69 protein-coding genes, 1 tRNA gene and 1 other RNA gene (2 of these 71 running past the window's edge) are annotated in these 54,537 nt (G+C 44.9%); 49 read left to right on the top strand and 22 right to left on the bottom strand.

All coding sequences use genetic code 11. The features are described from left to right. From B151_RS0111475 to B151_RS0111405, 15 genes are all read left to right on the top strand, one after another. Nucleotides 1-30, top strand: the 3' portion of a protein-coding gene (locus B151_RS0111475) for a DUF7352 domain-containing protein (RefSeq protein ID WP_020403778.1). The gene continues 243 nt to the left of window position 1, outside the view; 30 of the gene's 273 nt are visible here — the last part of the coding sequence; its start codon lies beyond the left edge, outside the window; it ends in the stop codon at nucleotides 28-30. Next, nucleotides 24-380: a hypothetical protein gene (locus B151_RS0111470; protein ID WP_020403777.1), complete on the top strand. Its 357-nt coding sequence runs from the start codon at nucleotides 24-26 to the stop codon at nucleotides 378-380. The genes B151_RS0111475 and B151_RS0111470 overlap by 7 nt, the downstream gene beginning before the upstream one ends. Then, the gene (locus B151_RS0111465; protein ID WP_020403776.1) at nucleotides 370-600 is read left to right on the top strand and encodes a hypothetical protein; all 231 of its coding nucleotides are present in this window, start codon (nucleotides 370-372) and stop codon (nucleotides 598-600) included. Before B151_RS0111470 ends, B151_RS0111465 begins: the two co-directional genes overlap by 11 nt. After that, on the top strand, nucleotides 597-1,532 hold the full coding sequence (locus B151_RS0111460; protein ID WP_020403775.1) for a ParB/Srx family N-terminal domain-containing protein: 936 nt from the start codon (nucleotides 597-599) through the stop codon (nucleotides 1,530-1,532). The genes B151_RS0111465 and B151_RS0111460 overlap by 4 nt, the downstream gene beginning before the upstream one ends. Before the next feature lie 17 nt (nucleotides 1,533-1,549). After that, the gene (locus B151_RS0111455) at nucleotides 1,550-2,080 is read left to right on the top strand and encodes a host-nuclease inhibitor Gam family protein (protein ID WP_020403774.1); all 531 of its coding nucleotides are present in this window, start codon (nucleotides 1,550-1,552) and stop codon (nucleotides 2,078-2,080) included. Nucleotides 2,081-2,161: 81 nt separating this feature from the next. Further along, a complete protein-coding gene (locus B151_RS0111450) occupies nucleotides 2,162-2,647 on the top strand; it encodes a hypothetical protein (RefSeq protein ID WP_157470945.1) in 486 nt (161 codons plus the stop codon). Then, nucleotides 2,640-3,095 (top strand): regulatory protein GemA, encoded by a 456-nt coding sequence (locus B151_RS0111445; RefSeq protein ID WP_020403772.1) that lies wholly within the window; start codon nucleotides 2,640-2,642, stop codon nucleotides 3,093-3,095. Before B151_RS0111450 ends, B151_RS0111445 begins: the two co-directional genes overlap by 8 nt. Nucleotide 3,096: 1 nt before the next feature. Further along, entirely contained in the window at nucleotides 3,097-3,414 is a 318-nt protein-coding gene (locus tag B151_RS0111440) for a hypothetical protein (protein ID WP_020403771.1), read from the top strand. A 2-nt stretch (nucleotides 3,415-3,416) separates the two neighbouring features. Next, the gene (locus B151_RS0111435; protein WP_020403770.1) at nucleotides 3,417-3,680 is read left to right on the top strand and encodes a hypothetical protein; all 264 of its coding nucleotides are present in this window, start codon (nucleotides 3,417-3,419) and stop codon (nucleotides 3,678-3,680) included. Beyond that, nucleotides 3,677-4,051, top strand: a complete 375-nt coding sequence (locus tag B151_RS0111430; protein ID WP_020403769.1) for a hypothetical protein — start codon at nucleotides 3,677-3,679, stop codon at nucleotides 4,049-4,051. The genes B151_RS0111435 and B151_RS0111430 overlap by 4 nt, the downstream gene beginning before the upstream one ends. A 41-nt stretch (nucleotides 4,052-4,092) precedes the next feature. Next, nucleotides 4,093-4,599, top strand: a complete 507-nt coding sequence (locus tag B151_RS0111425) for a putative metallopeptidase (RefSeq protein WP_020403768.1) — start codon at nucleotides 4,093-4,095, stop codon at nucleotides 4,597-4,599. Nucleotides 4,600-4,644: 45 nt separating this feature from the next. After that, nucleotides 4,645-4,977 carry a hypothetical protein gene (locus B151_RS0111420; RefSeq protein WP_020403767.1) on the top strand — a complete coding sequence of 111 codons (333 nt, stop codon included), beginning with the start codon at nucleotides 4,645-4,647 and terminating at the stop codon, nucleotides 4,975-4,977. Beyond that, nucleotides 4,974-5,240, top strand: coding sequence for a hypothetical protein (locus tag B151_RS0111415; protein WP_020403766.1), 267 nt, complete (start codon nucleotides 4,974-4,976; stop codon nucleotides 5,238-5,240). The genes B151_RS0111420 and B151_RS0111415 overlap by 4 nt, the downstream gene beginning before the upstream one ends. A 3-nt stretch (nucleotides 5,241-5,243) precedes the next feature. Continuing rightward, a complete protein-coding gene (locus tag B151_RS0111410; protein ID WP_020403765.1) occupies nucleotides 5,244-5,555 on the top strand; it encodes a hypothetical protein in 312 nt (103 codons plus the stop codon). Continuing rightward, the gene (locus B151_RS0111405) at nucleotides 5,555-6,232 is read left to right on the top strand and encodes a hypothetical protein (protein WP_020403764.1); all 678 of its coding nucleotides are present in this window, start codon (nucleotides 5,555-5,557) and stop codon (nucleotides 6,230-6,232) included. Before B151_RS0111410 ends, B151_RS0111405 begins: the two co-directional genes overlap by 1 nt. Before the next feature lie 2 nt (nucleotides 6,233-6,234). Here the strand turns inward: B151_RS0111405 and B151_RS0111400 are convergent, their stop codons facing one another. After that, nucleotides 6,235-6,669, bottom strand: coding sequence for a hypothetical protein (locus tag B151_RS0111400; RefSeq protein ID WP_020403763.1), 435 nt, complete (start codon nucleotides 6,667-6,669; stop codon nucleotides 6,235-6,237). Between the two features lie 60 nt (nucleotides 6,670-6,729). Between B151_RS0111400 and B151_RS0111395 the strand changes: the two genes are divergently transcribed. The 3 genes from B151_RS0111395 to B151_RS0111385 all read left to right on the top strand — a co-directional run bounded on the left by B151_RS0111395 (nucleotide 6,730) and on the right by B151_RS0111385 (nucleotide 8,534). Next, on the top strand, nucleotides 6,730-7,437 hold the full coding sequence (locus tag B151_RS0111395) for a nucleotidyltransferase family protein (protein WP_157470943.1): 708 nt from the start codon (nucleotides 6,730-6,732) through the stop codon (nucleotides 7,435-7,437). An 8-nt stretch (nucleotides 7,438-7,445) separates the two neighbouring features. Further along, entirely contained in the window at nucleotides 7,446-7,736 is a 291-nt protein-coding gene (locus B151_RS0111390; protein WP_020403761.1) for a hypothetical protein, read from the top strand. A gap of 69 nt (nucleotides 7,737-7,805) precedes the next feature. After that, nucleotides 7,806-8,534, top strand: coding sequence for a hypothetical protein (locus B151_RS0111385; protein WP_020403760.1), 729 nt, complete (start codon nucleotides 7,806-7,808; stop codon nucleotides 8,532-8,534). Between the two features lie 49 nt (nucleotides 8,535-8,583). Here the strand turns inward: B151_RS0111385 and B151_RS19600 are convergent, their stop codons facing one another. The 11 genes from B151_RS19600 to B151_RS0111330 form a co-directional block, all read right to left on the bottom strand. Further along, the gene (locus B151_RS19600; RefSeq protein WP_020403759.1) at nucleotides 8,584-9,057 is read right to left on the bottom strand and encodes a phage virion morphogenesis protein; all 474 of its coding nucleotides are present in this window, start codon (nucleotides 9,055-9,057) and stop codon (nucleotides 8,584-8,586) included. Nucleotides 9,058-9,083: 26 nt separating this feature from the next. Further along, a complete protein-coding gene (locus B151_RS19595; protein WP_020403758.1) occupies nucleotides 9,084-10,274 on the bottom strand; it encodes a phage minor head protein in 1,191 nt (396 codons plus the stop codon). A gap of 13 nt (nucleotides 10,275-10,287) precedes the next feature. Beyond that, entirely contained in the window at nucleotides 10,288-10,452 is a 165-nt protein-coding gene (locus tag B151_RS20105; RefSeq protein ID WP_020403757.1) for a hypothetical protein, read from the bottom strand. Between the two features lie 3 nt (nucleotides 10,453-10,455). After that, nucleotides 10,456-11,283 (bottom strand): DNA adenine methylase, encoded by an 828-nt coding sequence (locus B151_RS0111365; protein ID WP_020403756.1) that lies wholly within the window; start codon nucleotides 11,281-11,283, stop codon nucleotides 10,456-10,458. A gap of 10 nt (nucleotides 11,284-11,293) precedes the next feature. Next, nucleotides 11,294-11,629 (bottom strand): ubiquitination-like system serine protease family protein, encoded by a 336-nt coding sequence (locus tag B151_RS18590; RefSeq protein ID WP_020403755.1) that lies wholly within the window; start codon nucleotides 11,627-11,629, stop codon nucleotides 11,294-11,296. Nucleotides 11,630-11,636: 7 nt separating this feature from the next. Continuing rightward, nucleotides 11,637-11,906, bottom strand: coding sequence for a hypothetical protein (locus B151_RS0111355; protein WP_020403754.1), 270 nt, complete (start codon nucleotides 11,904-11,906; stop codon nucleotides 11,637-11,639). Next, a complete protein-coding gene (locus B151_RS0111350; protein WP_020403753.1) occupies nucleotides 11,903-13,615 on the bottom strand; it encodes a phage portal protein family protein in 1,713 nt (570 codons plus the stop codon). The genes B151_RS0111355 and B151_RS0111350 overlap by 4 nt, the downstream gene beginning before the upstream one ends. Nucleotides 13,616-13,722: 107 nt before the next feature. Continuing rightward, complete coding sequence (locus tag B151_RS0111345; RefSeq protein ID WP_020403752.1) at nucleotides 13,723-15,090, bottom strand: phage terminase large subunit family protein; 1,368 nt, start codon at nucleotides 15,088-15,090, stop codon at nucleotides 13,723-13,725. Further along, on the bottom strand, nucleotides 15,090-15,494 hold the full coding sequence (locus B151_RS0111340; protein ID WP_020403751.1) for a hypothetical protein: 405 nt from the start codon (nucleotides 15,492-15,494) through the stop codon (nucleotides 15,090-15,092). Before B151_RS0111340 ends, B151_RS0111345 begins: the two co-directional genes overlap by 1 nt. After that, nucleotides 15,487-15,735, bottom strand: a complete 249-nt coding sequence (locus B151_RS0111335; RefSeq protein WP_020403750.1) for a hypothetical protein — start codon at nucleotides 15,733-15,735, stop codon at nucleotides 15,487-15,489. The genes B151_RS0111340 and B151_RS0111335 overlap by 8 nt, the downstream gene beginning before the upstream one ends. Then, nucleotides 15,736-16,098 carry a hypothetical protein gene (locus B151_RS0111330; protein WP_020403749.1) on the bottom strand — a complete coding sequence of 121 codons (363 nt, stop codon included), beginning with the start codon at nucleotides 16,096-16,098 and terminating at the stop codon, nucleotides 15,736-15,738. It abuts the gene before it with no gap. Nucleotides 16,099-16,274: 176 nt separating this feature from the next. Between B151_RS0111330 and B151_RS0111325 the strand changes: the two genes are divergently transcribed. The 18 genes from B151_RS0111325 (at nucleotide 16,275) to B151_RS0111240 (ending at nucleotide 34,594) form a co-directional block, all read left to right on the top strand. After that, the gene (locus tag B151_RS0111325; RefSeq protein ID WP_020403748.1) at nucleotides 16,275-17,183 is read left to right on the top strand and encodes a hypothetical protein; all 909 of its coding nucleotides are present in this window, start codon (nucleotides 16,275-16,277) and stop codon (nucleotides 17,181-17,183) included. Further along, complete coding sequence (locus B151_RS0111320; protein ID WP_020403747.1) at nucleotides 17,180-17,557, top strand: capsid cement protein; 378 nt, start codon at nucleotides 17,180-17,182, stop codon at nucleotides 17,555-17,557. Before B151_RS0111325 ends, B151_RS0111320 begins: the two co-directional genes overlap by 4 nt. A 30-nt stretch (nucleotides 17,558-17,587) precedes the next feature. Beyond that, nucleotides 17,588-18,523 carry a major capsid protein gene (locus B151_RS0111315; RefSeq protein WP_020403746.1) on the top strand — a complete coding sequence of 312 codons (936 nt, stop codon included), beginning with the start codon at nucleotides 17,588-17,590 and terminating at the stop codon, nucleotides 18,521-18,523. A 142-nt stretch (nucleotides 18,524-18,665) separates the two neighbouring features. Beyond that, on the top strand, nucleotides 18,666-19,022 hold the full coding sequence (locus B151_RS0111310; protein WP_020403745.1) for a hypothetical protein: 357 nt from the start codon (nucleotides 18,666-18,668) through the stop codon (nucleotides 19,020-19,022). An 89-nt stretch (nucleotides 19,023-19,111) separates the two neighbouring features. Continuing rightward, nucleotides 19,112-19,609: a gp436 family protein gene (locus tag B151_RS0111305; RefSeq protein WP_020403744.1), complete on the top strand. Its 498-nt coding sequence runs from the start codon at nucleotides 19,112-19,114 to the stop codon at nucleotides 19,607-19,609. 84 nt (nucleotides 19,610-19,693) lie between these two features. Then, complete coding sequence (locus B151_RS18585; protein ID WP_020403743.1) at nucleotides 19,694-20,230, top strand: glycoside hydrolase family 108 protein; 537 nt, start codon at nucleotides 19,694-19,696, stop codon at nucleotides 20,228-20,230. Then, nucleotides 20,214-20,588, top strand: coding sequence for a hypothetical protein (locus tag B151_RS0111295; RefSeq protein ID WP_020403742.1), 375 nt, complete (start codon nucleotides 20,214-20,216; stop codon nucleotides 20,586-20,588). The genes B151_RS18585 and B151_RS0111295 overlap by 17 nt, the downstream gene beginning before the upstream one ends. Before the next feature lie 23 nt (nucleotides 20,589-20,611). Next, nucleotides 20,612-21,007, top strand: a complete 396-nt coding sequence (locus B151_RS0111290; RefSeq protein ID WP_020403741.1) for a Gp37 family protein — start codon at nucleotides 20,612-20,614, stop codon at nucleotides 21,005-21,007. Between the two features lie 11 nt (nucleotides 21,008-21,018). After that, nucleotides 21,019-21,336: a hypothetical protein gene (locus B151_RS0111285; protein ID WP_020403740.1), complete on the top strand. Its 318-nt coding sequence runs from the start codon at nucleotides 21,019-21,021 to the stop codon at nucleotides 21,334-21,336. Continuing rightward, nucleotides 21,337-21,504 carry a hypothetical protein gene (locus B151_RS20100; RefSeq protein WP_020403739.1) on the top strand — a complete coding sequence of 56 codons (168 nt, stop codon included), beginning with the start codon at nucleotides 21,337-21,339 and terminating at the stop codon, nucleotides 21,502-21,504. Nucleotides 21,505-21,534: 30 nt separating this feature from the next. Next, entirely contained in the window at nucleotides 21,535-21,939 is a 405-nt protein-coding gene (locus B151_RS0111275) for a hypothetical protein (protein WP_020403738.1), read from the top strand. Nucleotides 21,940-21,973: 34 nt separating this feature from the next. Then, nucleotides 21,974-22,681: a hypothetical protein gene (locus tag B151_RS0111270; protein ID WP_020403737.1), complete on the top strand. Its 708-nt coding sequence runs from the start codon at nucleotides 21,974-21,976 to the stop codon at nucleotides 22,679-22,681. Between the two features lie 4 nt (nucleotides 22,682-22,685). Further along, nucleotides 22,686-23,150 (top strand): hypothetical protein, encoded by a 465-nt coding sequence (locus tag B151_RS0111265; RefSeq protein ID WP_020403736.1) that lies wholly within the window; start codon nucleotides 22,686-22,688, stop codon nucleotides 23,148-23,150. Nucleotides 23,151-23,152: 2 nt separating this feature from the next. Beyond that, nucleotides 23,153-23,719, top strand: a complete 567-nt coding sequence (locus B151_RS0111260; protein ID WP_020403735.1) for a hypothetical protein — start codon at nucleotides 23,153-23,155, stop codon at nucleotides 23,717-23,719. A gap of 102 nt (nucleotides 23,720-23,821) precedes the next feature. Further along, a complete protein-coding gene (locus tag B151_RS0111255) occupies nucleotides 23,822-26,548 on the top strand; it encodes a coiled-coil domain-containing protein (RefSeq protein WP_020403734.1) in 2,727 nt (908 codons plus the stop codon). 5 nt (nucleotides 26,549-26,553) lie between these two features. Then, nucleotides 26,554-33,516, top strand: coding sequence for a beta strand repeat-containing protein (locus tag B151_RS0111250; RefSeq protein ID WP_020403733.1), 6,963 nt, complete (start codon nucleotides 26,554-26,556; stop codon nucleotides 33,514-33,516). After that, entirely contained in the window at nucleotides 33,504-33,998 is a 495-nt protein-coding gene (locus B151_RS0111245) for a hypothetical protein (RefSeq protein ID WP_020403732.1), read from the top strand. Before B151_RS0111250 ends, B151_RS0111245 begins: the two co-directional genes overlap by 13 nt. A gap of 2 nt (nucleotides 33,999-34,000) precedes the next feature. Then, nucleotides 34,001-34,594, top strand: a complete 594-nt coding sequence (locus tag B151_RS0111240) for a hypothetical protein (protein ID WP_020403731.1) — start codon at nucleotides 34,001-34,003, stop codon at nucleotides 34,592-34,594. A 120-nt stretch (nucleotides 34,595-34,714) separates the two neighbouring features. On the opposite strand, the gene B151_RS0111235 is transcribed toward B151_RS0111240, so the two are convergent. From B151_RS0111235 to B151_RS0111225, 3 genes are all read right to left on the bottom strand, one after another. Continuing rightward, nucleotides 34,715-35,071: a transposase gene (locus tag B151_RS0111235; RefSeq protein WP_020403730.1), complete on the bottom strand. Its 357-nt coding sequence runs from the start codon at nucleotides 35,069-35,071 to the stop codon at nucleotides 34,715-34,717. A gap of 271 nt (nucleotides 35,072-35,342) precedes the next feature. Then, nucleotides 35,343-35,805, bottom strand: an RNA gene (gene rnpB / locus B151_RS19920) — RNase P RNA component class A. Between the two features lie 433 nt (nucleotides 35,806-36,238). Next, nucleotides 36,239-36,997 carry an enoyl-CoA hydratase/isomerase family protein gene (locus tag B151_RS0111225; protein ID WP_020403729.1) on the bottom strand — a complete coding sequence of 253 codons (759 nt, stop codon included), beginning with the start codon at nucleotides 36,995-36,997 and terminating at the stop codon, nucleotides 36,239-36,241. Nucleotides 36,998-37,169: 172 nt separating this feature from the next. On the opposite strand from B151_RS0111225, the gene B151_RS0111220 reads away from it, so the two are divergent. Beyond that, the gene (locus B151_RS0111220) at nucleotides 37,170-37,829 is read left to right on the top strand and encodes a phosphoadenylyl-sulfate reductase (protein ID WP_020403728.1); all 660 of its coding nucleotides are present in this window, start codon (nucleotides 37,170-37,172) and stop codon (nucleotides 37,827-37,829) included. Between the two features lie 5 nt (nucleotides 37,830-37,834). On the opposite strand, the gene cutA is transcribed toward B151_RS0111220, so the two are convergent. After that, nucleotides 37,835-38,176, bottom strand: coding sequence for a divalent-cation tolerance protein CutA (gene cutA, locus B151_RS0111215; protein ID WP_026166630.1), 342 nt, complete (start codon nucleotides 38,174-38,176; stop codon nucleotides 37,835-37,837). 155 nt (nucleotides 38,177-38,331) lie between these two features. Here cutA and B151_RS0111210 point away from each other — a divergent pair. The 5 genes from B151_RS0111210 to B151_RS0111190 all read left to right on the top strand — a co-directional run bounded on the left by B151_RS0111210 (nucleotide 38,332) and on the right by B151_RS0111190 (nucleotide 43,158). After that, nucleotides 38,332-38,415, top strand: a tRNA-Leu gene (locus tag B151_RS0111210). Between the two features lie 68 nt (nucleotides 38,416-38,483). Beyond that, nucleotides 38,484-39,761 (top strand): trigger factor, encoded by a 1,278-nt coding sequence (gene tig, locus B151_RS0111205; protein ID WP_020403726.1) that lies wholly within the window; start codon nucleotides 38,484-38,486, stop codon nucleotides 39,759-39,761. Nucleotides 39,762-39,779: 18 nt separating this feature from the next. Beyond that, nucleotides 39,780-40,436 carry an ATP-dependent Clp endopeptidase proteolytic subunit ClpP gene (clpP, locus tag B151_RS0111200; protein WP_020403725.1) on the top strand — a complete coding sequence of 219 codons (657 nt, stop codon included), beginning with the start codon at nucleotides 39,780-39,782 and terminating at the stop codon, nucleotides 40,434-40,436. Nucleotides 40,437-40,464: 28 nt separating this feature from the next. Next, complete coding sequence (gene clpX / locus B151_RS0111195; protein WP_020403724.1) at nucleotides 40,465-41,718, top strand: ATP-dependent Clp protease ATP-binding subunit ClpX; 1,254 nt, start codon at nucleotides 40,465-40,467, stop codon at nucleotides 41,716-41,718. 192 nt (nucleotides 41,719-41,910) lie between these two features. Beyond that, a complete protein-coding gene (locus B151_RS0111190) occupies nucleotides 41,911-43,158 on the top strand; it encodes a sensor histidine kinase (protein WP_040516973.1) in 1,248 nt (415 codons plus the stop codon). Here B151_RS0111190 and B151_RS0111185 read toward each other — a convergent pair. The 6 genes from B151_RS0111185 to porQ all read right to left on the bottom strand — a co-directional run bounded on the left by B151_RS0111185 (nucleotide 43,143) and on the right by porQ (nucleotide 48,099). Next, the gene (locus B151_RS0111185; protein WP_020403722.1) at nucleotides 43,143-43,718 is read right to left on the bottom strand and encodes a sigma-70 family RNA polymerase sigma factor; all 576 of its coding nucleotides are present in this window, start codon (nucleotides 43,716-43,718) and stop codon (nucleotides 43,143-43,145) included. The two genes, B151_RS0111190 and B151_RS0111185, sit on opposite strands and share 16 nt — an antisense overlap. Before the next feature lie 144 nt (nucleotides 43,719-43,862). Further along, nucleotides 43,863-44,588 (bottom strand): CPBP family intramembrane glutamic endopeptidase, encoded by a 726-nt coding sequence (locus B151_RS0111180; protein WP_020403721.1) that lies wholly within the window; start codon nucleotides 44,586-44,588, stop codon nucleotides 43,863-43,865. Next, nucleotides 44,581-45,579, bottom strand: a complete 999-nt coding sequence (locus B151_RS0111175; protein WP_020403720.1) for a LysM peptidoglycan-binding domain-containing protein — start codon at nucleotides 45,577-45,579, stop codon at nucleotides 44,581-44,583. The genes B151_RS0111180 and B151_RS0111175 overlap by 8 nt, the downstream gene beginning before the upstream one ends. Next, complete coding sequence (locus B151_RS0111170) at nucleotides 45,580-45,906, bottom strand: tetratricopeptide repeat protein (RefSeq protein WP_020403719.1); 327 nt, start codon at nucleotides 45,904-45,906, stop codon at nucleotides 45,580-45,582. Between the two features lie 4 nt (nucleotides 45,907-45,910). Further along, on the bottom strand, nucleotides 45,911-47,086 hold the full coding sequence (aroC, locus tag B151_RS0111165; RefSeq protein WP_020403718.1) for a chorismate synthase: 1,176 nt from the start codon (nucleotides 47,084-47,086) through the stop codon (nucleotides 45,911-45,913). Between the two features lie 32 nt (nucleotides 47,087-47,118). After that, nucleotides 47,119-48,099 carry a type IX secretion system protein PorQ gene (porQ, locus tag B151_RS0111160; RefSeq protein WP_020403717.1) on the bottom strand — a complete coding sequence of 327 codons (981 nt, stop codon included), beginning with the start codon at nucleotides 48,097-48,099 and terminating at the stop codon, nucleotides 47,119-47,121. An 89-nt stretch (nucleotides 48,100-48,188) separates the two neighbouring features. Here porQ and B151_RS0111155 point away from each other — a divergent pair, with 89 nt between their 5' ends. The 7 genes from B151_RS0111155 to B151_RS0111125 all read left to right on the top strand — a co-directional run. Next, nucleotides 48,189-48,947 carry an MlaE family ABC transporter permease gene (locus B151_RS0111155; RefSeq protein WP_020403716.1) on the top strand — a complete coding sequence of 253 codons (759 nt, stop codon included), beginning with the start codon at nucleotides 48,189-48,191 and terminating at the stop codon, nucleotides 48,945-48,947. A gap of 3 nt (nucleotides 48,948-48,950) precedes the next feature. Next, complete coding sequence (locus B151_RS0111150) at nucleotides 48,951-49,688, top strand: ABC transporter ATP-binding protein (protein ID WP_020403715.1); 738 nt, start codon at nucleotides 48,951-48,953, stop codon at nucleotides 49,686-49,688. A 21-nt stretch (nucleotides 49,689-49,709) separates the two neighbouring features. Beyond that, nucleotides 49,710-50,642, top strand: a complete 933-nt coding sequence (locus tag B151_RS0111145) for an MlaD family protein (protein WP_020403714.1) — start codon at nucleotides 49,710-49,712, stop codon at nucleotides 50,640-50,642. A 155-nt stretch (nucleotides 50,643-50,797) separates the two neighbouring features. Further along, nucleotides 50,798-52,552: a SurA N-terminal domain-containing protein gene (locus B151_RS0111140; RefSeq protein ID WP_245550400.1), complete on the top strand. Its 1,755-nt coding sequence runs from the start codon at nucleotides 50,798-50,800 to the stop codon at nucleotides 52,550-52,552. Nucleotides 52,553-52,656: 104 nt separating this feature from the next. Next, nucleotides 52,657-53,784, top strand: coding sequence for a bifunctional diaminohydroxyphosphoribosylaminopyrimidine deaminase/5-amino-6-(5-phosphoribosylamino)uracil reductase RibD (gene ribD / locus B151_RS0111135; protein ID WP_020403712.1), 1,128 nt, complete (start codon nucleotides 52,657-52,659; stop codon nucleotides 53,782-53,784). 4 nt (nucleotides 53,785-53,788) lie between these two features. Then, a complete protein-coding gene (locus tag B151_RS0111130; protein WP_020403711.1) occupies nucleotides 53,789-54,394 on the top strand; it encodes a riboflavin synthase in 606 nt (201 codons plus the stop codon). A 16-nt stretch (nucleotides 54,395-54,410) separates the two neighbouring features. Beyond that, a protein-coding gene (locus tag B151_RS0111125) for an SGNH/GDSL hydrolase family protein (protein ID WP_020403710.1) crosses the window boundary here: on the top strand, nucleotides 54,411-54,537 show its 5' portion. It continues 926 nt past the right edge of the window; 127 of the gene's 1,053 nt are visible here — the first part of the coding sequence; its start codon is at nucleotides 54,411-54,413; its stop codon lies beyond the right edge, outside the window.

Here is a 54,537-nt window from a genome sequence, read left to right as displayed (position 1 = left end):
TATAATTGCAAACAGGAGACATCATGTTAGATCAATACATCATTATTACCCTGGTAGTTGGAATAATAATAGCGGCCATTTTAATGCTGGTCCGCGTGGTGTTTTACAGCCAAATAAAACGTGTGGCTGATGAGAAGAATGCCGAAATCATGAACTGGTTCTTGTACCAGGAAATGTGGGACGGAAATCCCAATACAATTCTTTATAGCTGGCGAAAAGTCCTTTATGAGCTGCGTAATACCCACGCCCCCAGGGTTCAGATCGAAGCTGCTGAACGGCAGCTTAAGTACTACGAACGGAAGATGACTAAATCTACCTGGCTGGTTAACAGCAAGGGACTGACTTCTAAAACCACGGTTGGAGGAGAATATGCCCATTAGAACCGAACCACTAACCGATACTTCGCCCTGCCCGGTCCCGGGCAGGTACGAAGGAACCCTGATGGCCAACGTGCCGGCGGGTTACCTGCTAACGATCCGCGATACCGACTGGATCAGAGACTGGCCTGATGTGAAAGACTGGATCGAGGACAATATCGAGTTGCTTAATCGAGAGCTGAAGGCAACCGTTGAACGCAAACTTAAACACATAGGACAATGAGTGTTGCAGAAAAATTAAAAGGAACCACCATCAAATATAAAGACAGTGCCTATTTCATTCAGGACTGCTATGTAGTTGATGCCAGGTTTATCTGCGAGACCAATAAAGGAACCCTTAAAATTGATAAATCCGAAATGAAAAGAATCCTTAAAGAGAAAAGCCCTGTGAAGGGAAATATTAGTGGCTCTCCCATTAAAACAGAAGATAAACCGTGCGATAAATACTATGTCACGAAGCAGTATGACAAGTTTATTTACAATCAAAAGAACCGAAGTGTTAATGATGCCCATGTTACCGCTTTGATCAGGAGTATTAAAAAGAATGATCTTCTTTTTGCTCAGCCCATTTTAGTTAATGATAAGTATGAAGTGATCGATGGCCAGCATCGTTTACGAGCAGCAATGAAATTAAGCCGGCCTATTTATTACATCATTAAGAAGGGCTTAACGATTGATGATGCCATCGCTTTGAACATCAACACGAAGAACTGGGGATATAAGGACTACCTGGATCACTGGATCGCGAAAGGCAAAGAGCAATATATCTACTTCCGTGAGTTCCTGGATAAATATAAGATGCCTTATACCATGTCTGCCGGGTTGCTTATGAAGGGCAAAACAGTGACCGGTGGTGGAAACTTTACGGATGAATTTAAGTCCGGAAAACTCCACCTGGAGCATCAAGAATTTGCAGAGAAAACCGGCAAACTCGTTCAAGACCTATCTGAATATGGAGACTTTACTACAGACCGAAGTTTCATCATTGCCCTGGTAGAAGGAATGGAATTCGCCGAGCTTTCACCAGAATTCATCATCAAAAAAGTATCGATGGCACCTGACAAATTTACCAAGTGCAGCGACAGTGAAAGCTACCTGCGCATGCTTGAGGATGTCATCAACTACCACTCCCGAACACGAATCAGATTATTCTAACCTAAAAATCAAAACCAATGCCTAAGACAAAAAAACGATTCAAACCTACAACCAAAATGGCCGCAGTCCGAAACCTGGATGAAGCCAACGACGCACTGTTAGAAATTGCTCGCCGGCGCATTGAGCTAAAGCGCATCGATGCTGACGCAGAAGATGCCATTAACGCCATAAAAGAGGAGGCCAACGAGAAAGCCGCTCCCATTCAAAAAGAGATCGATCACTTTGAAAAAGGTCTGGCAGCTTATGCCGAGATGAGCCGTGAGGAACTTTTTGCTGATAAGAAATCCAAAGAGCTGAATTTCGGAATAATAGGCTACCGAAAATCTACCCGGATCAGTATCAGCCGCAAGCATACGCTGGACTTGCTCAAGAAGCATGGCCTCACCGATGCTATCAAAGTTAAGGAGTCTCCAAACAAAGACGTGCTGGCTGATTACCCGGATGAAACCCTCAAGAAAGTAAAAGCCAAGCGGGTTTCTGACGACAAATTTTGGTACGAAGTTAAAGAAGAGGAAGTCACGCAGAAAGGCGCTTCAGGCCAGAAATAATTTGTACCCCATAACAATCCACTCATATAGCTGATCCGGGGGCTGATACCCTCCGGGTCTATTCAACCAAACCAAAAACCGATGAGTATAGATCTTCATGACTTAATTATGGATTACCGGAACCTGCTTGGGTTCCTTTACGGCTCGGATAACTGGAAGAAATTCCAGCAAGGCCGAGAGCAGCTTCATGCTGATTACCGGCATATTCTCCGGGCTATCATATTCGCTGAGCGCAAACCAACCTATGACCTACTGGCTAAGGCCGAGGGCATTGTGCTTTCCAAGCGACCAGCAAACCATGCGACCATCATTCATTCCCTCGATGTTTTCGAGAAGACCGTTGAAAAGAAATATTACGTCACGGTCAATCAAATCCGGGAATATTACGAGCGGATCCTGGAGGCGCAGCGCAAGCTGGATGAGATGGATCCTGGGGTGTTTCGAATAGATCGCGTGGAAGGCGTCGTTCAAATTCACCTTCACCTGCCCAGCGGTTCACCCAGTCGGAATTTCATGAAAGGTCTGCAGAAATTGATCAATAAAGAAAAGGAGGTTCAGCATGGCTAATCAAGCACAGAAAGCGAAGATTCATATCGCTAAAAAGGAATTGAAATTAACTGATATAGCCTATGAAGGTATGCTCGCAAAATATGGAGTAAGTACTTCCCGGGATCTCAGTTATTCTGAGGCTGAGGAGCTGCTATTGGATATGCAGGCTCAAGGATGGGAACCCAAAAGAAAGATGAACAAAGGAACGACCCGGCATGGCTGGGGCCGGCATAAATATGAATACCTCCGGCCACGTCCGGCCAACATGGCAGACCCTAAGCAGCTTCGAAAGATTGAAGCGATGTGGCGGGATATCGCTCGAAATAAGAGCGATGAAAGCCTGGAGCAGTTTGTTGAACGACAAACTCGCCCCATCAATCAGCCAGGATCCGGAGTGAAGAAATTAGTATGGCTGACGAAGGAACATGCCCGGGCAATTTTAACCGCATTAAAGGAGATGAAGTGACATGGATTTAAGCTGGATGCGAGAAATAGATAACGTAGAAAAGTACCTGGATAAAGATTTGAAGCTGGTGTATGAGAATTGTGGGATCGATACGGTGATCTCGCTGCTCTCCGGCGTTCCCTCTATTCATTTGTATGTAAGCAAGGCTTCATTGAACCGAGCCCAGGAAGCGTACATCATTGAGAATCATGAGATGGGGAATGCAAAGGACTTAGCCCTGAAGCTGGGCTGCAGTGAGATGCGGGTCTATCAAGTGATTAAGAAACACCTGCAGAGTAAAACTAAAAACACCGATCAGGCACAATTATTTGAGGATTGATTATGGAAGGAATTGAATTCGGCCCCATTCAAGCAAAGAGACTTCTCGAGGAGATTGTGGAGTGTAGAGAAAAGCCATTAATAGTTATACAGGTTGGCCGTCAAAACGGCAAAACCTTTGCTATGAAGCAAGCGATAAAAATGATGGAAGAACTGAATATGCCGGTGATTCCAAGTGAAAATATCAAACGCCCTAAAAATGAAATTCCACAACCATCTCCGCCCAGACCTTTTTATATCCCTAAACCAACAAGGAGTAACCGATGAGCAAACAACACACTATAAATCGCATTAATCAACTCGCTAACCAAAGCATGGGGATTGGTTTTACCTGCAAAACAGAAAAGGTTCCTATACCAATGGATGAAAAAGAAGTGTATGTAGTGAAGTTTGAAGACCAGGGACAGCTTCTTAAATCCTGGACTGTTGAAACTGGCACTGGCAAGGTGATTGGCGTGCAACCACAAGAGTGTTCTTTCTACCTGGGAGTTGAAGTAATTCGCAATTCACTGATCCGTGGTGGAAATATTGAATTTGTTGCCGCAGGAGTAACCACTAAAATCAGCCGAACGATCAAATATCCCATCGCGGAACTTACAAAAGAAAAATTCTCTGTCCCGGCTTCATGGAAGTATTAAGAAATTCGACCCCTAAATAATCACCATAAACCCACCTAATCATGAGTAACAACGAAAACAAAAAAGATGAATTCCTGAAGGCGGAGGCAACGATTCACTCCACCAAGCAACTTATGGAATCTCCGGAAGTTCAGGCGCTGGCAAAGCAAGTGATCGAAGAGCATAAGATGGAATTCGGTCCGGCCGAGATCGGCTACTTCCTGATCTATCCGAACCTCAGCAAAAAGCGAGTGGCCAAATGTATGAAAGCGAATCGTGAGGTAAAGCATTACTCCGGGAATGACTACCTGATCGAAGTGTCCGGAGAGATCTGGGATATGCTTGGGAACTTTGAAAAGAAGATGGTTCTGCTCCACGAATTACTTCGCATCGATCCCCAGTTCAGATCAAAGACCCAGGAATGGAAAATGAAACTGCGAAGCCCTGATTTTTCCGATTTCTATGCCACAAACGATAAATACGGTAATGAGTGGTATAAAACCATTCAGGCCACCGCTGCTTCCCTGTACGACCTCGACCCCCGTCAGGAATCCGAAGTGAAACTTTAACCCCTTTCCCTGGCCTTCGGGCCGGGGATCTACAACCGATGAGCTATGCATTATATTCAACACCAATACCAGGGCTTTAAAAGCAGCCGGTGGTATCAGCTGGACCACCAGCGATATATCAAGATCACCCTTTCTGTTACCAATCCGGATTATTGCCTTCAGCTGATCAAAGGCTATGGATTAAATGCCGCCGGCGATGCGCCCCGGGCGGAGAAGCTAAAGAAAATGGAATTCCGTGGCACGGTTAAGGCCATTGAGAAACTCTTTGAGCGCTACATCAAAGAATACGTAGCGAAGTCCCAAACCTTCCGTGAACAAATCGCACTCAGGCCAGAACCTGTAAAGCAGCTTGAACTTGCTTCAGGAGGTTTGAGATGAGTAAGCCAACCTTACAACCCTGCCCCGAATGCGGAGGTCAAGCAACAATTAGTCAACACGACAAGCGATTAGGCGGTGTATATCTCACGGCCTGCGAAAACTTCGACCCCGATAAAGACGATGGCTGCAGCATGATCGGTGCCGGCTGGACCGAAGAGGAAAGCATCCAGGATTGGAATGCTTTCGGTGAAACCCCTGAACCTGAATGGAAGCGGGAGTATCGTGAAGACCCTTTCCGCTCCCGTTATAATGCAATGGATTGAGTTATGAAGAAACAAAAGACTGATCGCGGATTCGATTTATACAAATTTGAAGATAGCTATGGAGCTAAATGTAGCATGCAAAAATCCTCAGCAGCTTTTGAGGATAAGGTCTGGTTGGGAGTAGATGATCCTGACCCAAAGATTCTGGCATCCCAAGCTTCGAAATTTGGCATTAAGACCACCAAGAGAAATGGTTGGGTAGAGTATCCTATTCCTAAAGAAGTTTCTATGATCACCAGAATGCATCTGAATAAGAAGCAGGTGAAAAGTTTGGTTTGGGTGTTGATAAAGTTCCTGATCACCGGGAGGATTTGATGCCTAAGAAAGAACGACCCCAATTAGATCTCTTCAAAACGAAAGCCACGGATCAGATTCAGAAGCGGTTTGCTTCGCTGATTCGCCTGGCTGAGCGTGGCGCTACCGAAGGTGAGAAAGCGGCCGCCCGTAAAGCGATGGAGCGACTTCAAATGAAGTACGACTTTGACTCCCTAAACCTGGACGAGCTGCTTCGATCGGAGTACTGCTTTACCTGGACTTCCAACATTGAGATCAAACTGTTCATCGTGCTTTGTAAGTATTTTCTGAACCGGGAAGATTTTATTGTTGAGAAGCGGAACTGGCGCGAGGAAAACGGCGAATTATACGAAGCCCGGGAGCTGGCCATTAAGCTTGATCAGATGGAATACATCACCATTGAATGTGCTTATGAATATTTCCGCCGGCACATGAATTCCGAATGGAAACGACTGATCATTCCGAAGCTAAACCGCTGCCGAAAAGCCCGAACCCGAAAGGCAAAAAAGGAAACGCTGGAGCCGCTCTTCTTTGAGCAGTACATCATCCGGAGCCAGCTGGTAAACCCGGAACATTTAACCGAACTGGATCCGGAAGAAATGAGTCAGCAGGAAATCGAAAACCGAGCGGCCATGACCGGCATGCAGGGCGGAGCGTTTAACCGGCAGGTTGGGACGGGGCTTTACCTTAACAGTTAATCCTATCTATTTGAGGCAAGTTTATGAACAATGTTCTTAATCATAATATCCTGAAGTAGATCCCATGTTTCTTTATCACAAAGATATATTGAAAGTCCTTTATTAATTAAACGATTAGCAATGGAAATGCACTTCTTACAACTTGCCTTCTTTTCATTGGAATGGAAGACAGAAGTATCCTTAGCTCTTTTATTACAAAGAATAATGCCTGAGTCTATATCATATTCTTTTTCTGAGTCACCATTATCAAAAGTATCATGCTCAAATCTTTTCAGATTTCCGATTTCGATTCTATCAAAGAGCTCAATATGGACTGCATTTTTGAAACGAGTGCCAGGTTGGTTTACATTTTCGATATCTACTAAGCGGGCTCTAACTGCTTTTCCGTCAGCTTCTTTTATGTGCAGTACTTCAGGATCAGTAGGGAAATCACTCATCGGTCTAAATTATTTAAGGTTGTAATCCGAACGTAGTTTAATATTAAGAGACAGGCAAATTTGAAAAAGATCCCCCTCGACATAGCAACCAAAATAGCCCGCCGACTTACGCAGCTGATGGCCCCGCATTGTTACCGGGTGGAAGTGGCCGGATCGGTCCGCCGGCAGAAAGCGGAGGTGAGCGATATTGAGATCGTGGCGCACCCGAAGAAGTATTGGGTGAAGGAAGATTTGCCCCAGAAGGATATCTTCGCTCCGAGTAAAACCCAAGTGCAGCACTCCGAGCTGGTAGATAAATGCCTGGCTGTCCTTCCAAATGTAGAATGGATTAAACCGGGATTTAAGGACACTTCAATGCTTATTGAAAAGTATGGTAAAGAGGTATTAACCGAAGTGCCGGAGCTGGGCCTGGGCTTAGATCGGGAAATCTCGAGAGAGAATAACTACGGCCTCGATCGTAAACACTGGAAAGGCCTGACCTGGTATAAAGATCTCCCGGTGAAGATCGATATCTTTCTGGCTGGCAGCGATAATTTCGGGGTGATCCATTTCATACGAACCGGCCCTAAGGATTTTAACGTGAAGATGATTGCTAAGCTGAAAAGCAACGGGTATAACTTTGAGGACGGCTACCTGGTACATCTTCCGGGAAGTCAGCCAGAAAAAGAAAACTACCTGGGAACCGACCGACGAGAGTTTTGCCACAGCGAGGATATGATTTTTGAAAAGGCTGGGATGGGTTATATTAAGCCATCAAACCGTAACTAAATTAATTAATGATGATTAAAAGGCAAATTATAAAAGAAGACTTTAGAGGATTCAAAATTTGGATCGAAGAACAACCAGACAAAGATAAAGAAACTTATAATATTGTAGCTTTCGCTGAGAAAGATCAAACCAAACTTCAGACAAATGCATGGGGTAGAATTGAGTATAAACAAAATATTCAACCATTAGATAAAGCCTGGAATCGAGAGAAAGCAAACATCTATGAACTTAAACTCGAGGCCGTTACGGATTTAATGGATAAAATAATTCAACATATATTAAATGAGCAATCAGTTTGATGTAACTGTTTTTAAATTAATTCGTAAATATTATTTTTAAATTCGACCTCTAAACAAAACAATAAACCGATGAGATACACACTATACCTAATCACAGCAGTGGTACTTTTTTCAGGGTGTAATATCCTGGATAATGATACCTCTAACAATAATTTTGAACGCATTTCTCCTGAAGCGCTTGAGTCTGCTATGCAGGCTGAGGTTTTCACTCCTTTTCAATTTGAAGTCCGTGACGACTCCGGTACAGTTCACACGGTTAACGACACCTTGCGTTATACCTGGCAATCTGGAGAAGTAATCTTTCATACTTACGCTGATGCCAGTGAGGAAGTTAGAGACTCGCTTGAAGCTTTATTCCAAGAGGATCCGAACCTTGTTCTTTCCGAAGAGCAATTCATTCTACCTTATACCATGAATGTTGATTCCTCTACCGTTGCCGGCGATACTTCTTTCACATTTATAGCAAACGGAGACACTACCTACGCCAGCCTTACCGCCGCCGAAATGGATACAATTTATGCTAACGCCGGTTTGAAATCGGTGGAAGCTGATAGCGCCTTCATTTATAATTTTAACATTGATAATGAATATCAAAATGATGCACTTTCTAATTTCAAAGACGGCATTCAGTTCGGGTACCTGAAATGGATTCCTGATTCGAGATTTGTTCCCGCTGATAAGTTTTTTCGTATTGAAAATAACACGGTAATTTTTGGGGCATTTGCCTTGGGTAATAGTGCTTCTCATGATGCCCTTCAGAATAGTGTAATTGAAAGCTACAGAGCTTTTCTGGAATAGATTTTATTGATTCCGCTTTCAGGCTCGCCGGTTGGCGGGCCTTTTTTATTTACTCCCCAACTATATAATCGCTTACAGTATCACCAATCTCTTCCCTGGCCTCAGTACTTAACCACATGAACTCCCGCTGTGGAATAGCCGGCATCGATTTGCCGGAGGCAACTACCGATCGCTCGCCTAAACCAAAGTTATGAGCTGCAGCATATACTTTATTCGTAGTAACTCCCGCTGAGTTATCATCGTATTCAGGTTGCAGACTTCCTAATAATCCTGAACCCCGGCTTTGGCGCTGGAGAATCTTCCCGGGCCAATATCCTTTTTTGCGGCGTTCTTCTTTGGTGGACTCTGCCAGATCCGGCCACGGTCCATCTGGTCCTTTCTCATCCTCGAAGTGCTGGGAGATATCGCTAAGCATGGTTTCGGAAATGGTTGCGGTAAGCTCTTTGGTATTTTTCAGCCGAAGGCCCATTTCGTTTACGCGTTTCAGGGAGTTGCCGAGGTCGACTATAATTTCGTTGGGCATGTGGTCGGTGTTATAGTGTTACGGTGTTACTGTTGGGTTTTGTAGCGGAGGAAGCCGGTTCGGAGTTGGTCGGCTTCGGTTTGGGAGAGTAAGCGAAATAGCCAGTGGCCATCCATGATATCGAAGCTTAGGAATTGCTCGTCTCCATCCAGATCGAAGCGGCTTACATAGCGACGGTTTAGTTTGTATTGATCATCGATCTTGAGCCAGTTCAGCCAGATCTCGGCCGGTTCCTGAAGGGTATCGGCAGCAAGCTGGGCATATTCCCCCCCGGGGAATTGAAGGTTCCCGTCCGGATCTTTGAACAAAGCTTCGGAAACCACCACCGGGTCACCGGCTTTATCTCTGAATACATTGGCTGACCGACTGGCTCCAAATGCTTGAAGGAATTCACCTACATAATCCTGGACCGGTTGACCCTCTGGCATTACGGATCCTGTTCGAATTGGCAGATCATCGATGCTTCCCGGGATATCGAAGGGTTCCCGGTTGACCGGGAGAATATCCTGCAGGGAAGTTTGCCGGGGAGTAAGCGGATCCCAGGGCGCGGCTCCCGGATTATAATTCCATCCTTCGCCTGCGAAGTCATCGATGTTCTCTCCGGAAGTTGGAGTAAGTCCACGTGCTTCCAGCTGAGCATCGGTCATGGAGTCTACCCCACACCGGCAGCCCCAATCGTTGGGTGGATAATGGGTAATCCAGAAGGGATCGTCGTAGCGTACAACAGTCCCGGCCAGCTTGTCATGTTCTTCACGGACTCGCTGATCACCGGCGGTTCGGTAGATCCACCAAGGCCGGCGATTAGCTGCAGCAATTTGGGAGCGATATCGACCGGCAGAATACGAGGTGGAAAGATTGGTTCGGTAGATCGTTTTAAGTCGGTGCGGAGATCCAAGCTGTACCTCTGTGACTTCGCCCGTTTCCGGATCCACAATTTCTTTTCTGCCCCACCAGCCCATTTCTTCCAATTTAGGCTGAAGGTTTCGCTGAAAATCCCGAAAGGTGGTGCCGTTGGCCAGCGCATTATCGACTTCACCCCGGATCGCTTCCAGCACATTTTGATTCACCGCTTTGGCTACGGTAAAGGCCCGGGTATTTGCTTCCTGCCAGGTATCTCTCCAGTTCCAGGATACAGCATACCCTTTCGATCGAAACTGCTCGACGATCGCTTCAGGCGTTCGGTTGAATATTCCGGATAGATCTGGTAACTCAGGCATGAGGTTTTAGGTGTTAGCTTTTAGAACGGGCTGACTTATAAATGGGTTTTTGACGCTCTTTTAAGTAGCGTTTATAGGCCCTTCGAAGTTCTGCCCTGGAGTCTTCTTTTGCTTCGGGGTGTTCTTTGAAAAGGGCTTCTTTGAACTCAGAAAATTCTAAAGGTTTGCGATTGCTCATCGATTAGTAATTATAGGTTAGGACTTCGGTTTTCTTTTTGCTGGTTTTGTTGGTGACTGAAACTGAAGTGGTTTTGGTCCATTGTTTCCAGCCATACTCTTTCACATAGTATTCCAGGATATCGGAGGGATAACTGGAGAGCAGAAACTTTCCTTTTACGTTGGCCAGGCTTTCGAGCAACTCTTGAAAGTCCTCCTTGGAATATCCACCATAGTGGCCACAATTTGAATTGAAGTACGGAGGGTCGCAATAATGAAAGGTGTTTTTAGTATCCCGTGATTCGATCACTTTGATCGCATCATTACACTCAATGCAAACATTCTTTAAACGCTCTTTATAGTGCAGTTGAAACGCTTCCCGTTTATTCATTATGGCACGGGTTGTTTTGGCATCATCCGATCGATCGTAAGCAAAACCACCGAATAGTTTTGAGCTGTAACTCATATTCGCTTGCACCCAAAAGGCCCAGGCCTTTCTAACGCTGAGATCCGGCTTCATGCTGTTATCAGTCAACCGGTAAGTGTAAGACTTTGAAAGCTTCTCGGGTTCGCTTTTCAGGATGTACTTTGCATCCAGGTGTTGGGTTCGGCTGTGAAGCGTAGTTGAGATCTCCTGGAATAACTCATCAAAATTCACCTGCAGCACCCGGTAGAAGTTGACAATGTTATCGTCCAGGTCATTGATCACTTCATGAGCTGAAGGTTCTTTATTCCAGAAAACCGCTCCGCCTCCGAGAAATGATTCGGTATAAATGGTATGCTCCGGAATCATAGAAATGATCTGGCTGGCCATGCGTTGTTTTCCGCCGTAATAGCTGACTGGTGGTTTCATGATTTATGATTTATGATTTATGAATTTTGATTGACGATTTGCAATCATCAAAGGGTTCTAATTCGATTGTCCGGCCAGCGAATTCATGAGAACAGTCATTAAGGAATTGAATTTTCCCGTTTTTAACATACGAATGACATTGGGTCTCGATATACTCCCCGCTTTTATATGTACCGCCTTTAACTAATAACGACGGGCTGAAAGTTGGTTTTTCAAGAGATCCATTCCATTTCCATATAGGAACATTATTTCCTTCTACCCACGGACCATGATGCATTTCACAACCTGGACAGTAGAATAAAATCTGTACTACATCCCCGCTCGTATATTTCTCAGCTACTTTCATTTATAACTTAAATAGGGTTTAGTTGTTGGTAGATTTCACAGGCTTTGATGTGGACGCGCTCCCAGGCTTCGAGGATTTCATCATTGCCTTCGCCGAGTTCGCGGCGTTCGTCCAGTTCCTTCCAAATTCGATCGATGCGGTGGTAGTAATTCAGGTATTCTACTGGGTCGCTTTTCTTGATATCGAAGGCCTCCATTAACTCATCGTAATATTCAGCTAATCGCATAGCCTTGTTTACGTATCGCAAAAGTCCTTCAACTATATTCGGCTGTATCATTCTTCGATCTCCTGATTTTCTTCCTCGGTAATCCGGCCCAGGATATCTGCAATGAAGTAGGCTTTCGCAATCCGATCCTGCAACTCCTCGACCTCCATTTCCGGATAAGCGGTTGCCAGGGTTTGAATCACTTCGTCGTAATCCTCCGCCTGCTCTATGAGTTCAAACATAGGCTGCAATTGCTCGCTGATGATATCCTGTAATTCCTGGGCAGATTCGTCGCCGGCAGATGCTTCGATAAGTTTTTCGAGTTCTTCGAGTCCGGCCATAGAATTTTCTTCGAGGGCATCATTGAAATCGAGTTTCTTCTTTTGCTTCAGGACGTCCCGGAGTTTATCAAGATTCAGTCCGAGCGCTTTTTCCAATGAGAGCTTTTCACTGAAGTTCTTCACTTTGGCTTTACGGCAGGCCCCGCACTGGCATCCGGTTTTGTGACTGAAGTCCTCCTCTTCCGGGTCGGGCGTTTCTTCAGGCTCAGGATCTTCCGGAGGCGTTGGAGCTGATCGCGGTGGAGTCGGAGGTTGATTCTTCTTAGGATCTACGAGTTCGAAATCGTCATCAGCGAGGTCATAATTATCCTTATAGTACTTTTCGGTGAATTTCACGCCGGTTTCAGTGAGGGTTTTGTCTCGATCTGCCCGGTCTTTCTGTACCTCTTTAGGTGGATAGATGGAAATTGTTGGCGGTATCCCTTCAAAGTTGACAGCCCAGATCATTTCAAGAGCCTCGTTAATTGCTTTCTGGGCGAACCCGGCTACTTTCTTTATTACTTTTTCGGAGACTTCGTAGTTTTTGGCGGCATCACCTCGTATTTCTGAACCTTTTTTTGAAGTTCCCATACTCATCTCGTTAGATAAGATCACTTTATTAATGACTTTATCACAGTAATCAATATGATTTTGGTAACTACCAGATGAGGATGCTCTAAATGGAGAGTCCTTAAGATCAACAGAGCTATCATCCGGAATTACGGAAACGGCATCCTGCACCATGTTATGAAGTTGGGTCAGGAATTCGTTGGTTTCTTTTTGCCCGGTTCCTCTCGGTTGTTTTCCAACCACCCATGGCATTCCGTATTTCTCCAGGAACTTCACCCAGAAACTCATGCCGCCTTTTTTGAAGGCTATGGGCCAGAAAATTCTTGAATAGGCAGATTCTCCGTAAGGATTTAGGTACGTTGGCCGATTACGTGCAACAATAATTTTTCGGTTATCTTCAATCAGACTACCTTGCGGGTTATCTTTGCTAATGAATTGCAAACGATTCTTCGTGTCATAGTTAAACCATTCCTGGGGCTTGGCAATTATCTCCTTAATTATCCACCGGCCATCATAAGAATGCCAAATATTTTCGAAAGGCTGATACCCAAAGCCCCTGGCCTCTATGCAATCGGTCATTATTTTGTACGGATCCCAGCTCTTTACTAACTCCTCCGCAAAGTTTGCTAATTCAGAGGAGTTTTCATTTGCTACAATTTCCCAGTCTAAATCACTTAGACCTGAATCAATTAATTCTATTGCTGAAAACACCTCCCAATCCGCTGTCAGATCTCTGTAAACCTGAATCCGGTTACCGGTTTTCCGTAGAATCGGATCCGGATTAGGGAGGGCATTCAGTACGGAAATAAAAAAAGTAGCATCCCGTGTAGCCATCTCAGTTTTGAGCTCGCGGGAGATACCAGAATTGTATTTATGTGCCGGGTATTTCATAGTAATCAAATTTCGATTCTAAGCGCCGATGTCTGTGAAATCGGCTACTGATACTTTTAAATTTTCTTAAACGATTCTCGAAAGCATTAAACAGGGATTAAACACTTTTAGAAACCTGAAGGAATACCATCGAAGTAGTTCCGAGTCATGTTGTCGCCTTTTAGGGTTCCGGTGGATGCCACGCTGGGTTGACCTTTGTAGGTTTTGGCAGCTTCCTCGCATAAAGCAAATGCCCAAAAGTGATCTGCGTGACCAGCGATTGAACTATCTACGTCAAACCGCACATTGTTTGATTTGGTAACTACCTTTCGAACCGCATGAAGGTCTTCCCGGATCTCCTGACTTTCAGGAATAATTGATGATTTCTCCTCAACACTCCGCCGGAGATTATAAGCCAGATCTTCTTTGACGGAATTTGTGAAGTTGACCGGCTCGACCTTAAACCTTCCATAGTCTTGCTGGGCTTCCTCAGCTAACTGCATACCTAAACCGGTCGCATCGATACAGCATCTTCTAAGTTTTGGCAGTGCCAAATATTTGTATAGGATTTGCTTCTGTGCTCTGAAGGTTGCATTCTGCAGTTTCTTCACAACCCGGGTAAATTTCATCGGTCCTATCTTTTCTTCCAGCCAAAAGACGGTGAAGTGTTTTTTCCTTGCGATATCAACACCGAGGTACAGGTCTCCATTTATTGTATCCGGGATTCCATTATTCCAAAGGACGTGGGAATCTTCGATTGCTGCGATCATCTCGTAGGATAAAAAGGCATCCGCTTCATCAACTGCTAAGCACATGTATTCCTGAAGCCACTGGATCTCATCGATACAACGACTCTTTCTTATATCCAGCCACTCTTGTCTTTCTTCCTGAGTGGTTTGCCGGCCATAAATTTTATCTACTAAGCCATCATTTACAGCATCAACGATCGTTACTGTATGAACGGAGCCTTTCATTTCTCCCGACTTTACCTTTTCAATCAGTCGGTAAAATGTTCTTTTCCCATTGTGGGTTGATAGAATACGTATAGGATCTCCCCACATCGTTGCCGGTTCCAAAGCACGCCACATTGCATCGGGATCATCATGCCAGGCAGCTTCATCCCAAACAGCTTTACCACCTTTCGATCGAAAGCGTTTAGGGTTAGAGGTTAGTGCGTTTATGGTGGCTCCTGTAGGAAGTTCAACCTGCAGCGCTTTGATATCTTTTTTCTCATCGATGATTACCTCTCCATTCGAAAAATTGGCCACGGTATTAAAAAGGCTACACCAAATAGCTATGTAATCGATGTATTCCCGTGCGGCGGATTCATCAGCTGAAGAGAACCAAACCTTTCTACCGGTCTCCATACCAAACTCGAAGTCTTCATAAGACTGAACGTAAGTAGCCCCGATCCGTCTCGACTTCTCCCAGATCTTTATATCTGATTTGTCATCCAGCCAGGCTTTTTGATATGGTAAAAAATGAGGTTGTTCCATTATCCTTTCAGTTGCTTCTGAAGTAGTTCAAATAATTCCTTGAAGTCTTTCTTCTCTTCTTTTTCTTCATTATTACCATCCAGTCCGGAAACGATCTCCAAAAAGTTCTTTTGACCAATTCTCCCTATGGCTGCCATCGCTGCATATACTTTTTGTGAATCTGCAGGATCAGCAATCGCTTCTTTTAGTGTTAGCCTGGCAAGCTCCACAACCATACCTCTAATATCCGTTTGGTTTTTTTCGTGCTTATCTCGCTTGCGATCCCATTCTCCTTCTTCTTTCCACGCCCAAAGCGTTCGGCCAGACACCCGGCCTTTGAAGTATTCCTCGAGCTGAGAGAGCTGATACCCTTCGTAGATATATAGCCTGGAGGCTTCATCGTTATATAGGGCTTTCTTACTCATCGCCGATCAGTTTGGAGATTTTATCCAGGCGCTCCCGGATCTTCTTGGCTTCAGTAATAATTACTTTAAGACTGATCACCGACTGTTCGGCGTGGTCGATCTCAATCTCGTCGAAGTCCAATAAGGGATCGATCTTGTTCCGGATATTGATAATGTGATTGTCGGCGCGGATCTCGAGGGTTTTTAAGTCCTGCTTAAGTTGCATTCGCTCCCCGCGGAGTTTTCTAAATTCACTACTCATTTAATTGTCCTTTGTTCTTTCGTGGATTTGGGCGGGGCACCGAACCGGCTGATCCAGTTTCTCCTCCATCCGGGTTAATATTCTTGTGAGAAGGTCACGCTGAGCCGCTTCCTCTTCGTGAAAATCTTTGGTTATAGAGAGGATCTTCTCGCTCAACCGGACGTGTTGATCGAAGGCCTCTTTCAGTTGTTTATCTTTGGCTTCGCTAATTTCCTTGAGGGCCTGGAATGCCTGTGTACTGGATTGGTCGAATTGCGATAACATTTTTTTTACGACCCAAATAAGTACCCCTAAAAGTGCAGCACTAAGGCCACTTTCAACGATCCATTGTGCCATCTCCGGGATTTGCTGTGCTTCTTGCATTGACTAAGTAGATTTTGATTTCGTATTATGGCACGAATATAGTTCTGCGAGAGGGCCCTTTATTACTAAACCGTTTAGTATAAATCCCACCTGCCCCCGCAGTAGATTCTCCCATGTTGAATCGAAAAAACCACCCTTTGGCCTAATGCCTGGGGCGAGCAAACCAATCTGAAAACATGGACGAGAAATTTTATGAGATTTTCCGGGCGGGAAGCTATCCGCAGCGGAATGTATCGGAAGAAGACATCCAGGCAATTGCCAATAACTACGATCCTGATCTGTGTGAGGCACCCATTTCTATTTTCCATTACGGGGATGGATACGCTTACGGCTGGATCAAAGAGCTTAAAGCAGAGGGCGATCGGTTGATGGCTTCCTTTAAAGATGTAACCGACGAGCTTAAAGAATATGTAGCCAAGAAGATGCTGAAGCGGCATTCTATTGAGCTGTACGAAGACCTGGAAGGCAAAGGTTTATACCTGAAGGGGCTTGCCATGCTCGGCAAGGATACCCCGGCTGTAAAAGGGATGGAGCCTATCAGTTTTAAGGAGGAGTCGGCTGTTGAATATAGCTTTGAGGAGGATCCTTCTTTCGCGAATGATTTCGCTGTAGCGCATTTCAAAGCTAAGGCCGATGCTGCTGAGCAGGAAAAATCCCGTCTTGAAACCGAGCTTACCCAGGAGAAAACGAAGACTCAGACTTATGCGGATAAAACCAAGCAGATGGAATTTGAGACTCGCAAGAGCAGCTTTGAATCCTTCCTGGATACGAAAGTTGAAGCCGGTAAGCTGGAGCCTAAGTTCCGCGAGAAAGCCGTGGCCCTTTTCAAACACCTGGATAAAGTAGATCAGGAAGATGAGAAGGCGAATGCCCTGGAGACTTTTAAGGAGATGCTAACCGGCCTTAAGGATCAGTTGAAATTCGGGGAAGAGTTTACCGATGGAGACAGTGAGGAAGGCTTGACACCGCATCAGCTTGCTGAGAAGATCACGGCTTACCAGGAGAAGATGAAGAAGGAAGGGAAAATTGTCTCTTACAGCGAGGCCCTAAATCATGTTAAAAACGAAAACAAGGATACCAAATGAACACACCAGGATTAATTAAAAACTTTGAAGCCGGTGCCGCTGTAACCAAGCATCGGATCGTGAAATTTGGCAGCGGTGATGAGCTTGCAGTTCAGGCTGCTGCTGCAACGGATGCCCTGATCGGGGTAAGTACTGAAGTAGATTCTGCTTCCGGAGACCGCGTGGATGTAATTATGAGCGGTATCGCTCAAGTAGAATTCGGAGGTAATGTAACCCGCGGGGCTGCTTTGACTTCTGACGCAAACGGTAAGGCAGTTGCTGCTGCACCTGCTACCGGAGTGAATAACCGAATCATTGGCTGGGCTGCAGTAAGTGGTGCTGATGGCGATATCGGCAGTGTAATTCTTGCACCCGGCGAGATCCAGGGCGAATAATAATTTTCATTAACTAAACCGAACTAACCAATGCCAGTAACAAAATTTCCATTTCCAACAGATCCGGAATTAGTAGCGATTTCGATCGCGTATAAAAACCCCCGGCTTGTCGCTGACGAAGTACTTCCACGTATTCCGGTTGGCAAGAAAGAATTTAAGTACCTGGAGTATCCTAAAGGCCAGATGTTTACCCTTCCAAATACGAAGGTCGGACGTCGCGGCACTCCTAACCAGGTGAACTTCGATGCCCAGGAGAAAACCTCATCTACTGAAGACTACGGTCTGGATGATGTTGTTCCGCAGGATGACATCGATAACGCGCCTGCAAACTACGACCCGGTGCAACATGCTACTGAAGGCCTGCGAGAGCTGATACTTCTTGATCATGAAGTTCGAACCGCTACCGCCGTTCAGGATCCTAACAACTATGCCTCATCCAATAAGGTACAGCTTAGTGGTACTGATCAGTGGAATGACGGGGCTAACTCTTCTCCGATCGATGACATTCAAGGCGCTATTGATGCCTGCATTATGCGGCCTAATAAGGCTGTTATCGGGCAGGCTGCCTGGACTAAACTCCGTCAGCATCCCGATATCGTGAAAGCCGTTCATGGTAATTCCGGAGACAAAGGCCTTGCTACCCGCGAGCAAGTGGCTGAGTTGTTTGAGCTGGAAGAGATCATTGTAGGTGAAGGCTGGGTGAATAACGCTAAGCCAGGACAGGATGTGAATCTCGTTCGGGTTTGGGGTAAGCACATGGTTCTGTTTTATCAGAATCGCAACGCTAACACTCAACGCGGGATGACTTACGGTTACACCGCTCAGTTTGGTGATCCGGTAGCTGGCCAGGAGCCTGACAGTAAGGTTGGCCTTAAAGGCGGAACTCGCGTTCGTAACGGTGAATCCGTGAAGGAATTGATTACTGCGAATGACCTCGGTTACCTCATCGAGGACTGCGTAGCCTAACTAAATACCCAAAGAAAAGCCGGGTGAGCTCAGCTCTTAAAGATGCCCGGCAAGAGGAAAAGAGCAAGCCTGGGTGATGGCGTCGGACGTCTTCGCCAAATAGCCCAGGCTTTTTTAAAACCCAATCAAACCATTTCAAATCATGTCTAAGAAAGAAGAAAAAAAATACCGGGTCACCTCACCGATCAAACGAGGCGGTAAAAAGTATGAAGTCGATGAGTCTATTTTACTCACCGAAGAAGAAGCCCAGGGCTTGCACGTGGTTCCTTTTGATGCTCCCAAAGAGGAAGCTGAATCAGAAGCTGCTGCAGTTAAATCATCCCCTTCAATGGGCCTTAGTGCTACGGCCGCTGTTAAGGTGATCGAGCAAACCGACCTGGATGACCTGAAAGGATTTGTAGTTACCGACGATGAAGGAGGTAACGAAGACCGGGTGACTGTGAAGAAAGCCTGGGCCGCCAAGCAAGAGCCGATCGAAGAAAAAGACTCGAAGAAATAATCTCTCATCGGTTTGGGTAGCCGGCTTCCCGGGGGTTGTATCATCGGGAGCCGGTTGCTCATTCTTTTAATCAAAACAAAACAAGCCACATGAAATCTATCAAATCATTTCTGTTCGGGTTCATCGCACTGATGATCTGCGCAGTCTCAACACCGACTACTATGGCCTATTCAACCGACGCAGACCTTTACGATCGCATCGATCAGGAGATGGTAATCCAGCTTACTGACGATGATAATTCCGGATCTGTGGATCAGACAGTCCTGGATAATAAACGGGCCGATGCAAGTGAGGTTATCAATACCTATTTGCGCGGGAAGTATGAGGTTCCTCTGGATCCGGCTCCTAAGATCCTAACAAATATTGAGGCAGATCTTCTTGTCCATTCATTGTATGCCAGGCGGGCCAATTATGAGATTCCGGACTCGGTAAAAGAATCAAAGAAGGACGCCTTGGATCTACTTATGAAAATCAACCAGGGTAAAATTCTGCTGGAGGACCAGCCGGATGTCGCGTCCGGATCGCTGGTCACCAACAAGAGTTCAACAGACCGGCTATTCCCTGACGACACTTTGAAGCAGTTTTAGCTGCCGTCGCTTAAGTCGCATAGTTCCAAATCTCCCCTGGTAAAGTAGCGCCCGGGGAGATTTTTAAACCCACCAAAACAACCCATGAACATCCTATTCGAAGACATACTGATTGATCTGCTAAGGCGCGAAGGCGGCTTTGTGAATGATCCTGCCGACCGTGGCGGAGCTACGAATCTCGGTATTACGATCGGAACGCTGAAGGAGCACGGATTAGATCTGGACGGAGATGGCGACATCGATATCGATGATGTGAGGGCGGTGCATTTTGGCGTGGCCAAGAAACTATACCGGGATAAATATTATCAACCGGCACGGGTATCTGAAGTTAATCCAGTACTTCAACCCATCTATTTTGACATGGTAGTAAATCACGGCCAGAGGCATGCGGTTCGCATTCTGCAGAAGGCAGCCAATGCCTGTGGCCATGATTTAACCGTTGACGGACTTATAGGCCCCAAGACGATTGAGGCTACTAAGGCTACGGATCTGAATCGTGTAGTGGCATATCGCATCCTGTTTTTTGCAGGCATTGTACATGCCAAGAAAAGCCAGGAGAAATTCTGGTTCGGATGGCTGAAACGTTCACTTGAATTTTGGGAAGATGAGCAAGCAGCATAAAGAAAATCCCATTCCCCGGGTGAAACCACCCACGGTTCATGTAACCGATGAAGATCAATCCGATCAGCCTCGCACGGCTTTAGAGAAAGTAGAGGTTCCGGATGTTGAAATCACAAAACCTAAAAAGAAGAAATCCATGCTGAAGAAAATTTTAGCCAACAAAATTGTACGAGGAATTGGAAGTGTACTCGGTGGAGTACTTGGAGCCGGCGGTAGTATCCTGGCCGGACTTGATCCAGAGTTTGCTTTAGTGGTTGGAGTAACGGCGGTGATCGCCATTTTCGGCGGCATGAAAAAAGCAGCTGAGTTCAAAGAGCTGTTTGATGAAGACCTGAAGGATAACTCTAACCGGAAGTAATGCCGAACGCCTCACTAAATAGCATGGCAGAAGCAATCCTGAATAAACTCAAGGATGCTTTCCCTGATCACGAAGTTGATCATTATCCGGATAATCCGAAGACATATCAGTTAGCTCATCCCCAAGGGGCTATCCTGATTACGCTTCAGGAGCGGAATTTTGATGAGGGCCAGGCAACCGATGGTACAGGTCAAATGAACTTCCCGGTGTTCCAGGTAACCTATGTAAGCCGATCTTTATTGAGTAAAAAGAATAACCCTGGCGCTTATGACTTGCTGGATCAGGGACGTGCAGCACTAAATGGACTGGAGCTGGGAATAGGTAACCTGAATATTTTATGGGAAGGATTTTTAAATATTGGTCCCGGCGGGGTTTGGATGTACGGCCAGCGCTGGAAGCATGAAGATTATTTTGAATAACCTCTAAGATTATGGCTGAAGAAAAAGAACTGACTGAATTTATGGCCGGGGACAAAGTGAAGATCCCGGCTCCCAAAAAGAAGAACACCCCTGTACGTATTGGTGGTGTCAAGGATGAAAGCTTTTATGCGGCTTATTTCAACGGCCATGAAGGCGCGATTCAATATGGCCGGGTGTACCAGGTTTCCGGAAAGGACGAAGTGAAAGTGGTTGATAATAAGCATACACCGGTTCCTTACATCGCTAAAGAATTTGTAAACCACCCCCGATTTAATGGCCTTTTTAAAGCCGTTGAAACCCGGGATAACAACCAAAAAAAAGAGGATTAAATGCAAGTTAATCTGAATTTCACGATCAAAAAAATAAGTAACGGCTACATCGTTTCCGGCCCAATTGGTGAAGACGGCGGTTATGCCGAGAAGTACGAGACCAGCAAAGAAGATGCTGAGCTAACAGCTACGCAGGCGTTTAATACGCAGATCGCTAAGCTGGACTAATAATTAATAACACTTTAACTCACTGATTCAATGGGAAAAGATTTTTCAGGCTTAAAAGCCGTACACCACGGAGATGATAACGTATTCGGTAATGCCACTGCTATTACCGGTAAGATCTCCACCGACTCCAGCTTCACACCGGATAACATTAAAACCGAAACTACTGACGGTCAGTCGTTTGGCGGAGGTTCTATCCAGGGCGAGATCTACTTTTTAGATAATACCGACTTCGCTACCGTTGAAGGGTTCATGGAGAATGATACCGAGAAGTACTGGTTTTTCGAGTACAAAGATGGCCGGGTACTTCGAACTACCGAAAAGATCAATCCATTCACCCGTCCAGGAATGGGAGTAAATGCCCGAGACGGAGCCGTGAAGTGGATCATGGACTTTGAGAAGTATGGCCACCAGGTAGCAGTTACCCTGGTTCCATAAAGTAAATAAACTATAATCTCTAAGCGGAGCACTCATGGGCAAGCTATTTGCCGGTTGGAAAAAATCAGCAGTATGGAATCCGGAGACCGGGGACAAAGTACAGATCAATACTTTATCTACCGAGTACTCCGACCTGCCTTACGCAAACATTAAAAATGAAACGCCCACCGGACAGGCTTTCGCCGGGCGGGAATATCCGCCGGTGGTTGGGTTCCTGGATTCAGATCCACTGGCTCAGCTGGAAACCTGGATGGAAGGAAACACACCTGTTTGCATGGCTATCTACTCGCTGGCCGGTCGGCAGTTTGTTACCCGCGACAAAGAAGAGATTCATGTTGTTCCAGGCATGGGTGTAGATTCCCGAACCGGTGTGGATGTCCACCGCTTTGAGTGGGAAACCCGGGGCGAGAATCCGGATGTGATCTGGAAACAAAATCTGGCTGAAGGCATTACGTTCAACGCGAACGTAGGCGAGTTGGTCATACCGGTTGAAGGAGTGAAGTGGACGGTAGCTGCAGATTATACCGCTGGCACCGGTAACCTGGTGGTTGCGGCTTATGATTATTCCGGCTCCGTAGTTGGTACGGCTACCCAGGCACTGAGTGCCGGTCGTCAATCTGTGCAGTTAACTACACCGGCAAACACCTGGAAGATTGAGATCGACCTGGTAGATGGTGGATCCGCAGTTGCAAGCAACGTATCGATGCGAGCGGACGATAAAACCGAATATGTAGATTATTAATGATGTGGCTACTCTCCTTGAATCCCTTGAAGTTAAACAAATCGCATTCCGCTGGGATGGTACGACCCGCGTATTCCGGAACAACGAATTAGCAGTATTCAGCGACGAGGATATTGAAACCTGGACCACCGGATCCAAAAAAAGAAAGCATAGTTTTTCCGGTTTGTGGCTGCAGTTCGATGTGATCAGTCCTTATCTGCAGAGAGTAAGTCCGCAGCCAGATGCCGGTAATGACTGGATCGATGTTAAGAATGCGATCAACGATCCGGCTACCGAGGTTGAATTCTATCCTATTTACAGCCTGGATAATTCGATCAAATATGTGATCACTCCTATTTCAACCAGGAATGTCGAGCTATTTAAGACCGTGCGTTCAATGGGATCCCCAAAAGCCAACCTGAAATTTGTAACTGAAGAGCAGCTTAGCTCTTTACCGAGCTGGCTCCGAACTACTAAACACCGAGGATAACGATGAGTACTGAAACAACCTATACCATTTTTGATTCTGACGACCGGGAGTTCACTCCGGTTGTAACATCCAACGCAAACATAAAGAAGGTTTGTAAAATCCTAACCGAGTGCAGTTTTAAGAGTCATCGAGAGCGGGTTTATTATGCGCAGATTGGAGACCTGCCTGCCGAGGAAGATGAATCCGGAGACCGCGTTTATACTTTTAAAAACATCTATGAAAGCAAAGCAGTAGCTGCAGCAATGATTGCACAGCAGTTGTTTTATGAATTCCCCACACTGATCAAACTTGATGGAGATAATCCTGTAATTCAGGACCAGGATCAGCTGGATAAGATGATCCGTAGTGAGGTTTGGAGGGCCTTCGAAGACTGGCTGGGAAAGTTCGGAGAGAATCTGTTCGAGGTGACCGCATTCTTGAACACGCTGGCGACAAACCCGACCCTGATGACTACCGTTCAAATGATGAGCGAGGTAAAGAATCAGGGTTTCGAAAATATGACTACCAGCGAGACACCAAGCTCTGGCTCCGAGGACTATTCTCCGGAGACGGAAAATGGGAAGAAGTAATTCTCCTGGTAAGCAAAGGTAACCCCGAGATCTACCGCCAGCTTCAGCAAGAATGTACCCGCGTTGAAGTAGCAAATTTTTATAAAGTCCAAATGATAACCGATGGCTGAACAAGTCCGCATAAAAGTCATAATTGATTCGAGTGATGCCAAGAAAGGCTCTAAGGAGTCTAAAGAGTACTTGCTGGATATCAAAGAAGCTGCCGATAAAACTGAGCGCTCTACCAAGGAGCTGGGAACCGGCACGGTTACCGCCGGTAACCTCATGGCAATGGCTTATGCGGAAGTGGCTCAGCGAGCTATGCAGATCACCAGGCAAACCCGGGATCTTGCTTTTGCTGTTGAGGAGACCGGTTCGAAGTACAAGACCGTACTCGGGCCTAATCTCGAGCAGGCTAATCAATTTCTTGAAGAGAATGCAGGGTTGCTTGGGGTTACCACCAGAGAAGGTCAGGACTACCTGGCCACATCTACGCAGATTGCTGAAGGCCTGGGCATGCAAAGAGATGCTGCAGCCGAATTCGGGATGGAATGGGCAAAGATGGCCGGGGATTTTCAGAGCTTTTTTAATACGGATTATGACCAGGCTTTTAATGCGATCCGATCCGGACTTGTAGGTGAAACCGAACCGCTGAAACAGTTTGGTGTTGTTATCCGCGAGGCCGAGGTTGCAGAGAGGGCTTTAGCTGAAACCGGTAAAGAACGAGCGGAAGATCTGGAGGAGCATGAGCGAGTTCAGGCCCGGTATAATATGATCATGGAGCAAGCCGGTCGAGTTGTTGGTGACCTGGAGCGGACTCAGCAATCCGGAGCCAATCAAACGCGAAGAATGGAAGCCGCTTACCGGGAGATCGCAGATCAGCTGGCATCAAGAACGTTACCACTTTGGGGTGATTTTGCCCGGACCGGCCTTGATGTAGCGGATGCTATTACTGACATTCTCGGGCTTAACTATTCCGATGAGCTCATGAAAGAGCGAACGGAACTCAATGGTTTGGTTATCCAGCTAAGTAATGCCGGGGATGGCACTGAGCGCCGAAGAGACCTAATTGAGGAGATCAACGATAAATATCCCGGGTTTTTGAAAAACCTTGATGATGAAAAGATCTCGAATGAAGAGCTCACGGAACGACTACGCGAAGCCAATGAGGCTTACCGGGAAAAGATCGCCCTGCAGATTGCTGATGAGGAGGTAAAACGTAAACAGCGAGAAGCCGCTGAATTACTATTTCGACAGGCACAGGCCGAACAAAAGATCTATGAAGAAGCTACTGATCTTTTACGTGAGCATGGTAAGGAGATCGATCTTGTTGGTAAATCCACTGAAGAGATCCTTCAGATAACTCAGGAAGCTTTAGCTGATCAAGCTAAATACACTCAGGATTCCGGCTCTCAATTCTCTAACATGCCCATTAACGATGTTGCAATGGGCCTTTCAAATTTACGTGGTCAGCAGGCGGAGCTTGCCTCACTGGGAGCTCGCTATGCAGAGATTGAGGAAGATGTAGCCTCAGCCCTGGATGTTAGAACCCGAGCGCAGGATCGATTGAATCAAACTAATCAAGAGGCGATTAGTAAAACAGGAGGCGGTGACGATCAAGCTGTAGATCAACCTGTAGAAGTACCGATAATTGCGCGTGTATCTCCTGAGTCAATTAAGATCGCGGAGACTTCGCTGAAAGGACTTAATTCGGAATTAAAAAAAGCTACTGAAGAGTATAATACTGCCAGTGCGGATGAAGAAAGAGAGCACTGGGCTAAACGAATTGCTGTAATAAAATCTGAAATCGCCAAGATTGATGATCAGGTTGAAATAAAACTTGAAGCCGTCCCAAAAGTAACTACCGGGAGCTTAAATGAACTTCATGGCCAGCTTCGGGAAGCTGAGAAAAATTACCTGGGAGCAGTAACAGAGTTTGAGCGCGAGAAATGGGCAAAGCGTAAACAAACCATTGAGGAAGAGATCGCGGCCAAAGAAGCCGGTATCACTCGCGAGCAATATCTCCGCCGAGAGGCTCATAAAGAAGCTATGCAGCAAGCTGCAGAATATATAGAAATGATCGGCCAGGCTTATCAAGTGATCAATGGCTTCCAGCAGGCCTCCATAGAAGCTCGGATTGCTAAGATAGAAGCTGAAAAAGACGCTGCTCTTTCAGCTATCGATGCGAAGCTTGAAAACGACCGCTTATCAGAACGATCACGTCAAAAACTAATTGATGAGCGAGCGGAGAAAGAGGAAGAATATCAAAATAAAATTGATGCCTTAAACAAAAAACAATATGAGATGGAGCGCCGCGCCCGGATATTTGCCACAATCCAGGAGACAGCGCTGGCCGTTATGGAAGCCGCTCCAAATCTTGGAAAAATGGCATTCATTGGAGCTTTGGGAGCTGTTCAGGTCGCTACGATCGCAAAACAACCTAACCCTTACCTGGAAGGTGGCCTTGTGGAAGAGCGCCTGAGATCAGGATTAAGTTCACCGGGTAAAAAGCTGATCTCTATCAATGAAAATGATAAGCCGGAGTTTATTATGAACGCCGCTTCAACTGCCCGCTCGCTTCCTATTTTGAATCGAATGAATCAGGACCCGGCCTATGCTGAGCGTATCAACCGACAGGTTATGCAGCCAAGGATATCAGCGGCTTCTTTTTCCGGATCCCGGGTAGCCGAGCAGAATATTAATACAGATGGATTGGGTTCGACAATCAGGGACGCGGTTATAGAAGGAATGTCCGGCCTGTTAATTCGTCCGATCATACCGGTAACGGATATAAATGAAGCTCAACGCCAACGAGCGAGTAACCAAAGAGCAGTAGGTAACGAGGCATAAATACGATGTACACCCGTATCGCAACAGAGAAAGTTCAGATACTTGACCGCACAGCCGCGGGAAGTAAAGAGTTGTGGGATTTCGAGATCCATGAGCTGGGCGGGGTTGCGGCTACCGATCCGATCGGAATTGAAGGTTCTCCGGTAATGATATCCGGCAGCCGGCAGAACGATATACTGTATCCATTTAACCCAATTCAAATTCAGTTCTCAATAAGAGACGAATTCGGGTTAAGGGAGAAGTTAAAAAACCGCCGGAAGCGAGATTTTAAACTCGTAGTTAAAGACGGTGCATCTACACTCTACGAGCTATTTTTATACCTGCCCTCCCGGTCGTATGAATATTATGAACAGTCTGCTACGGTTGATTTAATTGCAACTACCGGAATAGGCTTTCTGGAAGATGAGATTTATAGTCCACAGGATATTGATGTAGAATTAAAAGATTTTTTAGCGGATATCTTTCAAGCCCTGGGCTTGGAATTTGATATTCATTTCTATTCCGAATGGCGATCTCTTGATAATAAAGAAACATTTCCTCTTGGCTACCGGCTTAATGAAAAGGACTTTGCCCGATTTAAAGAAGGTGATGAACTTCCTTCTTACCTTGAAGTACTTCGAAACTTCTGCGACAAATTTAACCTGCAGCTATATCAGGATGGTACTACCTGGACTTTTATTGAGCGAAGGATTCGAATTAATCCTACGGCAAACATCCCCGGAGTAAAACTCTCAGATGGGGCTGTATTATCCAGGAACTGGAAAACAGCGCTGAATTCCGATCAGGTTTATGAAAAGCCTAAAGCTGATTTTAAAGCCGGTTTAAAAGAGTTTAAATCGACCTTTTTGATTGGCGATGAGATTTTTCTAAATCCGGATCTTCAGGATTCAAAAAAAGCTACAAATGAAATTCCGGGCTGGGAAAAAAAACTCAACCAGGTGTTTGTTACAGAGGATGAATATGGCATTCTTATTAATCTGGCGAAGCAGGCTTCAAATTCTCCAACTCCCTACCTTCGTCAGACTACAGGCCAGGCATTAACTAATACCCCAGGTACAGCTGTTGATACTATCAACCTGTTCTTTGAGGTTAATCTTGAGCTTGATACGTTCCAGGAGACCCGGTCCATCCAATATCTTAATGTTGTATTTCATGCCTTTGACGGAACTACCCATTACCTGAAGGACGATTTAACCTGGACAGATCTCAGTGCAGCACTTCGGTTTTATGACTCCGTGGAAAATGGCTCCCCTTTATTGGTCAATAAAGAGTTGCATTTTAATCCTCCTGAGAATAAGACGGGGTATCTTGAAGTTGAATTTCTCTTTAAGAATTTAACATCAGGGGAAACAGCCTGGGGCAGTACATACATCAATTCATGTGACGTGAGCTTTAACCTCGACTCACCACGTAAGTCCAAGACCACGATTGGTACTACCTCAAATGCTTCGGCCGAGAAAAGAAGTTTAACCTTTGGGGTAGGTAGTATAGATCCTTACGGTCAAAATCATGTATATGAGTATCTTGATCAGGCGGATAACTGGGTAAAGGCTTCTGAGATCTATCATGAACCATTTGCATACTCAGGCCTCAATCCCCAATCTGTAGTAGACCGGTTAGCTATGATGAATGCTGAAGAGATTGAGTATTCATCATTACAAACCAGGAAGCATTACCTGCCCTCTGAACTTAACACCATTGAATTTGACTATAAAGATGGTAGTACGATCAATCTAATTCCTCTGGAGTATAAATGGACGCTCGGTACCGGACAGGTTGATGTTTATGCCGGCCAGGCAATATATGATGACACCGGTATTTTAATAGAAGAGGTTTATGGTGATGAAAATTCTGAAACCGGAGACAGTGTAAGCTCTGCAGGCAGTAGTTCTTCCGGCGGATCTTCGGCCGCAAATATTGGTGCATACCTGGCTGGTATAGAAGCCGTACCGACCGCACCTATTACCGTGCAATCTCCCGCCTTGAACGATGACTTCATCATTGGAATGAAGTTCACCAATAAGCTTCTGCTGAATGGCGCCGGCGAGCTGGATCTTCCACAGCCGATTGCTACCACTAACTCGCCGACCTTTGCAGGAATAACGCTAAATGGCAATGCCAATTTAGGTGGCAACCGAATAACCAATCTTGCCGATCCTGTTAATGATCAAGACGCGGCTACAAGAAAATGGGTTGATGATAACAGAATCACTGATCACGGGCAGTTAGCAGGTTTAAGTGATGATGACCACAGCCAATATGTCCATACAAGTCTTGCTCGGAACATTACAGCTCAGCATAATTTTAGTAATGGCCTTACAGCAGGCAACCTCTCCATAACCGGCTCGGGCATTAGCAACGCTTCGGGTGGGGTGGCTATTGAGAGCTTTGCTTTTAACGGGTTGACGTTGAGTTCGGGGAGTGTGGGTAATAACATTGCCATTCAGGATGTAGCTGACCCGGTGAATGCTTACGATGCCGCGAATAAAAACTACGTAGACAGCAACATTATAACCGACCACGGCCAGCTTAGCGGTCTGGGTGATGACGACCACCAGATTTACATGCATGTGAATGTGGCGCGAACGGTGAACGCTGTTCATAACTTTGCAAGCGGGTTTAATGTGGGCGGGGCTTCTTTTGTGGATGGAAGCAGGAATGTAAGTGCTGCGAACATAAACCTCACAGGAGCTATCCAATCAGGCTCTATCACAAGTGGCTTTGGTGATATTGACATTGGAAGTAATAGTTTAAGTGCTGGTGCAATTACAGGCTCATCTTTCACCGATGCAGGTCTAACAAATGGTGGTATTGTATATGCAGATGCAAACGGCACCCTTGTTAATTCAGGTAATGCTACGGTGGATGGGAGTGGAGATGCAGATTTTAATAGGGTGGGGGTAAATAGAAGCGATTATTATTATGAGATTAGTTTTTTAAATGGAATCAGGCAAACTAAAGCATTATCATTTAATCACAGAAATAGTTCTGATCCTGATTTCTTTTACGGGCTAACAGTAGCTAATCCAACTGGAATTGGTGGTGAGGAGGGTCTTGGGCTGTGGGGTGGAACAGAAACTGATTATCCAAATATAGACGGCTCAACAGGAACTGTTTATCCTCACATTTTTATTGTTAGAGATAGTGGGAATGTAGGCATAGGCGTTAACGGTATTGCAGGCGAAAAGTTGGAAGTCAATGGTTCTATTAATATTTCACAAAATTACAAAATCTCAGGCACCACCGTAATAGACTCCTCTCGTAACTTCTTTGGCGTTAATGCAGACTTTTCAGGCACGTTAGTAGTAGATGATGTGGCTACCTTCAATAACAACGTAATACTTGCCAATCAAGCCACAACCACCTCACACCCTGTACGAGCAGACCGAACCCTACAATTCACTACTGATGATGCCTTATCTTTTGACACGGAAACGCCTGTAAACCTAACCTCTGACCGAGCTTTTGCGCTTTCGATTGCTGACCACGGCAACGGTCAAAGGGGAGTTATAACGACATCAGCGCAGAGCATTTACGGGGCTAAGACGTTTGATTCGTTGCTTACCGTGTCGGATGATATATACCCTGAAGTGAATTATACATCTAACCTTGGATCGGTTAATAAGAAGTTTTTGACAGGTCACATCGCCGAACTGTATGTTGAGCTTATGACCGTGTCCGAACGCAGGGTAACGCAAGGCGGTCGCTTCAATGTCGGGCTTGGGAATATTCTTGATCAGGCGATTAGCACATCCGACACCACTATTACGGTTCGTTACAATAACCTGAACAACGGAGATGTGATTCACCTTGAGAAAGAGCTTCAGGTTGAGTTTATGCGGGTGAATTCGGTTGCTACTGATAACGGAGACGGCACTTATACCTATGATGTGATTCGTAACCTTGATGGCTCGGGCGCTAATGCATGGGCAGAGGGCGACGGGATCTTCAATACAGGCACTACGGGCAATGGATTCATTGACATGTATGCCATTAATTCCCTTAAGACGGGCGTATCTACATCAGGGCCGACTACCGCCTATATGGAGCGAACAGGAACAGGTTATAATGATATTGATGTTCGTGCGGTAACGGGCAACATGAAGGGGTGGTACAACTACACAACCGACACCTACGGTGCGGGATTTGGAGATGAGAATAGCGACCACCTTACTATTGATGCTACAAACGGCATCCGATTTTTGGACAGCACAGGCACGGTAAAGGCTCAGTTTACATCAGGCAGCCTAAGCATTATAAGCGGAAGCGGCATCGGGAATTTCAGTGATGCAGGGGCGCTGGCAACCTCGGATAGTGTAGATTGGGAAAGCAATGTTGACAACATTCCTGTTCGATTTGCGGATACCCCGAGCGGTTCAGGCTTGTTTGCATCGGCTACGCACTTTGGGTACTACTCAGGAAGCACATGGACTTCTTATATTCAGAATGACGGTTCAGGAGCTTTGGCAAGTGGGAATATAGCATGGGATGCTGCAGGAAATGTAACTTTTGCGCCTTCTGTAACAATCGGCTATCAACAGGTTAATGACACTCCTGATTCACTTTCAGATATAAATTCAACGGAAGGAGCTAAACTTGCAGGCATTGAATCGAACGCTACTGTAGGGGCAACATGGGGCACAAATCTATCGAACATCCCTACAAACCTTGCGGCACTTGGGGATGTTCCGACCTACATAGAAAGCTCACAAATTACCCAAACAACTATACAAAGCCCCACTATTGCAGGTAATCAAGGAGCCTTTTCGGGTTATCTGGCAGTGAACGCTTCTTCACCTATGACCATAGGGAAAGATGTAGGCGGGACGGGGCTGCACGGCATATACTACTCAGGCAACGGAGATCATTGGTACGACAACGGAGCCTTTCAATTCGGAAGCGCTACAGGCATCACCTACACAGGCTCAGGAAACATCAAGATTCAGTCAGGCGTAGACATTGACGGGGCGAACTTAAGTGTTAATTCCCTTCCGAGGGTGAGTGATCAAAATCTTGTGGCTCGCTATCATTTTGAAAATGCTGATGGATTTGACTCGCTTAACAATTACCCATTAACAGGATCAAACCTAACCCTTAATGATGGAATTGCAGGAAATTGTGGCTATTGGGACGGCGACTATTACAGTGGGTCGTTTACTGATCTTAGCGGTGAAGATGAAGTTACCTTTGCAGTGAGCTTCCGGTTTGTGGGGCTTGGCGGTGGAACATCAGGTGAGCGTTATATATATGACACATCCTTTGGGCAATTTGCACTTTTAATTGATGCCGGGAGTGCCCCTTATACACTCAGGGCTGAATACAATGACAACAGCGTGGTTCGGTCTACAACCGAAAGCATTAGTATGGACACGTGGTACACGGTCGTAGTTCGTTATAGCAAAGTAAACGGGACGATTACACTTGACCTTTCCGATGGAAATAGCGCCTCTTACAGCAAAGGAAGTGGGTTCACTTCTACGGGTTCCACATCTTTCTTATACATGGGAGCTAAAAGAGGCGGTACAGACAACTACTTCAGAGGTGACATTGATGAATTTCATATTTGGAGCCGCAGGCTTGATGATAATGAAGTTAAAAGTGTACTTACAACACCGTCAGTTAATGCAGGAGGGGTAATCTCAGCCAATACCGTTGTGGCTACGGAAGGCTTCTTTGGAGATCTGTTCGCAACAAACGCAACGGTTACGGATGGATCGCTTACGCTCAATGGAGCAAACTTCACCAACATGGCCGATACCTTCTACCTCAACGATTCTTACCTTGCATTAGGCGTTTCGGCAGCTTCTCAATCGCTAACAGCGGCAGAGTCTACAGGATTCTACACAAACACAAGCGGTCATTTCCGAGCAGGCACGATGGATGCAGGCGGCAACCTCTCGGCAGGATTCCTTTGGGATGGGACGAATGCGGAGATCCAAAGCAGCGTCTTCAACTTCCAGGCCGGCAGTGATTTTTGGAGGACGGCAGATAACGCCGGCTCGCTCGGCTCCGGAATCTTCACCTGGAATAATAGTGCTGTGACTGCTGCGGGGTGGGCCTTCACGGGTGGAGCTATTCGGAAGGAAACAGGCTCAGGAGCTATCGAGAATAATAGTAGTGGCAATATGAGCTTCCGGCTCCGTAAGAAGATAAGCTCCAGTTTATATACTACCGTAAATGTTGAGAATAAAGATGCCTTTGCCACAACAAGCTCAGAATTATTTAATGATGATGTATTTAGCTCTTTAGAGCTTGAGACATCATCTGAAAACTCAACAAGCTGCGAATTTACTGATAATTCATTATTCCCGGATTCATTTCCGGCCAATGATAATCGTCAGCATCAATTGATTATCAAATTTGATGTAGCTAACGGATCCGATCCATCTCCGGATCCAAATGCTACCTGGATACCCTATATAAGAATAGAGATAGACAACGGTTCGGGATGGGAAGGATATGCCTATACTCCGGCTTCCACCGTTGCTGATAATGGTGCAGATGTCATACTTCCCCGCCGTGAGATTGCACTTGAGGGTGGATGGCAGCAAGGTTATTCAATAAACGTGCCTGTAAGCTCATCAACGGTAGGTATTAGGATAGTAACCTTTAGGGGTGGCCGGCAGTTCTTGGACTCAAACGAATATTATCAGGGCGAGACGAAAGTAACCTTAATTGAAAGCCTGCCAATGACGGAGTTGATTCATGGTGGCTTTCAAATCATGCGTTCACAATTTAGTTATTTCCGAGTTGGGCAAGATGGACTGAAGGTTCAATCTATGTTGAGTGAATTTGACAATTCCACAATTCAGCTTCGTGACACAGTCCTAAGATTAATTGGAGAATCTAATATCAATTTTGATAGCCTTCCTTCCAGTCCAACTTATGTTCAGAATGGAGAGCTTTACACTCAAACAGCAACCGAACTCGGGGGATCCGGAACGGAGAAGGTGTTATGCGTGAAGTAAAGTTACCATCAAGAATAGAAGATTTTACAGTCACTGAATTGAATCGGCTCGAAGATAAGATTAGGTCAGTACTGTTGAATTTTTCGGTAGATCCGGCCGAGATTTACTTGGTTGGCTCTATTTGTTTTGGTTTAGAATCTATCCATGATGTCGATTTAGTAGTTCCGGCCACTGAAGAATTTTCCCAATCAGATCTGGCTCAGATGAGTCGCTTACTTTGCGCTGAATTTGGTTTGTCATTTGATATAAAATTCATTGCTGACTGGGTTCCATCCTGGCAGCGCTCCGATCTCGGATTCCTTGTACCATATTATGACCTTATTAACCGCCGGCTTCACAATAAAGAGCCTGGCGATACTATACCTTTTAATTTTAATCTAACAACCCAGGGGCAACCGATGTTGATCACTTATGATCGGGCAAAATGTGTCCGTATTAAAGATCACTTAAAACCCCTTTTAATTTATATTAAACCCACCTAATCATGACAAAGAAAAAAGAAGAAACCCAAAAGATAGTAGTAAATAATGATGATAAATCACTTACTGCAAATGATATCTTGAAATACAACCAGCACTTAAACGCAGTTGGCCACTTGAAGCCAACTAATGCTAAGACGGCTAAATTTGTGCATGGCGTAGATCGAAACTTAAGTAAGCTATCTGCTATTAAGCGAGCAATTGAGAAGGCTCAGCATGATCCTGATGAGGAATATTTAGAGTATCAGAATAAGCGCTATCAGCTTGCCCAGGAATGTGGAGCCCAGGAACGGAGGTTGCAAAACGGCACTTCAGAGATCGTAAATATTGAGGATAAAGTTCGTTTTGGCCGGGAGCTTCGAAAGCTCAATGAAAAGTACAAGAAGGCTATTGCCGCTCAGGAGAAGATCGATCGGCTCAACAAGGAAATACTTCAGCGTGTTATCGATGAATCGATCGACTGGTACATGGTAGACTATAAGACCATTCCAGCCGAGGTAACAGCAAAGCAACGTGCCAATCTCAGCTTTATGCTCAATGCTCCGAAAGACGCCGACTTTGAAGAGATGGATTTCGTAGCTTCTAAGGAGAGAGAGTAACCTTCGGGTTACCCTCTTTTTCTTACTAAATCGTTTAGTAAATTATTCTCAAACCAAATAACTCAAATTCTCAAACCATTTCGCGAGTTATACATAATCTCCGCGTATTCTAAGACTATATCAAGAGATTCCCGTCATTTCATGTTCATAGATTTTCACATACGGGGTTCCTCGTTTTATCACGGCAAATGCCCGGTAGATTAATTTACACACCACCGCATTCTTTACACTTCGGGGATGTTTGCCTTCAGCGCATTTGCGCCGGAAATAGGCCCCGATTTCGGGATCGTACTGGATCGCTGAGTGTACACCATTGAGCAGCAGTGTCTTCATTCGGGCGCATCGCCACCGGCTGACCCGGTCCGGACTCCGGTGATCTCCGGACTGATGCGGAAACGGTGCGCTACCGGCAAAGCAGGCAAACTCCCGGCTCGTAGAAAATCGGGTAAATCCTTCCTTTCTAACTTTGGAAGACATTCTATTCATTCATGGGCAAGAGATCCAAAAGGCACGGGGAGGCTCAGGTATTCGGGAAAAGCAAAACGTACAAGCGTGCGCTGATGCCCCAAAGCAAGCTTCAATAGTGAATACCTAATGATCTGGAACTAGCTGATTTAGTTCTTAATTTTTTAGAGAAGGGCATCTCGAAAGAAGATCTTGTCAACCTTTTTAGAAAGCATGCAGTAAAAAGGTAAGGTCAGTAAAACAAAACCCCACTCTACAAAAGAGCGGGGTTTTCATGTAAATTCAGGCAGGAAAGCCTGTAAGCCGGATTCTGTCGAGGATGATCATTTATCTATCGCATTCCACCCGATGGCGTCACAACAAGCGGTGTATACCATCTGCATGAACTTGCACCTCGCGAGGTTTTCCGTGCCCCCGCAGTCACCCTTGGGGCGGTGAGCTCTTACCTCACCTTTTCACCCTTACCCCAACGCGGAGCGTTAGAAACTCCAAGGGCCGATTATTCAAATTCCATTTTTGTGCAGAATATTAGGTAATTGGAACTTGCGACTTGGAATTTCCAGCGCTCCGCGCTGTGGCGGTTTGTTTTCTGTTGCACTGTCTGTCATCCCGCCATTCCTAACGGGAAGCCTCCCCTTCGCCGGCTGAACCGAATCGGGGAGCACGATGCCTGTTGGTGTCCGGACTTTCCTTCCAGCACTTAACTTTTATTTTTAGATAACGGTTTGATGGCTCCGGATCCATTAGATCAATGTAAGGTCTCAAACTATAGTACAATCCGGCAATTGAGACCCTTCGCGTAATTCCTTATCGCCTTAGTTCAATTATAAATGCGCTCAGGGTGACAACAAAGGATGAATTCTATCTCGAATACAGTGAAATAGTAAAGCCTCAATAGCCACCATCAGACGAGTTATCCGTCAGATGGTTCATTTGCTCAAAGAAATAAAAGTTAAGTGCTGGACGATCATCCAGCTTTCCTGCCTTTCAAAGATAACGTTCATTTCACTCAAAAAATTAAATCAAATTTCCATCTGCCAAATAGGTCATTCTCGCGCAAGCGGGAATCCAAATATTGCCATAGATTAAACTACAGAACTCATGAAACAATAAGATTTCACGCATTCGCCGCAAAATAACCCAGCTATGATTTTCAGCTGAATCAATTCCCAAAGAATATTATTTATCCCGGTTCATGAATTTTTCTACTCTGTTGATATGCTGCTCATCCACCCAAAGTTCAGAAAATGGGGTGACTTCCGCTTCCAGCACTTCTTTTCGATGAGCCGAATACCGTATCGCACCTTCTTTGATGATCTTGATAAATTTTCGATCGTTTTTGGTGAGTTTCTTTACCCAATTCAACACTTCATCTTCAGGTGAATGTCCGGGGAGAAGGTCTTCAATTAAGCCATGGGCGAGTACGTTATTTGCATCTTGAACTTCCGATTTTCCCAGCCACTCCAGCGCTTTGGTGCGACCCACTTTTTCAACCAAACGGGTGAGGCCGCCCCAGCCTGGGACTAAGTAAAAACGTCCCTGTGTAAAACCAAATTTTGCATCGGGAACCGAAAGACGAAAATCAAAAGCCAGCATCAGCTCAATTCCGCCTCCATAGGCATCACCATTGATGCACGCTATAGTCCAACAGGGCAGGCCTTCGATTCGCAAGAGCAATTTCTGCATACGTTTGGCTTTTGCTACCGCTTCTTCTTTGGATTTTATGGAATGAAATTTCTTGAGATCACCACCTGAGACAAAAGATTCTTTCCCGCTTCCACTTAAAATGAGCACGCGGATGTCTTCCTCATTTTCAACTCTAGAAACCAATTCTTCCAATTTCTCCATCACTTCAAAGTCGATGGCATTGCGGGCTTTGGGCCGATCGATCTTAGCCCATAGGATGTGATCAGAAATTCGTTTTTGGGTAAGTACCATATAATTCTTTTTTCCTAAAATAGGAATTTTCAGACTGCTGAGATAAAGAACGGAAAATTAATTGCATTCCTTTTTAGCCCCGAGGCTTCAAAAAAGCGCTTACAGGCTTGCGGGGACATTTTTTAGGCCTTAAAACATTGATAATTAGTGCTGAATGTGGGATAATTAGCGTATGGAATCGGTACAGATCAAGAAAATCAACCAATCTCTTTCGGCGGCCCATAATGATGTGCGGATCGCACATATCCTGAATAAATATCTGGATGAGGTATTGATTACCACCTCTTTCGGTACCACTTCGGCGCTGCTTATTCACATGATCAGCCGCATTCGTCCCGACCATCCCATTCACTTTATTAATACCGGCTATCTTTTTCCGGAAACGCTGCAATACAAAGATCAGCTGATTGAACGGTATGGCGTAAATATTATCGATCACATTCCGGATGAAGAGAAGCATAGAATCACGAAACAGGACGAACTCTGGAAATCGAATCCCGATTTGTGCTGTCATTACAATAAAGTGGAGCCGTTGGAAAAACTAAAAGCCGATCACAAAGTGTGGATCTCAGGATTGATTGGTTATCAAAACAGCTATCGGAGCGGACTGGAGATCCTACAGCAAAAAGATGATATCTATCGCTATTACCCGCTCATCGACTGGACGCCGGAAATGGTGGATGATTATTTCGAAAGCCTTGGAATTCCCCGCCACCCGCTTGAGCGTTTTGGGTTTGATTCCATTGGCTGCACACATTGTACCCAAAAAGGGGAAGGTCGTGATGGCCGGTGGTCAGGCTCCGGGAAGACGGAGTGCGGGCTGCATTTGTAGAAATGTCAAAGCTTAAAAGGCTGCTTCGAGTTGTCTTCCAGCCAATCGAGGTACTCAATGTTGCCTTCGTCTTCGGTGATAGTGAGGGATACTACCGCCGGTACTTCATAGGAATGCATTTCTTTGATGCGGCGGGTTACTTTTCTGACTCGTGAATAATGCGTTTTTATGATGAGTACGCATTCGTTTTCTTCCTGAACTTCTCCCTTCCATTTATAGATAGAATTCATATCACCAAGAATATTGGCACATGCAGCAAGGTTTTCTTCAACAAGAGCGCGGCCAATTTTATGGGCTTCTTCCTGATTTGAGGTGGTGACGTAAAGCAAGCGAAGGTTTCTATACATAGCGGTTCAAAATTCAGCATTTCACTTTCCAAATTCCAATGCTTTTTGTTGATGTTCTCTTCTTTTTTGAGCCCGAATAGGAGACACTAACTTTCTTACGCAAATTGGTTGAATTCAGAAATTGAAACCTTTATCTTTGTAAGCTCTGAAATTTTGCGAGAGTGGCGGAATTGGTAGACGCGCTAGATTTAGGATCTAGTATCTTAACCGATGTGGGGGTTCGAGTCCCCCCTCTCGTACTCCTTTCCTAAATAAATTGAAATCCTGTTCATTTATTGAATTCACATAATATTAAAGCGGAGAACACGTGGATATTTCTGTAGAAGAACTCACATCTGTTGATAAAGAAGTTACCCTGAAAGCTAAAAGAGAAGATCTTCAAGAGGACTTCGATAAAGCCTATAAAAAATACAAAAATCAAATTCAGCTGCCCGGTTTTCGTCCCGGTAAAGTTCCGATGGGACTTATTAAGAAGAGATTTGGCAAAGAGATCGAGCAAGAGGAGATCAGCAACATTGTTCAAAAGATTTTTGAAAAAGAAGTAGTGCCTGAGTACGAACCGGTTGGCGAAACCGAAATGGTGGATTTCTCCTGGGAGAATGATGAGCTGGAAGTGAAGTTCAAGATCGGTTCCAAGCCTGAAGTAGAAGTCGGCGATCTTTCTAAGATAGAAGTGAACAAAATGGTTCACGATGTAACCGATGAAGAGGTTGAAGAAGAAATTGAGCGCACTCTGGAGCGTCAGGGCAACTGGGAAGATGTAGACGAAGCGGCCACTGAAGAATCTCAGGTTGTGGTAGATGTAGTTTCAAAAACCCACGGAGATGAGGATAAGGATCAAAAAATTGATCTTCGAAAGGAAGAAGCCGAAGAATTTTTAGGCGCTTTGAAGGGTAAAAAACCCGGTGATGTGGTTGAGATGAGTATTCCGCATGGCGATCACGAAGATGAAGTTGAGATCACCCTTAAAAAAGTTCAGAAGTTGCATAAAGCAGAATTGACTGAAGAACTCATAGACCAGCAAAGTAATGGTGAAGCTGAGAATGAAGATCAGTTCCGCAGTTATATTAAGAGCCGCATGCAGGAATATTATGATCAAACATCCGAAGATCTTTTCAAGAATGATGTAGCCGATGCGCTTGTTGAAGCTCATGACTTTGAAGTACCGGAAACTTTTGTCGCTCAAATCCAGGGATCTTATGTAGATCAGCTTAAGCAACAGCAAGGCGGAGACCTGCCGGATCATTTTGATGCCGAGCAATACAAGGCCGGAATGAAAGACCGTGCTGTTCGTGAAGCCAAGTGGTCGTTCATCAGTCAAAAACTTCAGGATACATTTGAAGATATCGAAATAAAACCCGAAGATATCGACGAGCATTTAGCGATGCAGGCCGCCCAGTATGGAATGCCGACAGATCAGCTAAAGCAGTATTATGCGCAACAGCCGCAGATGCTGGAACAGCTCCGAAGCAGCATTCGCGAGAACAAAGTATTCAACATCCTGCAAGAAAAAGTGAAGATCAAAGAACTTGGTAAGGAAGAGTATCGCGAGCAGCAGGAAGAACAATCCAAGAAGAATAAATAATTATCCAGCGAGGAAGTCATGATTACCAATCAACCTCTTTTTGAAGATCCGAATTTAGATTCCATCAATAAAATTCAAAATAACCTGGTTCCTATGGTTGTGGAAACAACCAGCCGGGGAGAACGCGCTTATGATATTTATTCGCGTTTGCTGAAAGACCGTATCGTGATCTTGGGAACACCGGTCAATGATGCCGTTGCAAGTTCAATCATGGCTCAGTTGCTTTTCCTGGAAAGTGAAGATCCCGAGAAAGATATCCAGTTTTACATCAACAGCCCCGGTGGCGTGGTTTCTGCAGGTTTAGCCATTTATGATACCATGCAGCACATTAAATGCGATGTTGCCACAACCTGCATGGGGATGGCGGCGAGTATGGGTGCTGTGCTTTTGACTGCCGGAACTGCCGGCAAGAGAAGTTGCCTTCCACATTCACGCGTGATGATTCACCAGCCTTTAGGCGGTACACAAGGTCAAGCCAGTGATATTGAGATCGAGGCAAGGGAAATTATTCGGGTCAAGAAAGAATTGAGTCAAATTCTTGCCGATCATAGTGGAAAATCAATTGATGAGGTGATCGAAGACTCGGACCGTAACAAATGGATGACGGCTGACGAAGCTAAAGACTACGGTTTGGTGGACAATGTTTTAAGCAAGCCCGGCAAGAATTCCAAATAATCGGCATTTTCATTAAATTTAGCTTGTTATGAGCGACAAAGAGAAAAACAGCGATATTGTACACTGTTCATTTTGCAGCCGTTCCAGCCTGGAAGTGAACAGCATGGTTGCCGGCCCCGGCGTTTATATTTGTGATCGGTGTGTGGAAGATGCATCAAGCATCATTCAAAGTGATTTAGCTTCTTTAGCCCGCAGGCGGGAAAAAAGCTTCAAGCCTATGCTGAAGCCGGTCGAGATCAAGAATAAACTCGACGAATATGTGATCGGTCAGGAGCAAGCCAAGAAAACCTTGTCTGTAGCGGTTTACAATCACTACAAGCGAATTTCTGCTGAGAATGCTGATCTTGATGACACGCAGATCGAAAAATCCAACATCATGCTGCTGGGCCCAACGGGGAGCGGAAAAACATTACTTGCCAGAACGCTCGCCAAGATCATTGATGTGCCATTCACTATTGCCGATGCAACCGTGCTTACTGAAGCCGGTTATGTGGGGGAAGATGTAGAGAGTATTCTCAGCAACCTTCTGCAAGCGGCCGATTATGATGTAGAGCGGGCCAAGCGCGGTATCGTTTACATTGATGAAGTAGATAAAGTGGCTCGCAAAAGTGATAATCCTTCTATCACCCGTGATGTAAGCGGAGAGGGAGTTCAGCAGGCATTACTGAAAATTTTGGAAGGAACCGTGGCTAATATTCCCCCAAAGGGCGGCCGCAAACATCCTGAACAAAGCTTCATTCAGCTGGACACAGCAAACATTCTGTTTATTTGTGGCGGTGCGTTTTCAGGGTTGGAAGCGATTATATCACGCCGGCTTTCAACAAGTGTGATGGGCTTCCACAATCAGGACCAGGTAAAATATGATAAAGAAGATCCTGAAATTTTTGTACATGTAGAACCGGAAGATCTCCAACACTTTGGTTTGATTCCCGAACTGATCGGTCGTTTGCCGGTTATTTGCGGATTGCACGAGCTCTCGGATGATGCCATGCTGGATATCCTTCAAACCCCAAAAAATGCGTTGGTAAAACAATATACCAAGCTGTTTGGGATGGAAGATGTTGAGCTGGAGATCGAGGAAGAAGCACTTAAGGCGATCGTTCAAAAAGCGAAGACCCGGAAAACGGGAGCGCGGGGATTGCGCTCGATCATGGAGGCAGCGATGCTGGATATCATGTTCACACTCCCTTCTATGAAGAATATTTCTAAATGTGTGATCACTAAGGAGACCATAGAAAAACAAGCTCCGCCGGTGTATGAGAAACAAAAGGCATCAGCCTGATAAGACAAAGAGAATAGCCTCCTGTTCAAAAAATACAGGAGGCTTTTTTGTAGCCCTTCCTTTTAATTTTACCTTAAAAGGATTACCCTTATCCCCATGAAACTATTTGTTCCTTCGAATAGGATAAAACTTATTTTAGTGCTCCTTCTTATCACATTGGGAGTGGGGTCGGTAGTTTATAACCAATATCTGGTGACTAAGATACTAGAGCAGGAGCGCGCCAGTGTTGAGCTATGGACCAAGGGTATAGAATTCAACAGTCAGCCGGTAAACGAACAGCCAACTACGATGCTGTTGGATGCCATCCGGCAGCTTCGCCAAATTGAAGAGGTGCCGGATAGTGTAATTGCACTCATCGAGGAAGCGGAGTCGGCTCGCAGTTCCATTGATTTTGTGACAAATGAGATCATTCTCAGAGATCGGTTTCGAATTCCTACCATTGTATTGGACTCTAACGATGCAATTAATGCAATTCGAAATATTGACTCGTTGCGCATAGAAACCCCTGAGAAAAGGGCAGAACTCATCCGGGAGTTTAAAAGTCTTAACAGCCCCATAGAGTTTTACATCGGGGATGAAAACTATCAAATTCCTCAGTTCGTGTATTATGGGGAAAGTCCCACAGTGCAAATGCTGCGGTATTTCCCCTACATTCAGATTTTGTTATTGGGTCTTTTACTTGGTATCGGCTACACTACTTATCGAAGCATCACACGCTCTGAGCAATCCAATTTGTGGGTGGGAATGGCAAAGGAGGCTGCTCATCAATTAGGGACTCCCATTTCAAGCTTATATGGTTGGCTGCAGCTTCTCAAGGATGAATATCGTTACGATGAAACAGCAACAAACATTGCGAATGAGATCGAAAAAGATATTCAAAGGCTTAGAGGAGTTGCTGAAAGATTTGGAAAGATCGGGTCAGAACCGGAACTCAAAAAAATGGACATCGGGCCCATATTAGATCAGGTGATGGTGTATATGGAGCGCCGGTTACCGAGATTAGGCAAGTCCATCGAGGTACGGAAAGATCTTAAAGCAAATGCTTTGGTCAAAGCTAATCCCGAGTTGTTGCAGTGGGCTATCGAGAACCTGGTTAAAAATGCAATGGACTCATTACGAGGCAAAGAAGCGGAGGGGTATATATCCGTAAGCTCCAAGGTGCAGGAGGGGGAAGTAATCATCGATATTGAAGACTCCGGTTCCGGCATAGATATCAAGAACGTAAAGAATATTTTTAAACCCGGATTTAGTACCAAAAAACGGGGTTGGGGATTAGGGCTCAGCCTTACCAAACGTATTATAGAAGAGTATCACGACGGGCACGTTTTTGTCCTGCGTTCTGAACTTGATGAAGGAACCACAATGCGGGTCACTCTCAAAGTTCAGACTAATAACAAGGAAGAAGAAGTCTACCCACTGACGGATCAATCGCCGGTATAACCACGCTTTTTGGCGTATTCCAATAATTCAGTCTTCAAGAGGTTACGACCCCGGTGCAAGCGAGAACGAATGGTTCCGATGGGTACATCCAGCATATTTGCGATCTCCTCGTAAGTGTATCCTTCCACATCACAGAGAAGTACAACGGTTCTGAAATCCTCGGGAAGTCTCGTTAAAGCTTCTGAAAGGTCGTCATCCATCATCTCCCGAAACATGAGATTTTCCAGATCGGAGGTTTCTGTGCGCTCAGCTCTTACTGATTCATAGTAGGAAGAAACTTCATCGTAATCTACCTGAGAAGGTTTTTTAGAATTCTTTCGGTAGTTATTGATGAAAGAATTTTTAAGTATACGAAACATCCATGCTTTTGCATTGGTGCCCTTTTCATAACTGCTAAAAAATCGATACGCTTTAACAATAGTATCTTGTACCAGATCTTCAGCATCGTTTGGATCAGAGGTCAGTCTGAGAGCAAAATTATACAAGGCATCCATGTGAGGAATAATCTCTTCATCGAAGTCCTTCTGCTTTTTTATTTCATCTCTCGTTAGTTGAGACATTTATGCCATCCCTATATTTATTAGTCTATGTCTTTCTAAATAATAACCTGAAATTTGGTGCCTTTAATCAAATTTCAAAAAATACTATTAAAAAAATACTTTAATGTTAAATAGATTGTATTGATAAAAGCGTTAATATTTTTCTTAGGACAACAACGCGATCACCATAATATCATATAAAGCGTGTGTCCAGGCTGCTACACCAAATCCTCTCCAAACATATATTCCATTTAGAATTAATCCAAACAAAAAGCGATAAAGAAAACTATTTAATGAAAAAGGGTCTCCCATGGAGCCTATATAGTGTACGGCTGAGAATAGTAAAGCCGAAAGTACGACAGCTGCCGTAACACCTGCCCATTTTTTTCCCATTAATTTGGTAAAGATGAGTATGAACAGGGTCACAAGGATGACGCGAAAGAAAAGTTCTTCATATAGACCAGCACCCAAAGAGAGGGCGATTTTTTGTAAAAGCGGAAGGCTTTCGACGGTAGTTGCTGCAGCTATATTAAGTACCCAGGAGACCATAGTCTGGCTAATGATGGCAACAACAATGGCGTAGAAAGTAGACTCCACGATCATAACCGGGAAATAGGAGAACTTCAATGATTTTAAGCGTTCTCGTTCTTTATAAATAATAAAAACTCCTGCAACGGCTACGATAAGTAAAGTAAATGAGAGCGCGTTAACCCCGAGATAGGTAAACAAACTTTTGATCCATACATCAACACTGATGCGAACAATAGCATCTCCGGAAGGTTGAGAGATCAGTATCAATAATTCATATAGCAAGAATAAAGGCAAGCTGACCAGAAAGCTGTACAGCAAGTTGTTGGTATTCTCGAAATAAGTTTTGATCGGGTTAGTCATTGAGTTCGGTATAAATGCTTACGGCAGGTTCTCCTGTTTCTTCTAACTTAAGTACCTGGTATGCTTTACGGGAAAGCTTAATTCCGGGTTCAGTGATACGATCATTTATTTTCACATAAACGCCATTTCCTGATACGGGGTTTTCAATAAAAATGATGCTTCCGAGCGCGATATTAGAGTGCGCTGCCGTAAGAAGTTCCGGGTCATAAAGTTCTCCATTGGTTGTAGTGGTTCCGGTACTATTAGCATCATACTGACCCACTTTAACCTGACCTAAATTTTGCAGATTGGCTTTTTGCTGATAGGGATTTTCGTAATTCCGTGAGGGAGGAAGCAAAACCGTTACTTTTTGTCCGGAGCCAAGCCGTTCGAGGGGTACTTCAGGGTTCAGGTGCTCAAGTTCAACTGAAGTCATTTTGAATTTGTTTAGTAAATCTTGCCTAGACTCCCCGGAGCGGACTTCGTAAACCGTGAAAACACCCTGAGGAGCAGATTCTTCGGAGAACTCTGCAATGCTGGGTGCTGCATTTGCCGGCTGTTTTTTCACAGCTAATCTTTGTCCAATGCCAATATTAGAGCCGGTCAGGTTATTTAAATTTTGTAATTCGCTGACGGTCATGTCGTGCTCACGAGCTATTTCATACAACGTGTCCCCACTTTTAACAATATAGTACTCGGTTTGAGAACCTTCCGAACGATTGATCAGGGGATCGGAAGGTTCTTGAGGAGGATTTGTGCTAATGGTTTGGTCGGTGTCTTGGCGATAATAGACCAGTTCCTGTCCCAATTCGATGGCATTGCCACTGATGTTATTCCATTCCTTTAACTCGGCAATGGTGACATTCAGCCGTTTGGAGATGTTGTAAAGGGTATCTCCATTTTTAACGGTATATGAAGCTTTTGTCTGAGCCATTAACGGCATGCTGCCGATCACAATGAAAAACAAGGCTGCAGTAAAGAACGTGTGAAGGTTGAATTTCGGTTTTCTCATTTACTCATCCATTTCGATTTCAAGATTCATTAAGGCTGCCGAAAGCTCAGATTTGGTGTGCATATCCTGTTGCTCCTCGGCTATGCGAATTCCTTCTTTATAGGTGCTAAGAGCCTTTTTGTTCTCGCCCAGTTCAGTGTACAGTTTGGCCAAATGGTAATAAACTCCAACATAGGCGGGATCTTGCGCTCGTATAGCCTCAAAAAGCACCTGTGCCTTCTGTTGTTCGTTTATCTTTAACATTTCAAGTGCGAGTGTGAACTTGTAAAAAGAGTCATTGGGATGCTCTTTTACTGCTTTAGCCAACGTTGCGATACGGGAGTTCATTGTTTTACTTTTTAAAATGAGCTTGAATCTCCTGCATGGAATCTCCACCGAATTTTTCTAAAAAAGCATTCGCCAGAACAGGTGCAATCACGCTTTCAGCAACTACAACTGCACGGGGAAGTGCACACACATCGGAACGTTCGTACCGGGTTTCTGAGGGCTTCTTTGTATGCATATCAACGGTTCCCAAAGGATTCAACATGGTTGGAATAGGTTTCATCACTCCCCGGATGATCAAAGGCATACCCGTCGACATACCCCCTTCGATCCCTCCCATTCTGTTTGTTTTGCGTTTGAAGTCTTTGCCATCGTGCGTGATCTCGTCATGAACTTCATGTCCGGGTTTATGGCCTGCTTCAAAACCAAGCCCGATCTCAACCCCTTTCATGGCTTGTGTACCCATGATAGCCTGGGCGATCAGTCCGTCTAGTTTTCGGTCCCAGTGTACATAACTTCCAAGCCCTGAAGGTAATCCGGTTACAATAATCTCGTAGATTCCCCCAAGCGATGATCCTTCTTTTCGGCGAATTTTGATCTCTTCTCTCATTTGAGCTGAAAGGTCCTCATCCAGGCAGCGAACATCAGATTTATCGGCGGTTTTATAGACCGTTTCGGCTCCATTTGCGGCTAATGGATCTGCGATTGTCCTAACTTGCTCCCAATGTTCAAATCCAACGGAACCTATACGGAGTACATGTCCGCCTATCTCAACACCAAAATATTTTAAAAACTGACGCGCTACACTGCAGCAAGCCACCCGCATGGCTGTTTCCCTGGCACTCGATCTTTCAATGACCGGACGAATATCATCGAAGGAATATTTTAAAGCACCTACAAGGTCTGCATGACCGGGCCGGGGCAGGGTGATCTTCTCAATGCCTTCAGCCTCTTCTTTTTTGTTCATTACGGTTGGCCAGCCGGCGTCATCTTTTTCGAAAGCACGGTTTGGCATACTCATAGCGATTGGCCCGCCCATGGTTTTTCCGAAGCGCAAGCCGGATGTGATGGTGGCAAAATCTTTCTCGAAAGCCATTCTTCCGCCACGGCCATATCCTTTCTGCCGGCGCATCAAATGCGTGGCGATTTCTTCTTCACTGAGTGGCAGTCCTGCCGGCACTCCTTCAACGATGCCTGTTAATTGTGGTCCGTGAGATTCTCCGGCTGTAATATATCTGATCATAAAATTGAGAGGCTATAAGTATGTGATAGCTATTAAAGTAAATTTGTTTTGATGCTTAAGCGGGTTAATCCACCTAACTTGCTGTAAGAGTTTCTACTGAAATCAAAAGTAATATTCCTGACCGTAAAGCCTATACCGATTGATATTCCGGCAAGGTCAAAATCACTCCCGGTCTTGGCTTGTTCATGGAGGTAGTGATCATATCCTAACCTGAGGGCAACCGAGTCGCCTAAGTAGGTTTCTCCTCCAAAAAACACATGGCGCATAATGTTGTTGAAAAAAGAAGGCTTCCCTGATTCTCCAAATACACGCAGATCCCAATCTGTAAGACGTCTAATCGTCAAACTGAGTTGAAAGGGGAAAGCTTCCGGCTTTTTAGTGATACCGGCTGAAATATCCAGGGGCAGAGGTTCTCTGCGATCATCAAAAGCATAAAGTTGGCCGCCAAAATTTCGAATGGCTATTCCGGCGCTAAAATGGTTGGTTGTATCTTGGTAAAATACACCACCCGTAAGAGCCAGCGCGGTAGATTTATATTCCGCGTAGGAAGAGTGAATGATATCGAACCCGGCTCCTGCATAAATTTTGTTTGTGACAGGCAGGCTGTATGCCCCGGTAAGTGCGAGATCATTAGCCCGGAAAGTGCCCGTTTGATTTCCATCTTCATCGAGGCGGTCAAACTCTCCGTATCCCATAAAACGAATGCTCGCAGCAAAAGTGCCAATATTCTCAAAATGATAAGCTCCGCTGGTAAAGCCCATATTTGCTCCGCCTAAAAAATTCATGAAAGAGGCCGATATGGAGCCGGAAGCATTTGAATTCAAATACGCCGGATTTATATTGATAAGGCTGAAGTCGGCATCATAAAGTCCGGTGTGGCTTCCGCCCAAAGCAGCCGTTCGGGCTGTTGGTGTAACCTCCAGGAACCGAAAAATACTGGAGCTTGCAGATTGGGCATAAGAGCACTCAGCGAACATCAAAACTAAAAACACAGAAAAAACAGCTCGTGCCATTATTTAACGAATTAGAAATCACAATTGGTGAAAATGTTTTGTAATATAATCAAATGCTTCGGCAATACGTCAAGAATATTGATTAAGAAATGAATACCAGTTTTCCAGGAGCGGCCGGCTTACGCCAATTCGGCCACTATGCTCAATTGTTATATCAGGCTTTACGTTCATCAACAGAGTTAAGTACCTACCGCAAAAATCTTTTTCAGGAATTTGTTAAGGTCGGGTATGAGTCTATACCTATTATATTTTTGGTGGGGATCTTTACGGGAGCTGTACTCACACTTCAAACGGCCTACCAGCTCGATACTGACATTTATCCAAGTACCATTATTGGCTCTATCGTAGCGCAATCCATTGTCATTGAATTGGCAGCGGTTATCAGTGCGCTGGTTTTGGCCGGTAAAGTTGGCGCAAGGATATCCACCGAACTTGGGACCATGCGTGTAAGTGAGCAGATTGATGCGCTGGAATCCATGGGTTTTAATTCCGTTTCCTTTTTAGTGGTGCCCCGTATTTTGGCCGGCATTCTCATGTTTCCGGTTCTATATACCACCGCGGCCATATTTGGTATTATCGGAGGAGTTACAGCCGGTGCATTAGACGGTATCTTGCCTGCAGCCGAATTCATGGAGGGTGCCCGGGCTTTTTTCTTTGAATCTGACATAATATTTGGACTGATCAAATCTGTGGTATTTGGGTTTGTGATCACCTCAATTTCCTGTTTTAAAGGCTATTATGCTTTTGGAGGAGCTGAAGGGGTGGGAAATGCCACTACACAAGCCACCGTATTAAGTTGTATCTTTGTGCTTTTAGCTGATTTTACATTAGCTGCAATATTGTTGTAATTCATGATAGAGATCAAAAATCTGACGAAGAGTTTCGGAAATCTTCTGGTTTGGGAAGATGTCAATTTTACCATTGAAGATGGTGAAACCACCGCTGTGATCGGGCGCTCAGGATGCGGAAAGTCTGTATTGCTGAAGCATCTAAATGCTCTACTTTATCCTGATGCAGGTGAAGTGCTGATCGACGGAGAGAATGTTTTCGATCTTAGTTACACGGCACTCAGAAAAGTGCGTCAGCGCTTCGGAATTTTGTTTCAGGGCGGGGCGTTATTCGATTCAATCAGTACCTTCGAGAACGTTGCCTTTCCACTCCGTTATTTCACGGAGCAAACGGAAGAAGAAATTGAACACAATGTGCACGAAGCCCTGAGTATGGTGAACCTGGAAAATGCAGCAGAGAAATCCACTTCGGAATTATCCGGGGGAATGAGAAAAAGAGTAGGTTTGGCAAGAGCCATTATTTTGCAGCCGGATTACCTTTTATATGATGAACCAACCTCGGGCCTGGATCCCAAGACATCAGATGAGATCAATGAGCTTATCGTGACTATGGGAGATAATCTTGATATTACATCTGTGGTGATCACGCACGATATGCACAGTGTGTTAGAAGTATCGGACAAGGTGGCCTTTTTAGATGACCAAAAATTGAGTTGGTTCGGTAATACCAAGGACATGAAACACAGTGAGAATCAAAATCTGCTCGATTTTATTAAAGCCAGCGAGTATCAAATAAATTAAAAACCCGAAAGGAGAATAGTTTTGGCAAAAGTATCGAATGAACTGAAAATTGGTATCACCGTATTAGTGGCTACTATAGTCGCTTTTATAGGATACAATATTATGAAGGACATTCCTTTATTTCGTTCATCCACGACCATTTATACAAAGTTTGATCAGGTGTATGGGTTGATTCCCGGTAATGTTGTTAACATCCGCGGCTTCAAAATTGGAACGGTCAAGGAAATGGAGCTGCTTGAGACGGACTCTACATTGGTAACTATGAATATAGAGGAAGGCTATAACATCCCAAAAGGGTCGATAGCCATTTTAAAATCGAGCGGTGTTTTAGGAGGAAAGTTCATTGAGATCCAAAAATCTGATTCTGAAGAATTGGTAGGAGACCAGGGGCATATTAAAGGAGTGTTCGAGCAAGGGGTCATGGATACTTTTGCTGAGGAAGGTGAAAAACTGAGTTCTGATATTTCCGCTTCCATTCGCGGAGTAGAAAAGCTGGTGACCAGCCTGAACGAAACCCTGGATTCTGAAAACAAAGAAAATATTTCAGACATTCTGGGGAATCTGAAAAATACCACCGGCTCTCTCGATCAGCTTATACAGGCACGGCAGAGCGATCTGGATTCAATGATCATGGACGCTAAAAAAACGATGGAGAACATCAGTGATCTAAGCTCGGAAAATAAAGAATCGCTGACTGCACTTATCAATAATCTTGAGGCTGCAAGTGCCAAACTGGATACGTTAAGTAGTGGATTGAATGAGACAAATTTGACGCTCAATGAAGTGCTGATTAAGATCAATAACGGAGAAGGCACATTAGGAAGAATGGTGAACGATCCTTCGCTCTATAATAATATTGACAGCTTGTCCGTAAATTTAAATCAGCTGATCAAGAATATAAATGAGAATCCCGGACAATACCTGAAGCACATGCGTTTGGTTGAGATATTTTAGCTTCCGAAAACACATCGTAATTTGCTTTCAATTCCTTGGGTATTCACTTATATTTCCAAGCTTACCGACTTAGGCTAAAAAGCCCTTATCGGTATCCAAATCGCAATTAAATAATGTTTTTTTAGAGGTAACCTTTTATGGGTGTAATGGAAAAAATGAGAAACAGTACCAGTGCCATTTTATGGCTGCTGATCGTTTCTTTTGGCCTTTTATGGGTTTTATCAGATGTTGATTTTTTTGGAGCTATCCAAGCCGGACCGAATGCTCTGGGATCTGTAAATGGTGAAAAAATAACCAATGAAGAATATCAACAACGCGTTCAATATTATACAACGGCATACAGCCAGCAAACCGGCAGTTCGGTAACCCCGGAAATGCGCGCCTATTATGAAACTCAGGCATGGGATGAATTGGTGAATTCCCGTTTGCTGGAGCAAAAGATGGAAGATTTGGGCATCACCGTTTCTGACAAAGAAGTGCTGGATATGGTTTATGGTGATAATCCTGCCCCGGTGATTCGTCAAAACTTTACCCGGGAAGATGGAACCATCGATCGGGCGGCCATTCAACAAGTGCTTTCATCTAACGAGTTTTCACAACAAGCCATCGCACTTGAGATGCAGCTCCGTGAGCAACGACGTCAGCAAAAGCTGAACAACTACATCTCGTCCGGGTTACAGGTTACTGAAAGTGAAGTTGAGGACGAATACATCCGAAATAATACTTCAGCCAACATTAATTTCATTCGTTTTCCATATAGTGATGTGAGTGAGGATGAGTTGGAGATCTCAGATAGTGATCTGCGAAGCTATTACAATAACAATAAAGATCGTTACAGTCGCGATGAAAGCTACCGAATTCGGTACGTTACCTTCAGCAAACTGCCAACTGCGCAGGATACGGCTCAGATCATTGAAGATGTTCGTGAGCTTCGCGATGCTTTTGCCCAGGCCGAAAATGATTCCTTGTTTCTGTCTCGTCAGGGGTCTTCAACGGCATATCGGTCTGCTTTTGTGCCGGTAGAAGATATTCGGGAAGAATACCAGCCGGTTGCGGATCTGGAAGTGGGTGAAGTCTCTGAAGTGATCCTGACCGCTAATCAAGCCGCTATCCTAAAGAAAGAAGCAGAACAAGGAAACGAGATTAAGTTCCAGATCATGAGTTATAACATTCAGGCCTTGCCTGCTACCATAGATGAAGCTAATGATCGGGCCGCTGATTTCGAGTTTTTTGCCTCCGAAGAAAGCAGCTTCGATGAAGAAGCAGAAACCCGTGGCCTGCAAGTAAAAGAAGCTTTTGCTACTAAAGGGAACAGTTTTATTTCCGGTTTGGGAAGCAGCCAACAGATCATGAATTTCCTGGAAACAGCTGATGAAGGAGATATTTCTGATATCATTGAACTGAGCTCTGATTTTGTGGTCGTTGAGGTCATAGAAGTTACCCCTGAAGGTTTCCGTCCGTTTGAGGAAGTTCGGTCACAGGTCGAAAATATGGTGAAGATAGAGCGCCGCAAAGAGCTTACTTCACAGCGCGTAAAAGATCTGGTTGCTCAAAACCAAACTTTGAATGCTATAGCGGAAGCCGCAGAAAAAGAGATTCAAAGTGCAAGTGGTTTGAGTGCAAGTGCTACGGTAATTCCCGGAGCCGGACGAGAACCGAAAGTGATTGGCGCGATCTTTTCACTTGATGAGGGCGCAACATCCGGAGCTATCACAGGCAACAGCGCCTCTTTTGTGGTAGAAGTCGCTGACAGGACTGAAGCCGATCTGGCTAACTTAACGGCACAACAGCGACAACAAATTCGACAAAGACTGGAGCAGCAAAAAGTACAGGAGTTTACTTCTGTATGGTTAGAAGAGCTTCGTGAAGGAGCTGATATTGTAGACAACAGATCTCGATTACTCCGCTGATACATTTATTTATTTGATATTTGAAAGGGGTGAGTCGATTCTCACCCCTTTTTTGTTTTCAAACAGGTTCAATTCAATTTTGCTAAACACCGTTAGATTCTGCTATGACTGACAAGCGTCTTCATACCGATGAATACTGGATGCAACAGGCACTAAAGCTTGCTGCTAAAGGGAAGGGAGCGGTTTCCCCCAATCCCATGGTGGGCTGTGTGATCGTTTCGGAGAACGAAGAATTGATAGGCAGTGGTTATCACAAAAAGTTTGGGGAAGCTCATGCCGAAGTGAATGCAGTTGAATCTGTAAAAGAAAAAGAAAAGCTTAAAAATGCTAAAGTTTATGTGACTCTGGAGCCGTGTTCTCACCACGGAAAAACCCCTCCTTGTGCACACATGTTGGCTCAGCTTCCCATAAAAAGAGTAGTAGTTGCGATGCAAGATCCTAATCCGGCCGTAGATGGTCAGGGAATTTTGCATTTGCGAAATAAAGGGATTGAAGTGACAACGGGTGTGCTCAAAAATGAAGCAGAAAAGTTGAATGAATTCTTCATTCACCATCAAACGTTTGGCCGGCCCTTCATAACCTTGAAAGTGGCTCAGACGGCCGATGGCTATATTGCTGCAGCAGATGGAGAATCACAGTGGATCACCGGCAAGCAATCCCGGAAAATGGTTCACAAGTGGCGGGCAGAATACGATGCCGTGCTGGTGGGAAGGACAACCGCTATGGTTGATAATCCATCTCTTACGGTTCGGCATGTTTCAGGCCGACAGCCTTACCGGATCGTGATCGACGGGCCATATGAACTTCCAAAAGAGCTAAATCTCTTTTCTGATAAGTTTGAAGAAAAAACCAAAGTGATAACATGGAATAAAGAAGCTTCTGCTACAGATGCCGATCCCATGTTGAAACTCATGAAGCAAAACTATTTTAGGGGAGAAATTATTCAGGTTTCTAAAATTGAAGGACATGCAGACCTTCGGCAGTCATTCAAAATTCTGGGTGAAAAAGGGATTGCCTCTGTGTTGGTAGAAGGAGGACAGCAGTTGTCTTCGGCATTATTAAGACAAGGCCTTGTTGATAAACTTGAACTATTTATTGCTCCAAAGTTGTTGGGAGCCGGCACCCGTTCACTGATTAATATAGGCATTAATAGAATGAAAGAAATTGCCGAACTTAAAGAGGTGAGCTGGACTCAGGTGGGAGAGGATATTTTACTAACCGGATATTTTTAAAACTATGTTTACAGGAATTGTGCAGGAAATCGGAACCGTAAAGTCAGTAAACTCCCTGAATGGTGGAGGAAAGGAACTTAGGATCGCATGCTCTTTCTCCGGTACTTGTCATGTTGATGAAAGTATTGCGGTGAATGGCGTCTGTTTAACCGTGACCGAATTTGATGATGATTCCTTTACGGTTCAGGCGGTTGAGGAAACTCTTCGAAAGACTTCCATTGGGGAGCTTAAAGAAAAAAGCCCTGTGAATTTAGAACGCTCCCTGACCTTGCAGAAGGGAATAGAAGGTCATCTCGTGCAAGGGCATGTAGATACAACGGGAACCATAACCGATATCAAAAAAGAGGAAACGGGATGGCTTATTTCGGTACAATTTCCTGAGGAATTCACGGATATGATCGTGGGCCGGGGGAGTGTTACTATGGAAGGCATAAGTCTCACCGTTGCCCGGGAACAGAAAAATGTTTTCACGGTTGCGATCATCCCCTACACCTGGGATCACACCAATTTAAAGCATAAGAGTGAGGGCGATAAGGTGAACCTGGAATTTGATGTGATTGGGAAATACGTGGTAAAATACTTAGCTAAAATAGGTCGGGATTCCCTGTAGCCGGAAGTTTTATATTTTGAAAAAATCCTTATTAAATACCCTGTTGGTGCTGTTTGGCTTAGCCATCGGCTTGATGGTTGCAGAGGTTTTCATCAGGGTTTTCTATCCCCAGGACAGGATGGTCACATGGCTGGAGATGCATC

It is taken from the genome of Gracilimonas tropica DSM 19535 (genome assembly GCF_000375425.1).
GTDB lineage: Bacteria > Bacteroidota > Rhodothermia > Balneolales > Balneolaceae > Gracilimonas > Gracilimonas tropica.
Note: the sequence above shows the minus strand (reverse complement) of the source record. Positions and strands in the feature narration are given on the sequence as shown.

Excerpts from the sequence above, each read along its gene's own strand:
- B151_RS0111470 (WP_020403777.1), top strand. The coding sequence starts at position 24 with ATGTTAGATCAATACATCATTATTACCCTGGTAGTTGGAATAATAATA.
- B151_RS0111465 (WP_020403776.1), top strand. The coding sequence starts at position 370 with ATGCCCATTAGAACCGAACCACTAACCGATACTTCGCCCTGCCCGGTC.
- B151_RS0111460 (WP_020403775.1), top strand. The coding sequence starts at position 597 with ATGAGTGTTGCAGAAAAATTAAAAGGAACCACCATCAAATATAAAGAC.
- B151_RS0111455 (WP_020403774.1), top strand. The coding sequence starts at position 1,550 with ATGCCTAAGACAAAAAAACGATTCAAACCTACAACCAAAATGGCCGCA.
- B151_RS0111450 (WP_157470945.1), top strand. The coding sequence starts at position 2,162 with ATGAGTATAGATCTTCATGACTTAATTATGGATTACCGGAACCTGCTT.
- B151_RS0111445 (WP_020403772.1), top strand. The coding sequence starts at position 2,640 with ATGGCTAATCAAGCACAGAAAGCGAAGATTCATATCGCTAAAAAGGAA.
- B151_RS0111440 (WP_020403771.1), top strand. The coding sequence starts at position 3,097 with ATGGATTTAAGCTGGATGCGAGAAATAGATAACGTAGAAAAGTACCTG.
- B151_RS0111435 (WP_020403770.1), top strand. The coding sequence starts at position 3,417 with ATGGAAGGAATTGAATTCGGCCCCATTCAAGCAAAGAGACTTCTCGAG.
- B151_RS0111430 (WP_020403769.1), top strand. The coding sequence starts at position 3,677 with ATGAGCAAACAACACACTATAAATCGCATTAATCAACTCGCTAACCAA.
- B151_RS0111425 (WP_020403768.1), top strand. The coding sequence starts at position 4,093 with ATGAGTAACAACGAAAACAAAAAAGATGAATTCCTGAAGGCGGAGGCA.
- B151_RS0111420 (WP_020403767.1), top strand. The coding sequence starts at position 4,645 with ATGCATTATATTCAACACCAATACCAGGGCTTTAAAAGCAGCCGGTGG.
- B151_RS0111415 (WP_020403766.1), top strand. The coding sequence starts at position 4,974 with ATGAGTAAGCCAACCTTACAACCCTGCCCCGAATGCGGAGGTCAAGCA.
- B151_RS0111410 (WP_020403765.1), top strand. The coding sequence starts at position 5,244 with ATGAAGAAACAAAAGACTGATCGCGGATTCGATTTATACAAATTTGAA.
- B151_RS0111405 (WP_020403764.1), top strand. The coding sequence starts at position 5,555 with ATGCCTAAGAAAGAACGACCCCAATTAGATCTCTTCAAAACGAAAGCC.
- B151_RS0111400 (WP_020403763.1), bottom strand. The coding sequence starts at position 6,669 with ATGAGTGATTTCCCTACTGATCCTGAAGTACTGCACATAAAAGAAGCT.
- B151_RS0111390 (WP_020403761.1), top strand. The coding sequence starts at position 7,446 with ATGATGATTAAAAGGCAAATTATAAAAGAAGACTTTAGAGGATTCAAA.
- B151_RS0111385 (WP_020403760.1), top strand. The coding sequence starts at position 7,806 with ATGAGATACACACTATACCTAATCACAGCAGTGGTACTTTTTTCAGGG.
- B151_RS19600 (WP_020403759.1), bottom strand. The coding sequence starts at position 9,057 with ATGCCCAACGAAATTATAGTCGACCTCGGCAACTCCCTGAAACGCGTA.
- B151_RS19595 (WP_020403758.1), bottom strand. The coding sequence starts at position 10,274 with ATGCCTGAGTTACCAGATCTATCCGGAATATTCAACCGAACGCCTGAA.
- B151_RS20105 (WP_020403757.1), bottom strand. The coding sequence starts at position 10,452 with ATGAGCAATCGCAAACCTTTAGAATTTTCTGAGTTCAAAGAAGCCCTT.
- B151_RS0111365 (WP_020403756.1), bottom strand. The coding sequence starts at position 11,283 with ATGAAACCACCAGTCAGCTATTACGGCGGAAAACAACGCATGGCCAGC.
- B151_RS18590 (WP_020403755.1), bottom strand. The coding sequence starts at position 11,629 with ATGAAAGTAGCTGAGAAATATACGAGCGGGGATGTAGTACAGATTTTA.
- B151_RS0111355 (WP_020403754.1), bottom strand. The coding sequence starts at position 11,906 with ATGATACAGCCGAATATAGTTGAAGGACTTTTGCGATACGTAAACAAG.
- B151_RS0111350 (WP_020403753.1), bottom strand. The coding sequence starts at position 13,615 with ATGAAATACCCGGCACATAAATACAATTCTGGTATCTCCCGCGAGCTC.
- B151_RS0111345 (WP_020403752.1), bottom strand. The coding sequence starts at position 15,090 with ATGGAACAACCTCATTTTTTACCATATCAAAAAGCCTGGCTGGATGAC.
- B151_RS0111340 (WP_020403751.1), bottom strand. The coding sequence starts at position 15,494 with ATGAGTAAGAAAGCCCTATATAACGATGAAGCCTCCAGGCTATATATC.
- B151_RS0111335 (WP_020403750.1), bottom strand. The coding sequence starts at position 15,735 with ATGAGTAGTGAATTTAGAAAACTCCGCGGGGAGCGAATGCAACTTAAG.
- B151_RS0111330 (WP_020403749.1), bottom strand. The coding sequence starts at position 16,098 with ATGCAAGAAGCACAGCAAATCCCGGAGATGGCACAATGGATCGTTGAA.
- B151_RS0111325 (WP_020403748.1), top strand. The coding sequence starts at position 16,275 with ATGGACGAGAAATTTTATGAGATTTTCCGGGCGGGAAGCTATCCGCAG.
- B151_RS0111320 (WP_020403747.1), top strand. The coding sequence starts at position 17,180 with ATGAACACACCAGGATTAATTAAAAACTTTGAAGCCGGTGCCGCTGTA.
- B151_RS0111315 (WP_020403746.1), top strand. The coding sequence starts at position 17,588 with ATGCCAGTAACAAAATTTCCATTTCCAACAGATCCGGAATTAGTAGCG.
- B151_RS0111310 (WP_020403745.1), top strand. The coding sequence starts at position 18,666 with ATGTCTAAGAAAGAAGAAAAAAAATACCGGGTCACCTCACCGATCAAA.
- B151_RS0111305 (WP_020403744.1), top strand. The coding sequence starts at position 19,112 with ATGAAATCTATCAAATCATTTCTGTTCGGGTTCATCGCACTGATGATC.
- B151_RS18585 (WP_020403743.1), top strand. The coding sequence starts at position 19,694 with ATGAACATCCTATTCGAAGACATACTGATTGATCTGCTAAGGCGCGAA.
- B151_RS0111295 (WP_020403742.1), top strand. The coding sequence starts at position 20,214 with ATGAGCAAGCAGCATAAAGAAAATCCCATTCCCCGGGTGAAACCACCC.
- B151_RS0111290 (WP_020403741.1), top strand. The coding sequence starts at position 20,612 with ATGGCAGAAGCAATCCTGAATAAACTCAAGGATGCTTTCCCTGATCAC.
- B151_RS0111285 (WP_020403740.1), top strand. The coding sequence starts at position 21,019 with ATGGCTGAAGAAAAAGAACTGACTGAATTTATGGCCGGGGACAAAGTG.
- B151_RS20100 (WP_020403739.1), top strand. The coding sequence starts at position 21,337 with ATGCAAGTTAATCTGAATTTCACGATCAAAAAAATAAGTAACGGCTAC.
- B151_RS0111275 (WP_020403738.1), top strand. The coding sequence starts at position 21,535 with ATGGGAAAAGATTTTTCAGGCTTAAAAGCCGTACACCACGGAGATGAT.
- B151_RS0111270 (WP_020403737.1), top strand. The coding sequence starts at position 21,974 with ATGGGCAAGCTATTTGCCGGTTGGAAAAAATCAGCAGTATGGAATCCG.
- B151_RS0111260 (WP_020403735.1), top strand. The coding sequence starts at position 23,153 with ATGAGTACTGAAACAACCTATACCATTTTTGATTCTGACGACCGGGAG.
- B151_RS0111255 (WP_020403734.1), top strand. The coding sequence starts at position 23,822 with ATGGCTGAACAAGTCCGCATAAAAGTCATAATTGATTCGAGTGATGCC.
- B151_RS0111250 (WP_020403733.1), top strand. The coding sequence starts at position 26,554 with ATGTACACCCGTATCGCAACAGAGAAAGTTCAGATACTTGACCGCACA.
- B151_RS0111245 (WP_020403732.1), top strand. The coding sequence starts at position 33,504 with ATGCGTGAAGTAAAGTTACCATCAAGAATAGAAGATTTTACAGTCACT.
- B151_RS0111240 (WP_020403731.1), top strand. The coding sequence starts at position 34,001 with ATGACAAAGAAAAAAGAAGAAACCCAAAAGATAGTAGTAAATAATGAT.
- B151_RS0111235 (WP_020403730.1), bottom strand. The coding sequence starts at position 35,071 with ATGTCTTCCAAAGTTAGAAAGGAAGGATTTACCCGATTTTCTACGAGC.
- B151_RS0111225 (WP_020403729.1), bottom strand. The coding sequence starts at position 36,997 with ATGGTACTTACCCAAAAACGAATTTCTGATCACATCCTATGGGCTAAG.
- B151_RS0111220 (WP_020403728.1), top strand. The coding sequence starts at position 37,170 with ATGGAATCGGTACAGATCAAGAAAATCAACCAATCTCTTTCGGCGGCC.
- cutA (WP_026166630.1), bottom strand. The coding sequence starts at position 38,176 with ATGTATAGAAACCTTCGCTTGCTTTACGTCACCACCTCAAATCAGGAA.
- clpP (WP_020403725.1), top strand. The coding sequence starts at position 39,780 with ATGATTACCAATCAACCTCTTTTTGAAGATCCGAATTTAGATTCCATC.
- clpX (WP_020403724.1), top strand. The coding sequence starts at position 40,465 with ATGAGCGACAAAGAGAAAAACAGCGATATTGTACACTGTTCATTTTGC.
- B151_RS0111185 (WP_020403722.1), bottom strand. The coding sequence starts at position 43,718 with ATGTCTCAACTAACGAGAGATGAAATAAAAAAGCAGAAGGACTTCGAT.
- B151_RS0111180 (WP_020403721.1), bottom strand. The coding sequence starts at position 44,588 with ATGACTAACCCGATCAAAACTTATTTCGAGAATACCAACAACTTGCTG.
- B151_RS0111175 (WP_020403720.1), bottom strand. The coding sequence starts at position 45,579 with ATGAGAAAACCGAAATTCAACCTTCACACGTTCTTTACTGCAGCCTTG.
- B151_RS0111170 (WP_020403719.1), bottom strand. The coding sequence starts at position 45,906 with ATGAACTCCCGTATCGCAACGTTGGCTAAAGCAGTAAAAGAGCATCCC.
- aroC (WP_020403718.1), bottom strand. The coding sequence starts at position 47,086 with ATGATCAGATATATTACAGCCGGAGAATCTCACGGACCACAATTAACA.
- porQ (WP_020403717.1), bottom strand. The coding sequence starts at position 48,099 with ATGGCACGAGCTGTTTTTTCTGTGTTTTTAGTTTTGATGTTCGCTGAG.
- B151_RS0111155 (WP_020403716.1), top strand. The coding sequence starts at position 48,189 with ATGAATACCAGTTTTCCAGGAGCGGCCGGCTTACGCCAATTCGGCCAC.
- B151_RS0111150 (WP_020403715.1), top strand. The coding sequence starts at position 48,951 with ATGATAGAGATCAAAAATCTGACGAAGAGTTTCGGAAATCTTCTGGTT.
- B151_RS0111140 (WP_245550400.1), top strand. The coding sequence starts at position 50,798 with ATGAGAAACAGTACCAGTGCCATTTTATGGCTGCTGATCGTTTCTTTT.
- ribD (WP_020403712.1), top strand. The coding sequence starts at position 52,657 with ATGACTGACAAGCGTCTTCATACCGATGAATACTGGATGCAACAGGCA.
- B151_RS0111130 (WP_020403711.1), top strand. The coding sequence starts at position 53,789 with ATGTTTACAGGAATTGTGCAGGAAATCGGAACCGTAAAGTCAGTAAAC.